A 57,671-nucleotide genomic window follows, 5' to 3' on the forward strand; every position below is an offset into this window, starting at 1 on the left:
CACGACGCGGTCGATGCGGGGTTCGGGCGCTACGACCTGAGCGACGCGGATGATTACCGCGCGTTCCTGATTGCGCATGCCAGGGCTTTGCCGGCGGTCGAGGCATGGCTCGCTGCAATCCCGGGACTGGCGGCGGTGCGGTCGCGAGAAGCGGCGCTGGCCGAGGATCTTGCCGCGCTGGGTGAAGACATGCCCGCGCCGATGACGTTCGACGTGCCGGCGAGTACGGCCGCTGGGTGGGGCGCGATGTATGTCGTCGAGGGGTCGCGGCTTGGCGGTATCATGCTGTCACGCTCGGTGCCCGAAGGGATGCCGTCGGCCTATCTCGGGGCGAAGCATCTGTCCGGCGAATGGCGCTCGTTGCTCGCCGCGATCGACCGTGAGCCCGCCGACGAAGCCTGGATCAAGGAGGCTATCGTCGGCGCAAAGGCGGCGTTCGAGCTGTATCGTCGCGCGCCGGACTGATATTACCGCAGGAGCTTTGGTGCTTCCTTGCGGATCATGTCCTGCACCTTGCTCGCGAACAGCCCGAGGATGCCGGGCAGGTCGACTACCGCGTGGACGTTGGTCTCGAATACGGTGACTGCGCTGGCGATCGTCTGGCCCATCGCCTGGACGGTGAAGTGCAGCGTATCGCCCTCCCAGCGCTGCTCAGTCACCGACCCGCCGGGGATCTTGTCGCTGATCTTGCCGATCCCCCCGTCGAGCCGCGCGCGGACCGCGGTCTTGCCGAGCTGATGGGGGACGTCGACGGTGATGGGAGTGCCCATGTCTGTTCCTTAAGTCGCGAAAATCATGTCGTCGTTGGCGAACGCCTTGAACTCGAGTGCGTTGCCGCTGGGGTCGAGAAAGAACATCGTCGCCTGCTCGCCGGGCTCGCCCTTGAAGCGGATGTACGGCGCGATCCCGAACTGGACGCCGGCGGCGGTGACGCGTTCGGACAGCGCGGTCCAGTCGTCCATCGTCAGTACGACGCCGAAATGCGGGACGGGGACGGCGTGGCCATCAACCGCGTTCTCGACCGCGACGGGCTTTGCGGCGGGGTCGAGGTGCGCGACGATCTGGTGGCCGAACAGGTCGAAGTCGATCCAGTGGTCGCTGGAGCGGCCTTCGCGGCAGCCGAGGGTGGCGCCGTAGAAGGTGCGGGCTGCCGTGAGGTCGTGGACCGGGAAGGCTAAGTGGAAGGGGCGTAAGGTCATTGGGGGAAGATAGGTCGGGCGATCCGGTTCGTCGAGCCGGGGGATTGCGTGGGTGCTTTCACCTACCGGGACGGTGGCCCTCTCTTGTTCTCCCGCGAAGGCGGGAGCCCAGTCTGGGCTCCCGCCTTCGCGGGAGAACAATCTTTGGGCGGGCGCCCTCCCCCTCACACTGCACCACCCCGGCGAAGGCCGGGGCCCAATTGGGGGACGTTGCTAACGGAGGGCAGCGCGTCGTTACTCCCACCTTTCCAATTGGGCCCCGGCCTCCGCCGGGGTGGTGGAGAGCGGGGCGACAGTGCCGTGACCAACAAGGCTAAGACATTGCCCGGCCCCCTCCGCCACGCCATAGCGCGAGCGTGAACCGTTACTCAGCCCTTACCTGCTTCGTCCTCGGAGCGCTCGCCGCGACCGGGTTCGCTCCGCTCGATCTCTGGCCGCTGACGCTCGTTGCGTTCGCGCTGTGGATGAAGATCGTCCACGACGCACCGACCCTGCGCAGCGCACTGTGGCGCGGGTGGGTGTTCGGGGTCGGGCACTTCACTGTGAACAACAACTGGTTCCAGCATGCGTTCGACTTCCAGGATGCGATGCCGCCGGTGCTAGGGTACTTCGCGGCGGTCGGTCTCGCGCTATATCTGGCAGTGTTTCCGATGCTGGCAGGCGGGCTCGCGTGGCGGATCGCCCGACGGCCCGGCGCCCCCGACGCGACGTTCGTGTTCGTCTTCGCCGCCGCCTGGATCGCGACCGAGTGGCTGCGCGCGACGCTGTTCACCGGCTATGCCTGGGATCCGCTGAGCGTCGTCTGGCTCCCCGCGATCGGTGTCGCGCGGCTGTCCGCCTGGATCGGCACCTATGCGCTGTCGGGTGTGACGATCCTTGCCGCGGGCGCATTGCTGATGCTCGCGGTGCGCCGCTGGACGCTGCCAGCCGTCGCCCTTCCAGCGCTCGGTCTCGCAGCACTGTCCGCGCTCTGGACGAATGCGCCGCCGCCCGCTGCCGGCACGCCTCTGGTCCGCGTGGTCCAACCCGACATCGGCCAGGAAGATCGCAGCGAGACCGACGGCGAACGTGTTCTCACAGCGCTCGAAAAGCTTAGCGGCCAAGGCGGCGCCACCCCGCGTCTCGTCGTCTGGCCCGAGGGCGTCGTTCGCGATTACGTCGAGGATGGCTACCCGTTCTACGCCTATGGCTGGTCGAGCCCGCTCTACCTCCGCCGCCGCATGGCGCGGTTGCTGGGCCCCCAAGACATCCTGCTGATCGGCGGCACTGCGCTTGAGTTCAACGCCAGGGATCAGATCTCGGGCGCGGCGAACTCGGTATTCGCGCTCGACGCGCAAGCGCGGTTGCGCGGCCGCTACGACAAGGCGCACCTTGTGCCATACGGCGAATATCTGCCGATGCCGTGGCTGCTCAAGCCGCTCGGCCTAGCGCGGCTCGTGCCCGGCGACATCGACTTCACGTCGGGCAAGGGCCCTGCGAACCTGACGCTGCCGGGCTTCGGTTCGATCGGCATGCAGATCTGCTACGAGATCATCTTTTCGGGTGAGGTCGTGGATCGCGCACACCGCCCCCGCATCCTGTTCAATCCGTCGAACGATGCGTGGTTCGGCAAATGGGGCCCGCCGCAGCATCTCGCTCAGGCCCGGATGCGCGCGATCGAGGAAGGGCTGCCAATCCTCCGCGCGACGCCGACCGGTATTTCCGCGATCATCGCTGCCGATGGTCGCCTCGTCGCGGCCGTCCCGCACGAGACCGCCGGTGCCATTGAACAACCGATGCCGTCCGCGCTGCCCCCAACGCTGTTCTCGCGCGTCGGCAACGCGATGGCGGCGATCGTCGCCGCGCTGATGCTCGCAAGCGCGGTTGCCCTGCGCCGTCGCCAGCGCTAGGGTCATATAAAGCTTTCCTTATATGACGCTCGCTCCAGAGCATGGCAAAGAGGCCCGCATGCGCAAGTCTTTCCTCTTCACTTCCGAATCGGTCTCCGAAGGCCATCCCGACAAGGTCGCCGACCAGATCAGCGACACGATCGTCGACCTGTTCCTCGCCAAGGACCCCGAGGCACGCATCGCCTGCGAGACGCTGACCACCACGCAGCTCGTTGTCCTCGCCGGCGAAATCCGCTGCAAGGGCGTCTACGAATATGGTCGCGCCGAGTGGAAGGACACGGACTTCTGGGCGCCCGGTGCCAAGGCCGAAATCGAGGCGGCTGTCCGCAACACCGTCAAGGAAATCGGCTACGCGCAGTCGGGCTTCCACTGGGAGACGTTCCGCTTCGAGAACAACCTCCACGGCCAGTCCGCGCACATCGCGATGGGCGTCGATGAGAGCGGCAACAAGGACGAGGGCGCCGGCGACCAGGGCATCATGTTCGGTTACGCGACCGACGAGACCCCCGGCCTGATGCCCGCTACGCTGTATTACAGCCACAAGATCCTCGCGAAGATGGCCGAAGATCGCCACTCGGGCGCCGCGCCGTTCCTCGAGCCCGACGCGAAGAGCCAGGTCACGCTGTCGTACGAGAACGAAGTGCCGGTCGGCGCGACCGCGCTGGTGGTCTCGACTCAGCATGCCCCGGGCTATTGCGAGAAGGGCGACAACGCCGATCCCGCCAAGTACGCGGTGCTGCGCGACTATGTCATGGGCGTGTTCAAGGACGTGCTGCCCGACGGCTTCATCACCGACGAGACCGCGATCTACATCAACCCGACCGGCCAGTTCGAGATCGGTGGCCCCGATGGCGACGCTGGTGTGACCGGGCGCAAGATCATCGTCGACACCTACGGTGGCGCGGCACCTCATGGTGGTGGTGCGTTCTCGGGCAAGGATCCGACGAAGGTCGATCGTTCGGCAGCCTATGTCGCGCGGTATCTGGCGAAGAACGTCGTTGCTGCGGGGCTTGCGCGTCGCTGCACGATCCAGCTGAGCTATGCGATCGGGATTGCCGAGCCGCTGTCGGTGTATGTCGACACGCATGGCACGGGCACCGTTGAGGAGGCCAAGCTCGAGGCGGTCCTGCCGAAGCTCGTTCGCCTGACGCCGAAGGGCATTCGCGAGCACCTCAAGCTGAACGCGCCGATCTACAAGAAGACGGCGGCGTACGGGCATTTCGGTCGTGAGCCCGAGGGTGACACGTTTACGTGGGAGAAGACCGATCTGGTCGACGCGCTGAAGGCTGCCGTCGCCTGATAGCGACGCCTCTTGAGGTTGCGAAAAAGCCTCCCGCGGACCAGTCCGCGAGAGGCTTTTTTATTGTGAGCTGAACTCCAGTCCCTCTCCCCGCCGGGGAGAGGGACTGGGAGGAGCCGCTTGGCGACGGAAGGGTGAGGGGCTTTGGAGGAGAGGGTCCGAGCCCCACTCCCCCTCACCTTCCCACCCGGCTTCGCCGTGCGGGCCCCTCCCTCTCCCCGAGGGGAGAGGGTTAAAAAGGACAACGAGCGTTCCGCTTGCCAAGCTGTCCTTCGATACGCCGCTTTGACAGGCTCAGCAGCTACTCAGGACGAGCGGGGGAAATTTGGGCATGCCGCTGCTCGGTCAGGATCTGCCACGCCGTCAGGAACAGCGCCGCAACCAATGGGCCGACGACGATGCCGCTGAGCCCCACGACCTCGATCCCACCCAACGTCGTCACCAGCACGATGTAATCCGGAATCCCCGTGTCACGCCCGACCAGGATAGGCCGGAGGATATTGTCGGCCAAGCCAATCACCACGACGCCCGAGACGATCACGACCACGCCCTGCCAGATCGCACCAGTCGCCAGCAGGTACACCGCGACCGGTACCCACACGATCGCGGGCCCGAGCGCGGGCAGCAGCGACGTCAGCGCCATCAACAAGCCCCAGAGCAGGGCGGCGGGCACGCCGACGATCCAGAAGGTCAGGCCCCCGAGCGCACCCTGGACGAGCCCGACGATCACCGATCCCTTGATCGTCGCACGCACTACCGCGACGAACTTGTCGACCAGTTTCACCGCAACCGAATGCTCGAACGGCAACGCGCGGCGGATCGCAGGTCCGACCTTGTCGCCGTCGCGGAGGAGGAAGAACGTCACGTACAGGCCGACGCCGAACGACAGCAGGAACGCGGCCGCGTTGCGGCCGATCGACAGTGCCTGCCCCGCGATCGAGCGGACGCTGTTGCCGAGGATGTTGGACACCCGCGACTGCGCCTGTTCGAAGCTGTTGAGCCCGGCCTTGTCCAGCGCACCCTGGATCCGGTTCGGCATCGCGTCGTGGATCTGCTGGAAATACGCGCCAAAGTTGATCTGGCCGCTCTGCAGCTTGGCGTAGACCGAGGCGGACTGGTCGATCATCAGGCTGCCGATGAACAAGGCCGGCACGATCACCGCGACGAAGATGATAAGCAGCGTCAGTGCCGCCGCCAAGTTGCGGCGGTCGGGCCAGCGCTTGAGCAGCCACTGGTACAGCGACTGGAACAGGATCGCTGCCAGCGCACTCCACAGCAACGCTGCCGCGAACGACGATACGACCACGCACAACGCGATCGTGATCGCCACCAGGAAGGTGATGAAACCCCCCGTTTCCAGTCGACGCCTGTCGATCATTGCCGTGTCCCCTGTCGTCGTATTGGCCGGTCGAGCCGGTTCGTTTCAGAACGTCAAAACCGCCCCCCGGTGCGTACCGGAAGGCGGTCAGACGCCGGCGCTGGTGTGCGCCTACAAAATCAACGGAGCTTTTCGCTGCCGTTGACCAGTGCATCCTTCTGCGCCTGCGGCATCGCCTGCGCGTTCACGTCTGCGTCGTCGATCGCGTCCGACTGGCGGTCGCCGTCCTTGCGGACTGCCTTGGCCTGCTCTTCAAGATTGTCGGCGGTCGCTTCGAGTGCATCGGCGCGGTTGTCCGCGGCCTTCTCGACCTGGCTGCCGAGCTTGTCATCGCCCTTGCCGCCGCATGCTGCGAGCGAGACGGCCATGGCGGCGAGCGTGACGGCGATGGAAAGCTTCTTCATGGGGATAGTCCGTTCTGGTTACGATGCGGAAGCAACCGTCACGCGGGCGTAACGGTTCCGCTATCCCCTTGCCCGTCCTCACAAATATCGATTTCGCCGCAATCTGTGGTCAACGGGTAACACTCGGGTTGCGTCGAACCGCTCAGGCCTTGGCATGCTCGATCAGCAGGGGCGCCTTGCTGGCCACCGCCGTCTCGACCACGGGCGCGACCCGGTCGAAAACCGCGCTGACGAGCGCTTCGGCGATCCAGCCGACCGCTGCACCGACGACGAGATCGGAGAGGTAATGCTTCCCGTTCACCGGTTGCGCCGCCGCGACGGCGCCAGAGATCAACGCCGCCGGACCACCGGCGCCCGTGATGTCGCGCGAAGCGGCACGTGCGACCGCTACCGCGCCGGCAGTATGGCCCGACGGGAACGAGGTCTGGTCGTGATCGTCGCTCTTGCCCGGTTCGAACCGCGCCTTGCCGCCCTCGATCGCCTTTTCGGGGCGGGTGCGGTCGACCGACGCCTTGATCGCCGACTTGACGAAGGTCGCCGCCGCGTGCGCCGCCAGCATCCGCACGCCGCCACGGATCACGTCCGGCCTGCGCGCGATCAGGCCGATCACGACCGTGCCGATCGAGGTCGCCACCAGCTGCGGCTGGTCGCCGATCTCGGCGAGGAACCCGGTCGCCTTGACCAGCGGCTGGTCGCGGTGCTCGGCGGCCTTGTGCGTCGCCTTGCGGTCCGCCTTCTCGACGGCCTTTGCGGCGTCCTTGGTCTTGCCCATCAGTTTTCGCCCTGTCCGTCCATTTCACCGCGCACCTGTGCATGCGCGAGCAAGGCGAACAACCCCGCACCGCCCAGCAAGTTGCCGAGGATCGCCGGTACCATCAGGCCGCCGAGCGCTTCGACCACGCCGACCTTACCCGAAAACACCAGCAGCCACGCCTCCACCGATCCGACGATCGAATGGCTGAACGCAGCGATCGCGACGACATAGGTGATCGCGACGATTACGAGGAACGACTGTTCGCGCGCATTCGGCAGCGACCAGGCGAGGATCGCGATCATGAACCCGGCCGGGACCGCGTTGACGAACGTCGCACCCGGCGAGAGTTCGGTGATCGCCATCGAAACCTCGATCATCGCCGTACGAAGCTCGCTGCCGCCGAGCAGGCCCGCGGCGATCATCCCGCCGGCCAGCGCCGTCCCGATGAGGTTGGCGCCCAACACGACGCTCCAGAGCCGCAAGGTGCGCCGCAATGCCCAGCCCGACGGCTTAGTCACCAGCGGCAGCATCGCGGTGATCGTGCTCTCGGTGAACAACTGCATCCGCCCGAGGATCACGACCAGGAACCCGATCGGATAGCCGAGCGAGACGATGATCGTCCGCCACGGCGTATCGGGCAGCGCGTGGTGCAGCGCGCCTTCCGCGATCAGCGAACTGGCGATCGCCATGCCCGCGGCGAGCCCGGAGAAGAACAGCGACGACACCGGACGATCGAGTTCTTCCTCGCCCTCCTCGCGAACCGCCTTGTGCAGGTCCTGCGCATCGGCGGCCTTAAGATCCTCGACGTCTTCGCCGGGCGGATTGGAAGCGTTGTCGACCATTACGAGACTGCAACGGTCCGCGTCGCGCTTTGCTCCGGCGCAATCGCCCGCTAGAGCGCGCGGCGATGAACGATCCTTCTGTTATCCGCCGCCTCTATGGCCGTCGCCAGGGCCACAAGCTGCGTCTCGGCCAAGCCGCGCTCGTCGAGGAAACGCTCGCCGACCTGTCGGTGCCCGAGGAAGGCCCGATCGATGCGATGACGTTGTTCGGCGACCACCGCCCCCTCCACGTCGAGATCGGCTTCGGTGCAGGCGAGCATCTGGCGGGACAGGCCGCGATGAACCCTGACGTCGGCTTCATCGGCTGCGAGCCGTTCCTCAACGGCGTGGTCGGTGCGCTTGCGCACATCCGCGACGGCGAGCTGACCAACGTCCGGCTGCACATGGGCGATGCGCTGGAGGTGATCGAACGCCTGCCCGACGCAAGCCTGGACCGGCTATACCTGCTGCATCCCGATCCCTGGCGGAAGGCACGCCACGCCAAGCGCCGCATGGTCAACCACGGCCCGCTCGACACGATCGCCGCCAAGCTCAAGCCCGGCGCGGAATTCCGGCTTGGCACCGACGATCCGACCTATTGTCGCTGGTCGATGATGATCATGAACGCGCGTCGCGATTTCGAATGGCAGGCGAAGACGCCCCACGATTTCCTGACCCGTCCCGACGACTGGCCCGAGACGCGGTACGAACGCAAGGCCCGGCGGCAGGGCCACGAGGTCTGGTACTACCGCTACCTGCGGGTCTGACCCGGCGGCGGCGGTTCGGCAGTCAGGTCGCGATACCGCCGCCGATCGCGCGGACGGTGTCGACCGCGATCTGTAGCCGCGTGCTCTGCACTTCGAGCAACAGGCGTTGCGCGTCGAGCGCCGCGGTCTGCGCCGTCACCACGTCGAGATAATCGGATGCGCCGTCGCGGTAGCGGATGAGCGCAAGATCGCGCGTGCGCTCGGCGGCGCGGGTTGCGGCCAGCTGGTCGCGTTCCTGGGCCACCAGGGCACGCGAGCGGGCGAGGTCGTCCTCGACTTCGCGGAAGGCGGTGAGAACGGTCGAGCGGTAGGATGCGGCCGCCTCGTCATATTGCGCGCGGCTAATGCGCACGCGGGCACGCCGTGCACCGCCGTCGAAGATCGCGAGTGCGGCGGATAGCGGCCCCAATGCCCAGAAGCTGTTCGAGGCGCGGAGGATGTTGCCGTTGCCCGCCTCGAACCCGCCCGACCCGCCGAGCGTGAGCGACGGGTATTGGGCTGCGCGTGCCACGCCGATCTGGGCGTTGGCGGCAGCGATCCGGCGCTCGGCCGCGACGATGTCGGGGCGGCGTTGCAACAGCGTCGACGGCACGCCGACGGGGATCGCCGGCGGACGCTGCAATGTGTCCGCTACGGGAATTGCGAAGGTCGAGGGGGTCTCGCCAACCAGAGCGGCGATCGAATGCTCGAACGCCGCGCGTGCGCCGGCGACCGCCGACAGTTCCGCGCGCGCGCTCGACAGCAACGCGGCCGAGCGGCTGACGTCGATTCCCGAGGCTATGCCGCCGGTATGACGCGTGTCGGTCAGGTCGTAGGCGCGCTGGAACGCCGCGACGGTCTGGCGCAGCAACACCGTACGCGCATCGAGACCGCGCATCTGGAAATAGGAATCCGCGAGCGACGCCTGGAGCCCGAGACGGACCGCGACCACATCCTGCGCGCTGGCCTGCGCCGAGGCGGCATCGGCGCGGACCGAATTGCGGACGCGGCCGAACAGGTCGATCTCGTACGCCAGCGACGCGCCGACCGAGAGATTGTTGTACGTCGCGGCGTTACCCGGCGAGAGCGGTCGGCCGGCGGATACGCGCGAACGGCCGCCGTCGGCCCCTACCGATATCGACGGCAGTAGCGCGGCACGGGACTCGCCGAGCAGACCGCGCGCCTGGTCGTAGCGTGCCACGGCGGCGGCGAGATCGGGATTGCCCGCATCGATCCGCGCTTCGAGTGCGGTCAGCGTCGGATCGTCGAACGCGGTCCACCACGCGGCGGGGAGCGATGTGTCGGTAGCGGCTCGCTGCCAGGGCCCCTGCCCTTGCGGTCTGAGTTCCTTGTACGCCGCCGCGGCGGGGCTCGGCGGGATGCTGTACGGCGGCGCGAGCGAGCACCCGGCCAGGCTTGCCGCCGCCGCCATACCCAGCCTAGCGCTTCGCACGGGCGGGTCCTGTCGAAGGCGCGATACGGACCGGGTCGCCGGTCTGGAGCGAGTCCGGCGGGCTGTCGATCACGCGGTCGCCGGCGGTGAGGCCTGCGCTGATCGCGACGCTGTCGCCATCGTCGCGGCCGATCGTGATCGTCTTGAGATGCGCCTTGCCGTCGCTGCCGACGACCGCGACCTGCGTGCCCTTCGCGCCGATCACCAGCGCGCTCGACGGCAGCCGTACGCCGGTGCCGCCCGCACCGACCGGGAACTTGACCTGCGCATAGGCGCCCGGTTTCAGCGCACGATCAGTGTTCGCCGCCTGCAACTCGACCAGCACGGTGCCCGACTGCGGGTCGACCGCGTCGGCGCTGCGGGTCAGCGTCACGTCGAAGGCGCGTCCCGGATATTCGGGCACGGTCAGCGTCGCGTGCATCCCCTGCCGGGTCTGCCCCGAATAGGCCTGTGGCACGCGGACATAGATGCGCATTCGGTTCACGTCGGCGATCGTGAACAGCGGGGTGGACGCGGCCGTCCCTGCGGTCACCAGTGCGCCGACCTGAGTCGAGCGGCTCGTGACGACGCCCGAGAACGGCGCGGTCAGGCGGGTAAAGCCCTGCAACGCGCCGAGCCGGCGGACGTTGGCCGACGCGGCGCTGGCGATCGCGGACTTGGCGGCGAGGTCGCCGATCTTCTCGTCGGTCTCCTGCTTCGACACCGCATCCTTGGCGAGCAGATCGCGCCAGCGGGTGGCGGTCGATGCAGCGAGCGACTGGTTGGCGCGGGCGGTCTGGAGATCGGCCTGTGCGGCGGCGACCTGCTGGTCGACCTCGGGCGCGTCGAGGATCGCCAGCGTCTGACCGGCGCGGACCGGATCGCCGATGTCGACGAACCATTTGCGGATATAGCCCGTGGTCCGCGCGTAGATCGCCGCGCTGTTATATGCCTGGACGTTGCCCGGCAGCGTCAGCGCGTCGCTCGCGCCCTCGGCGGTCGGGCGGATCACGGTGACGATCGGGGTCGACTGTGCGGTCGTCCAGGTCGCGAGTTGCGAGTCCGAGCGGTGCCGCGTGAAGATGCCGAACGCCACCAGCGCCAGCGCGATCACCGCCGCGACGATGCCGACTTTCTTGAGCGACCCGCGCTGCGGTTCGGTGGCGACGGGATCCGGATGAACGATCTCAGACATGCGCTTCCTCTAAAATCTCGTCACGGCGGGCTTTGGCGGCGGCGCGTTCTGCGTCCTTGCGGTGCACGAGGCTGAAGATGACGGGCACGAACATCAGCGTCGCGAACGTCGCGACGATCAGCCCGCCGATCACCGCACGGCCGAGCGGCGCGTTCTGCTCGCCGCCCTCGCCGAAGCCGAGCGCCATTGGCAACATGCCGATGATCATCGCGAGCGCGGTCATCAGCACCGGGCGGAAGCGGGTCATCCCCGCCTCCATCGCCGCCTTGTGCGAGTCCCCGAGTTCGGCAAGCCGCTCGCGCGCGAAGCTCACGACCAGGATCGCGTTGGCCGTCGCGACGCCCATGCACATGATCGCGCCGGTCAGCGCCGGAACGGACAAGGGCGTGCCGGTCAGGAACAGGATCCAGACGATGCCGGCGATCGCGCCGGGCAGCGCGGTGATGATGACGAACGGATCGAGCCAGCTCTGGAAGTTCACGACGATCAGCAAGTAGATCAGCACGATCGCCCCGATCAGCCCGAAGAATAGCCCTGAGAACGCGCTGTTCATCGTCGCATACTGCCCGCGCAGCGCGACCGTCGTGCCCTTCGGTGCGGACGCCTTGGCATCGGCCAGCACACGCTTGATGTCACCCGCCACCGCGCCGAGATCGCGGCCATTGGGGGTCGCGTAGATGTCGATCGCCTGCGCGATGTTGTAGTGCGAGACGACGGCGGGCGAGGTACCGCGGACGACCGTGGACAGCCCGCCGAGCACCTGCGACGTACCGCCCGCATTGGTGCCGGTGACGGGGATGTTCGACAGGTCGCTCATCGATCCGACACGGTATTCGGGAGTCTGCGCGACGACGCTGTACGACACGCCGTTCTCGGGGTTGAGGTAATAGACCGGCGCGGTCTGGACCGTGCCCGCGAGCGAGGACCCGACGCTGGCGGTGACGTCGCGCTCCGTCAGCCCGAGTTGGCCGATCCGGCTGCGGTCGATGTTGACGCGGAGTTCCGGGTAGCGCGCCGATTGCTGGATGCGCGCATCGGCAACGCCCGGGATCGCCGCGATTTTCCGCAGCAAAGTCCGTGCGTAGGCGTAGTTGCCCGCCGCATCCTTGCCGGTGATCTGCACGTCGATCGGCGCGGGCGCACCGAAGTTCAGGATCTGGCTGGTGATGTCGGCGGGCAGGAACGAGAAGGTCGCGCCGGGGAACGCACCGGGCAACGTCTCGCGCAGCTTGCGCACGTAATCGGCGGTCGGCGCATGCTCGTGCGCGAGCTGGATCAGGATGTCGCCGTCCTGCGGACCGATCGTGCCGGAGTTGTTGTAGGTCGCGTTGATCGAGCTGACCGGCAGGCCGATGTTGTCGACCACCGACACGAGTTCGTTCGCGGGGATGATCTGGCGCACCCTCCGCGCGATCCGGTCGAACTGCGCCGACGTGCTCTCGATCCGGCTGCCGATCGGCGCGCGGACGTGCATCGTGATCTGGCCTGCGTCGACCGCGGGGAAGAAGTTCTGGCCGAGGAACGGGATCAGCAGCATCGACAGCGCAACCACCGCCAGGAAGCCGAGCAGGAACGGCTTGCCGGTCGCCAGCGCGCGCTCCAGCAGGCGACCATAACCGCCTCGAAACCGCTCGAACCGCGCCTCGAAACCGCGCTGGAACCGGACGAGCGGATTGCGCGACGTCGGCGTGCCCGCGGCATGGACGTCGCCCGCATGCGGCTTGAGCAGGTACATCGCCATCGTCGGCACCAGCGTGCGCGAGAGGACGAACGACGCGATCATCGCGAACACCACCGACAGCGCGAGCGGGACGAACAGGAAGCCCGCGACGCCCGGCAGGAAGAACATCGGCACGAACACGATGCAGATGCACAGCAGCGACACGAACGCCGGGGTGACGATCTGCGCGGCGCCGTCGAGGATCGCCTGGCGGACGCTCTTGCCCTGCTCCAGATGCCAGTTGATGTTCTCGATCGTCACCGTGGCATCGTCGACCAGGATGCCGACCGCGAGGCTGAGGCCACCGAGCGTCATCACGTTCAGCGTTTGCCCAGTCGCCGACAGCGCGATGATCGCGGCGAGGATCGCCAGCGGGATCGAGATCGCGATGATGACGGTCGAGCGCCACGACCCGAGGAACAGCAGGATCATCAGGCTGGTCAGCGCGGCGGCGATCGCGCCTTCCTTGACGACGCCCTCGACCGCCGCCTTCACGAACAGCGACTGGTCGCCGATCGGCACGATCTTGAGGCTGTCGGGCAAGGTCGCCTGGATCGCGGGCAGCGCGTCCTTGATCCCCTGGACGATCGCCAGCGTCGAGGTCGAGCCGTTCTTGAGGATCGTCATCACCACCGACCGCGACCCGTCGACATGGACGACGTTGGTCTGTGGCGCGCTGCCGTCGCGGACATGCGCCACATCGCGCATGTAGATCGTCGCGCCGTTGACGACCTTGACCGGCAGGTTGTTCAACTCGTCGATCGAGCCCGGCGCGTTGTTCAGGCGGACATTATACTGGAACCCACCGATCTTCGCGAAGCCGGCCGGGTTGATCTGATTCTGCGCGGCGATCGCGAGGCCGACGTCCTGCGCGGACAAGCCCTTCGACTGCAGCGCCTGCGGGTCGAGATCGATCTGCACCTGACGCTGACGCCCACCCGATGGATACGGGATCGCCGCGCCCGGCACGGTGACGAGGCCGGGGCGAATCTGGTTGACCGCGGTATCGAACAATTTGCCCTCGGACAGCCCGACGCCCGACAGCGCGAGCTGCAGGATCGGCACGGTCGAGGCGCTGTAGTTGAGGATCAGCGGCGGAGTGACGCCCGGCGGCAACTGGCGGAGCACCGTCTGCGACACCGACGTGACCTGCGCAGTGGCCGTGCGGATATCGGCGCCCGGCTGGAAATAGATCTTCACCACGCCGATGCCCGGCATCGACTGGCTCTCGATATGGTCGATGTCGTTGACGGTGGTCGACAGCACGCGCTCGTACGGCGTGATGATCCGCCCCGCCATGTCGTCGGGTGATAGGCCTTGATAGGTCCAGGCGGCGGCGATCACCGGCACCTTGATGTCGGGGAAGATGTCGACCGGAGTCCGTACGGCCGCCAGCACGCCGACGACCGCGACCAGAATGGCCATGACGATGAAGGTGAGCGGGCGCGATAGGGCGACCCTGACGATACCGATCACGGAGAGACTCCAATCCGAACGCGGCACGACTGGTGGCGACTCCCGGAGCCGCCAGACCTGCCCGACAATTCCCCTTTGCGGCAGCGCAGCAGGGAAATGCAAGGGTCAATGTTGCTTACGTTTCTGGCGCGATGGCCGCGAACGCACGCGTACCGGTCGCTATGCGCGCGGTCCGGTGATTTCGACTGAGGGTGGAGCGGGTAACGGGAATCGAACCCGTGTATTCAGCTTGGAAGGCTGCTGTACTACCATTGTACTATACCCGCATCGCCTTGAAATCATTGGATTTCCAAGACTGTGCCGATCTCCGTTCCAATAATCTTTCCGTTGGAATTCCAACGGGCGAACGGGAAGAGCCCTCCGCTCTTATTCAAACGGTCCTGTCGGTGCAAGCCGCTAGCCGTCGCGGCACGTCACATACCGATCGACGTCGGGCGCGCGTCCTGTGCTAGATCGCCGACTCAATCCTGAACCGGAGCGCTGCCATCGTCGGGCCAAGTGTCATCGTCGCGATCCTGACCTATGGCGCGTTGCTGTTCGGGATCGCCTGGATCGTCGACCGGCGCGGGCTGTCGGCGCGGCTCCAGCGGATCGCCTATCCACTGTCGATGGCGGTGTATTGCAGCAGCTGGACGTTCTTCGGCGGGGTCGGCACGGCGGCGACGCGGGGGTGGGATTACCTAGCCATCTATCTCGGGCCGGCTTTGGTGTTCCTGCTCGCACCGAAGTTTCTCGCGCGGCTGGTAAGGTTGGCGCGCGAGGAAGGGTCGAGTTCGATCTCGGACTTCATCTCCGCGCGCTATGGGCGCAGCCGGGGGACGGCAGCGATCGTCGCGGGGACAGCGTTGCTTGCGTCGGTGCCGTATATCGCGCTCCAACTGCGATCGGTGACGCTGAGTTTTGGCGCAATCGCGGGCGTGGGGAGTTCGGCGGAGGTCGGTACGTTCGTCGCGCTGTTGCTGGCGGTGTTCGCGATCGTCTTTGGCGCGCGGCGGTATGAAGTGGCGGGGCGCAACCCCGGCGTGGTCGCGGCGATCGCGGCGGAGTCACTGATCAAGCTGGTGTGTTTCGTGGTGCTCGGGGTGGTGACGGTCGCGTTGCTCGCTGACGTGCCGGCCGAGACGCTGGCACCGCCGGTGGCGCGGCTTCGGTCCGGCTTCACCTGGGGTACGCTGACGTCCGATTTCTGGGTGCGGACCTTGTTGTCGGCGCTCGCGATCCTGTGCCTGCCGCGGCAATTCTATGTTGGCGTGATTGAGGCGCAGGGTCCGGAGTCGGTCGCCCGAGCGCGGGCGCCGTTCATCGCGTACATGGTAGTGATCTCGCTGCTCGTGCTGCCGCTGGCGCTCGCCGGGATGACGCTGTTGCCGGATGGTGCAGAGCCCGATCTGTATGTGCTGGCGGTGCCGTTGCAGCAGGGACATCACCTCGTCGCGTTGCTCGCGTTTTTGGGTGGCTTCTCGGCGGCGACGGCGATGGTGGTGGTCGAGACGATCGCGTTGTCGACGATGGCGACCAACGACCTGCTCGCGCCGCTGTTGCTGCGGCGGCACGGCGAGGCGGGCGAGGGCGAACTCGGCCGGCGGATGCTGCGCGTGCGGCGGGTCATCATCGCCGCGATCGTCGCGGTTGCGCTGGTGTATGGCCGGAGTCTTGGTGCGGACCTGCCGCTGGCGTCGATCGGGCTGATCGCGTTTGCGGGCGTCGCGCAGTTCGCGCCTGCATTGATCGCAAGCGTGGGGTGGAACTTCGCCAACCATACGGCGGCACGCGCCGGGCTGGTCGGCGGCGTGATCGTCTGGATTTACTGCCTGTTGCTGCCGTCGATCGGCGAGGGTGTCGGGCCGGCGCTTGCGCAGTTCACGCGCGGGTGGCTCGATCCGGATGCGCTGCTTGGGTGGCGTATCGGCTCGCCGTTGGTCAATGGCACGGTGTGGAGCCTCGGCGTCAACGTCGCGCTGATGGCCGGGCTGCATTTGCGCGAGCGGCATCGGGGGAACGCTGCGCTCGATCACGTCACGACTTTGGGCGAATTGCGGATGCTGGTCGCGCGGTTCGTCGGCGATGGCGAGGCGGAGGCGATCGGGGTGGCGTCGCCGGACTTGCGCGCGCCGATCGACGGGCCTGCCGCGCGCACTGCCGAGCGGTTGATCGCGGGCGTGATCGGCGCGCCGTCGGCGCGCAAGATCGTCGCGTCGAGCATTGCCGGGTCGGCGATCGACGTCAGCGACGTGGTGCGGCTGCTCGACCAGCGCGGGCGATCGCTGCGGTTCTCGCGCACGCTGTTGTCCGCGACGCTGGAGACGATCGATCCGGGTGTCAGCGTGATCGATGCGGACCTGCGGCTGGTCGCGTGGAATCCGCGCTATGTCGAGATGTTCGACTATCCCGAGGGCTATGTCGTCGTCGGGCGCTCGATCGCCGACCTGATCCGCTACAATGCCGAGCGCGAGGGCATCGCGGGCGATATCGCGGCGCATGTCGGTCGGCGGGTGGCGCATCTCGCGCGCGGGACGCCGCATAGTTTCGAACGGCAACGGCCATCGGGGCGGTGGATCAAGATGGTCGGGCGGCCGATGCCGGGCGGCGGGTACGTCCAGAGCTTCACCGACATCACCGCGGAGAAGGAGGCGCAGGCCGATCTCGAGGCGCGGGTCGCAGCACGGACGCAGGACCTCGCGCGGTCGAACCACATGCTGGGCGAGGCGCGCGCGATCGCCGAGACCGCGACGCGCGACAAGACGCGGTTCCTGGCGGCGGCGAGCCATGACCTGTTGCAGCCATTGCATGCGGCGCGGCTGTTTTGCGCGGCGCTTGCGGAGGACAGGGCGCCGCATCAGGCGGAACTGGTGCGCGCGATCGATGGCGCGATCGGGTCGGCGGACACGTTGCTGCGCGCGCTGCTCGACGTGTCGCGGCTCGATGCGGGGGGCGTGGTGCCGAAGGTCGAGCGGTTTGCGTTGGGGCCGTTGATCGACGAGCTGGCGGTGCAGTTCCGGCCGTTGGCGGGTGAGCGTGGGCTCGTGCTGGCGGCGCATCCCGGTGTGTTCAGCGTGGCGACGGATCGGTCGTTGCTGCGGTCGATCCTGCAGAATTTCCTGTCGAATGCGGTACGCTATTCGGCGGACGGGCGGATCTGGATCGGCGCACGACGGCGGGGCGACGATGTGCTGATCGAGGTGCGCGACAACGGGCCGGGGATCGCTGCTGGGGACCGCGAGCGGATCTTCGAGGAGTTCGAGCGGCTGGAGAGCAAGGGCAGCGCGGGCGGTGGTGTCGGGCTGGGGCTGGCGATCGTTCGGCGGATCGCGCGATTGCTTGGGGTTGCGGTCGAGTTGCGGTCGGAATTGGGGCGGGGGACGACGTTTGCGGTAAGGGTGCCGCTTGCGCCGGCCGGGCTGGACGTTTTGTTGCCAACGCCTCTGGCCAGCCGTGCGCTGGTGCCGGGGTTGCGGGTGCTGTGTCTCGACAATGATGCGACGATCCTCGCGGCGCTCGATGCGGCGTTGCGGGCGCGGCGGTGCGTGCCGTTGCTGGCGGCGACGATCGCGGAGGCGATGGAACTGGCGGCGGACGAGGAACCGGATGTGGCGCTGGTCGACTTTCATCTGGACGAGGTCGAGGACGGGCTGGATGTTGTTGCGCGGTTGCGGGCGATGACGCCGGCGCCGGCGATTGCGCTGGTGACGGCGGATCGCGCGGTGGCGGAGGATGTGCGGTGTGCTGGGCTGGTGGTGTTGACGAAGCCGGTGGTGCCGGCGGATTTGTGGCGGTTTATCGAGGATGCGTCTGCGGCGGCGGCGCTGGGGAGTTGAGGCTTCTCGATCCTCCCCCGCCAGGGGGAGGTGGCAGGCGTTTGCCTGACGGAGGGGAGGAAAGGGAGAACTGCTGTTGCGTGTTCCTCCCCCTCCGTCGCCTTCGGCGCCACCTCCCCCTTGCGGGGGAGGATTGAGGCACGAAGCCACGCCTTCATCCTGACGAAAGTCAGGATCCAGAGCCATGATCGGGGTGGGTGGTATCCTGGGTCCTGACTTTCGTCAGGATGACGTTGAGGCAGTACGTGGCGCGCGATTAGTCGGCGAAGTGGATGTCCATTGCCCGGGCCGCGAGGACGGCTTGCGTGCGGTTCTGGACGCCGAGTTTGCGGAGGATCGCCGTCATATGACCCTTCACCGTGCCTTCCGAAATGCCGAGGTCGAAGGCGACTTGCTTGTTCAGGCGGCCGGCTAGGACGCCAAGGAGGACTTTGAGTTCGGTGGGGGTGAGGCTCGCAACGCGCGTCGCCATGTCATCGACGGGGGCGCCATCGACTGGCGCGTCGCGTTCGCCGGAGAGGGCTCGGGCTACGGCATTTTCCAACGTGGCGAGATCAGCAGTTTTCGAGACGAAGCCTATTGCGCCGTATGCCCTCGCACGCGGTGCAGCCTCGGCTTGGTCGGCCGAGGAGATCACCATGATCGGCGTGTCGGGGCGTTCGGCGTGCAGCAGCGCGACGCCCGCGAAACCTTCCGAGCCCGGCATCCGCAGATCGAGCAGGATCAGGTCGAGACGCTCCGCCCCCCGCGCCGCATCGACCGCCTCGCAGAGTTGCCCGGCCTCGATCACCACCGCATCGGGCGCGGCACGGCTGACCGCCAGTTTGAGCGCCTGGCGGAACAGCGGGTGATCGTCGGCGATTAGGATCGTGCGCGTCATGCCGGTACGGGGATAGCCTCCTCGCGGCCGGCGATCAGCGCGTCGACCACCGCGGGATCGGCGAGCGTCGAGGTGTCGCCGAGCTGGTCGAGCTGGTTCTCCGCGATTTTCCGCAGGATGCGGCGCATGATTTTCCCCGAGCGGGTCTTGGGCAGCGCGGGGGCGAACTGGAGGATGTCGGGGGTCGCGATCGGGCCGATCTCGCGGCGGACCCACTGGACGAGCTCTTTGCGCAATTCCTCGCTCGGCTCGGCGTTCGCGTTGAGCGTGACGTAGGCGTAGATGCCCTGGCCCTTCACGTCGTGCGGCATGCCGACGACCGCGGCTTCGGCGACCTTCGAATGCGCGACGAGTGCGCTCTCGACCTCGGCCGTGCCCATGCGGTGGCCGCTGACGTTGATGACGTCGTCGACGCGGCCGGTGATCCAGTAATAGCCATCCTCGTCGCGGCGGCAGCCGTCGCCGGTGAAATACTTGCCGGGGTAGGTCGAGAAGTATGTCTGGAAGAAGCGCTCGTGATCGTTCCACACGGTCCGCATCTGGCCGGGCCAGCTGTCGGCGATGACGAGGTTGCCCTCGACCGCGCCCTCCAGCACCTTGCCGTCCGCATCGACCAGTTCGGGCAGCACGCCGAACAGGGGTTTCGTTGCGCTACCGGGCTTGAGTGCGGTTGCGCCGGGCAAAGGCGAGATCATGTGGCCCCCCGTTTCGGTTTGCCACCAAGTGTCGACGATCGGGCAACGGCCGTCGCCGACGACGCTGTGATACCAGTTCCACGCCTCGGGATTGATCGGTTCGCCGACCGAGCCGAGCAGGCGCAGCGACTTGCGGCTGGTGCGCGTCACCCAGTCGTCGCCCTCGCGCATCAGCGACCGGAGTGCGGTCGGTGCGGTATAGAGGATGTTCACCTGATACTTATCGACGATCTGCCAGAAGCGGCTGTGATCGGGATAGTTCGGCACGCCCTCGAACATCACGGTGGTCGCGCCGTTGGCGAGCGCGCCGTACAGCGAATAGGTGTGGCCGGTGACCCAGCCGACGTCCGCCGCGCACCAGAAGATCTCGCCGGGCCGGTAGTTGAAGACGTATTCGTGCGTCATCGACGCCCACACCAGATAGCCGCCGGTCGAGTGGAGAACGCCCTTGGGCTGGCCGGTCGAGCCGCTGGTGTAGAGGATGAACAGCGGGTCCTCTGCGTTCATCGGCTCGGGCGCGCAGTCGGTCGACTGGCCCTCGACGCAGTCCGCATACCAGCAGTCGCGGCCTTCGGTCATCGTGACCTTGCCGCCGGTGCGGCGGACGACGATGACGGTCTCGACCGCGAGATCGCCGTGGTCGAGCGCGGCGTCGACATTGGCCTTCAGGGGCACGGTCTTGCCGCCGCGGAGCCCTTCGTCGGCGGTGATGACGATGCGGCTGTCGCAATCGTGGATGCGGTTGCACAGGCTCTCGGGCGAGAAGCCGCCGAAGACGACTGAGTGGATCGCGCCGATCCGTGCGCAGGCGAGCATCGCGAACGCCGCCTCGGGGATCATCGGCAGATAGATCGTGACGCGGTCGCCCTTCCTGACGCCATTCGCCTTCAGCGCATTGCCGAGCTTCGAGACCTCATCGCGGAGTTCGGCATAGCTGATCTTGCGGTCGTCGGCGGGGTCGTCGCCTTCCCACAGGATCGCGGTCGCGTCGGGGCGCGTCTCGGCGTGGCGATCGACGCAGTTCGCGGCGACGTTGAGCTGGCCGTCCTCGAACCAGCGGATGTGGAAGTCGCTCTCGTCGAACGAGGTATCCTTGATCTTGGTCGGCGGCACGATCCAGTCGAGCCGCTTGGCCTCCTTCGCCCAGAACGCGTCGGGATCGGTCGCGGCCTCGGCATACATCCGGTCATAGGCGGCGGCATCGATCAGGGCGTCCTTCGCCCATTCCGCGGGGACGGGATAGCTTGCCTCGGTCATCTGGCTCTCCTTTTGCCGCGCTGTACGCGGTCGCGTTCGGGCGATCATCCCTAACCAAAGTAAGGGATGGACGCAGGTTCGCAATGCGCCATGATGACGGCGCTGCTATCCACGCGTCAGATCAGTGGAAGAGAGCAGAGACGGGGATGACACGTATGGCGTTTACGAAACGGCTGGCCTTGACGGCCTTGTTGGCTGGTACCGCGCTGGTGCCGGGCATGGCGCAGGCGCAGACCGCGCGTGAGGTCGAACTCGAGACGCGGTTGAAGGCGCTGGAGGCGGCGGTGCAGGATCTGCGCGGCGAGCTGAACGCGGCGCGGGCAACGGCGGCGACCGCGCCCCAGCCTGCTACTCCGGCGACATCGACCTCCGCACCGACGGCGGTTGCGTCCGCGCCGAACGATCTGCATCCGACCGCGCCGATGGGCCCGACCGCGCCGACCGCGCTCGCCGAAGCGAAGGCACCGGGCGCGGCGCCGTCCACCGACGGGTTCAAGGTCGCGGGGACGACGGTCAAGCTCAACGGCTTCATTAAGACCTGGGCATCGGTCAGTCGCTACAGCGGGGGCAACATCGCGCCGGAATCGGTCGGTCGCGACTTCTATTTTCCGAGCATGACCCCGGTCGGTGGCCGCAACGAAGGCAACAGCGTCGAGGCACACGCCAAGCAGACGCGGATCGTGCTGGGCACCGAAACGCCGATCGCCGGTCATACGCTGAAGGGCCTGCTCGAAGTCGATTTCCAGGTCGTGCCGGGGACTCAAGGCAACCAGCGCGTCGTCAACGGCTACAACCCCGGCCTGCGCCGCGCGTTCTTCACGTTCGACGATTGGCTGTTCGGGCAGGAGTGGACCAACTTCCAGTATATCGGTGCGCTGCCCGAGACGACCGACTTCATCGGTCCGTCGGAAGGCACCGTGTTCGTCCGCCAGGCGCAGATCCGCTACACGCGTAAGCTCAACGACACGCTGTCGCTGTCAGTCGCGGCCGAAAACCCGGAGACGGCATCGACCAGCCTTGTGTCCGCAACGATCGTCGAGAATGCCGACGATCGCCTGCCCGACGTCACCGCGCGGCTCAACTACAAGACCGCGTTCGGCGAGTTCTCGCTGGCCGGCCTCGCGCGCCAGCTGACGATCGATACGGGTGCGCTCAAGGACAGCGCGACCGGCTGGGGCGTGTCGTTCGCGGGCAAGGTACCGCTCGATGCCAAGGGCCGCTCGGATATCCGCTTCATGGTCACGCACGGCGACGGGATCGGCCGCTATGTCGGTCTCGATCTCGCCCCCGACGCGGTGTTCGTGCCGGTGGTCGGCGCGCGGCTGTATACGCCAAGCCTCACCGCAGGGTTCGCGGCATTGAAGCTCGGCTGGACCGACAAGCTGCGCTCGACCTTCATCGGCAGCGTCCAGTCGATCGATTACCCGACCGGCGGTGAGCCCGTCGGCGCGAGCGACTCGGCGTGGAGCGCGTCCGCCAACCTGTTCTACTCGCCGATCAAGAACATCGACCTCGGCGTCGAATTCCGTCACGCCGAGCGCGAACTGGTCGACGGGCAGGTCGGCAAGATGGACCGTGGCGAGCTCGCGGCGCGGTACTCGTTCTAGCGCATGATTTCACGATCCTCCCCCGCAAGGGGGAGGTGTCGCCGAGGGTGACGGAGGGAGAGGATGCGGAACAATGGTCATCGCGTTCCTCCCCCTCCGTCAGGCAAGTGCCTGCCACCTCCCCCTGGCGGGGGAGGATCGGCAAGCCGCTTGGCCGGCATTTCTAGTTTTTCATAAGTCGGCAGAGATCGGCTGTTCCACCCAATTTTCCTTCTGAGAGGACACTGCCATGGCGACTACAACAGGGGATGCTTCGCCCCTCGGGCACGTGAAGCAGAGCCAGCCGCTCATCATCATCGCGTCGTCGCTCGGCGCGGTGTTCGAATGGTATGATTTCTATCTCTACGGCCTGCTGGCGACGATCATCACCGCGCAGTTCTTCTCGGGCGTCAACGAGACCACCGGGTTCATCTTCGCGCTCGCAGCGTTCGCGGCGGGGTTCGCGGTGCGGCCGTTCGGTGCGCTGGTGTTCGGACGGATCGGCGATGTCGTTGGGCGCAAGAACACCTTCCTCGTGACGATGGCGATCATGGGCCTGTCGACCTTCCTGGTCGGCCTGCTCCCCAGCTACGCCTCGGTCGGCGTTGCCGCGCCGATCGCGCTCGTCGTGCTGCGCCTGTTGCAGGGCCTCGCGCTCGGCGGCGAATACGGTGGTGCCGCGACCTATGTCGCGGAGCACGCACCCGACAAGAAGCGTGGGCTGTTCACCAGCTTCATCCAGACCACCGCCTCGCTCGGGCTGTTCGCGGCGCTGCTGATCGTCATCGGCGTACGTACGCTGGTGGGCGAAGAGGCATTCGCGGCATGGGGCTGGCGTATCCCGTTCATCGTCTCGATCGCGCTGCTGGCAGTGTCGCTCTGGATCCGCATGCAGCTCGAAGAGAGCCCGGTGTTCCAGAAGATGAAGGACGAGGGCAAGACCTCGAAGGCGCCGCTGACCGAAGCGTTCGGGCAGTGGAGCAACCTCAAGGTCGTGCTGATCGCGCTGTTCGGTGCGGTCGTCGGCCAGGGCGTCATCTTCTATACCAGCCAGTTCTACGCTTTGTTCTTTCTCGAGAAGAACCTGCGCGTTGACGGACCGACTACCAATATCCTGATCGCGATCGCGCTCTTGATCGCCACGCCGGCGTTCATCTTCTTCGGCTGGCTGTCGGACAAGATCGGGCGGAAATACATCATCCTGACGGGCTGCGCACTCGCGGCACTGACGTACATGCCGCTGTTCCATGCGCTGTCGAAGGCCGCCAACCCGGCGCTCTATGCGGCACAGGCCAATTCGCCGGTGAGCGTCGTCGCCAATCCCGACGAATGCTCTGTGCAGTTCGATCCGGTCGGCAAGAACAAGTTCGACAGCAGCTCGTGCGACATCGCCAAGGCGTATCTGGCGAAGGCCGGCATCTCCTATGCCAACGTGATCGCACCCGCGGGCACCGTCGCGCAGATCCACATCGGTGGCACGACCATCCCGGTCGTCAACCCCGCGGTCGTCTCGGGTCCTGAGAAGGCAGCGGCGATCAAGGCGTTCGGTGCGGAAGTGAAGACCGCCCTGACATCGGTCGGTTACCCTGAAAAGGCGGACCCGGCACAGATCAACAAGCCGATGGTGATCGCGATCCTCGTCCTGCTCGTGCTGTACGTGACGATGGTCTACGGCCCGATCGCCGCGCTGCTGGTCGAGTTGTTCCCGACGCGGATCCGCTACACTTCCATGTCGTTGCCTTATCATATCGGCAATGGCTGGTTCGGCGGGTTCCTGCCGACCGCGGCGTTCGCGATGGTCGCGGCGACGGGGGATATTTACTACGGCCTTTGGTATCCGATCGTCGCCTGCGCGGTGACGGTGCTGGTCGGGCTGGTGTTCCTGCCCGAGACGTTCCGTCGGTCACTGCACGGCTAAGGTCTTCGGCCTGTAGTTGAACGACGAAGGGGTCGGTTTGGGTGAACCCAAATCGACCCCTTCGCTATTCCGACGCTGTCACACCCGCCGCCCGATACGCTGGCGGCAAGGATCGTGACGACTTCGTTCAGTAGGTCGACGCGTTCGTCGACGATACCGAACCATAGCGGCCACGCTCGGCAACGACTTCGTCGCGCGTGTATGCAGGCGCTGCCTCGTCGAACCGCGTCCAGCCGTCCTGGCGATACGCTGCACCACGAGTGGTCGCATCGACCGAACGATGACGATCGAGAACCGCTTCGGCCTCGGTCGCGAGACTGTCGTCGACGCGTGCGCTGAGCAACGTGCCGCCGCGACGGACGCCTTCCGAATAGACATGTGCTTCGTCATCGGTGTGACCCGCGTCTTTCAGTGCGCCGACGATCGTGCCGGTGGCGGCACCGCCCGCTGCACCGATACCGGCACCGACGACCGTCGACGCGAGCCAGCCGGCTGCAACGATCGGCCCCAGGCCCGGGATGGCGAGCAGGCCGAGACCAGCGAGCAGGCCGCCGACGCCGCCGACGGCCGCACCGGTCGAGACACCACGGCTGACATCGCCACGATCGTTGACGTCGTCCAGCGACGTGTCGTGATCGCCATGCCCGCCATCGGCGTTGTTCGCGACGATGCTGATCGAGTCATGTGGCACGCCGAGACGCTCGAGATCGTTCAGTGCCGACTTCGCATCCGAATAGTCGTCGAACAGGCGGGTAAGGGTCTTGGTCATCGTTTCTCTCCTGGAAAAATGGATCAGCGTGCGGTCAAATTGCCCTTGTAGTCGAGCCCGACATTGACCTTCTTGCCGGCCTTGGTCGCGCTGCCGCGCCAGACGCCGTCCCTGTCCTTCGCCAAGCGCGAGACCGACTGGTAGCCGGCCTTGGTCAGTCGACCGCGAGCCTGGTCTTCGGAGAAGGAATTGGCGCCTTTGGCCGGTGCCGCGACATGGGCGGCATCGTTGTTCTTGACGGCCGGGTTGTGCGCGCCGGCATGCGTTGCGGTCTGCGCGACGGCGCTGGAGGCCAGCAGCATTGCGCCGCATGCCATGAATGCTCGAACGGTCATGATACTCTCCTGGGTTTCTGGTTTTGAAAACGGGGATGGTCGCCGAGTGGGAGGCGGCATGTCGACCACGCCGCCCCCCGGTCCGATCAGCGAACCGTACCGCGACGAAACATGTTGACGATCGCGAGCAGGATCACCGCGCCGACCAGCGAGATCAGGATCGACTGGATGTTGAGCGCGCCGTCCATGATCGATGCACCACCGATCAGCGGCGTGATCAGGAAGCCGGCCAGCAACGCGCCGACGATGCCGACGACGATGTTGAGGAAGATGCCCTGCTGCGCATCGGTGCGCATGATCATGCTGGCGACCCAACCAATGAGCCCGCCGACGACGAGAAGAATGATGAGGTTCATGATGAGGCTCCTGGACGATAATGATACTGGGTGATGGTACAGGAGGCTCAACAGTCGGGGTCGACGATCCGTTCAGTTTCGGCGCCGCGCCAGGATTTTGCGATTGGTGCTCACGTACCGGTCGCATTAGTATAAATATAGCGCCAGGCACGGAACCGCAGCCCCCTTTTGGTCGCTGGACAGGCATGACCAAGACCAACGGAAAGCCGCTCCACGCCCCGACGCTGCATCACCTGGAACAGCTCATGACCGGGTTGCTCGAAGGCGTGATCCTGATGGACCCGACCGGCATGATCCTCAGCGCGAACCCGGCTGCGTTGAAGATGCACGGCGTCAAGGCGTTGGCCGACCTGGGCGAGACCGCGGACGATTACGCGGCGCGCTTTCGGCTGCGGTACCGTGACGGTCGCAAGCTGCCGCGCCGCGAATATCCGTTGATGCGCCTTCTTGCCGGCGAAAGCTTCCCCGACCTGATCGTCGAGGTCTCGTCACCGGATGCGGACGAGCCGCGCTGGGTGCATCAGGTCCGCGACATCGTCATGGATGAGGATGGCGGCGATCCCGATTGCCTGGGGATGGTCATCAACGACGTCTCCGAACGGTTCGACGCGGAGGACCGGTTCCAGGCGATGTTCCATGCGAACCCCGCCCCTGCCCTCATCATGCGGGTCGCCGACCAGCGCTATGTCCTCGTCAACCAGGGGTTCCTCGATCTCTCCGGCTACGACCGCGACCAGATCGTCGGCAAGACGCTGTTCGATCTCGACTTCCTAGCCGAGGTCGAGCGCAAGCCGTTCGTCAAGGAACGCGTCGCAGCCGGCAAGACCGTTCCGCAACTGGAGGCGGAGCTGCCGCTCGCGGGGGGCGACAAGACGCTGGTCATCCTCGCGGGCCAGCCGATCGAACTCGCCAACGAAGACTGCCTGCTGTTCACCTTCGCCGACCTCGAACCCCGGCGTCGCGCGCAACTGGCGCTGCAGGCGAGCGAGCGGCACTTCGCGTCGGTGTTCGAGATGGCTCCCGTCGCGATGGTCATCACCAAGGGCGACGAGAACCGCATCGTGCAGGTCAACGCCGCGTTCAAGAGCCTCACCGGCTACACCGATCACGCGGTCGTCGACCGGATCGCCGATGATCTCCAGCTATGGAACGACGCCGCGCAGCGGGTGGAACTGGAAACCGAGATCCGCGAGCGGAACGGCATCCGCGGCCACGATGTCCGCCTGTTGCACAAGAACGGCGAAACTTTGGACTGCCTCGTCTCTGCCGAACGGATCAGCGTCGATGGTACGCCCTGCGTCCTGTGGCTGTACCAGGACATCACGGCGCGCCGCCGTGGGGAACTCGAACTCGTCGAAGCGATCGACGCGGTGATGAAGGACGCCAACTGGCTCAGCCGGTCGATCATGGACAAGCTGGCGACGCTACGAAATCCACGCGCCGGCTCGGGCACCACGCCCCCGACCACCGAACTCAGCAAGCGCGAGCGCGAGGTGCTCGAACTGATCTGCCAAGATCTCGACGACGCGGCGATCGCCACCCGGCTCGACCTGTCGCGCAACACGGTGCGCAACCATGTCGCGCGGCTTTACGCGAAGATCGGCGTCAACCGGCGCAGCGCCGCGATCGTGTGGGCGCACGAACGCGGCGTGGGGGCGTAACGTGTATCAGGCCTTGTGGTGCGCGTGGAACAGCTTGCCGCCCTCGACCACGTACACGACCGCCAGTACGCCAAGCCCGATCGCGAGATAGCCGATCGCCAGCGGATAGGTCGTGCCGTTGTACGACTGGCCGATCAGCGAGCCGACGATCACCGCGCCGACGCTGGTGATGAACCCCTGGATCGACGACGCAGTGCCGGCGATGTGCCCGACCGGCTCCATCGCCATCGCGCCGAAATTGGAGCCGCACAGGCCGATGCACGTCATGCTGAGCGCCTGGAACAGCATGTAGGTCCACAGCGATTCCGACCCTGCGGCGATCACGCCGATGTGGACCACCGACAGCGCGATCAGCCCTAGCACCGCCGCCTGCGATATCAGCCGCGTGCCGAGACGCTCGACCAGCCGGCTGTTGGCGAACGACGCGCACCCCATCGAAAACGCGCAGACCGCGAACAGGATCGTGAACCGCTCGCCCGCATGGAACTCGTCGACGAAGATTTGCTGCGCCGACGACACGAAGGCGATGATCCCGCCGAACGTCATCGACGCGGCGACCGCATAGCCGGCCGAATAGCGGTTGGTCAGCGTCAGCGTGTACGCCTGGCGGAGCGACGCGAACGACAGTGGCGACCGTCGCTCGACCGGCAGCGATTCCCGCAACCGCATTACCGACCAGGCGAGGACGAACGCCGCGAAGCCGGCCAGCGCGTAGAAGATGAATCGCCATGGACCGAACTGGAGCAGCACCTGCCCCAGGCTCGGCGCCATGATCGGCACCAAGAAGAAGATCATCTGCGCCACGGACAACGTGCGCGCCATCTGGCGACCCGAATACCGATCCCGCACGATCGCGACCGCGAGTACGCGCGTCGATGCGGACATCAGCCCCTGCAGAACGCGTGCACCGAGCAATGCTGCGAACGTCTGCGATCCAGCGGCGAAGATACTCGCTGCGACGAAGCCCGTGAGCGTGACGAGCAGGATGATCCGGCGGCCATAGCGATCGGCGAGTGGCCCGTAGACGAGCTGCCCGGCGCCGAAGCCGAGCATGTACGCGGTGATGATCCACTGGCGGTGATTCGCGGTAGCGATGCCGAGCTGGTGGCCGATATCGGCGAGCGCGGGCAGCATCAGGTCGACGCCGAGCGCGTTGACCGCCATCAACGCGGCGATGAAGGCGACGAACTCGCCTGGACGCATCGATGGGGCAGCAATTTTGTCGTTCATGAAAGCCGCTTAGGACTGTCGCCGCTCGAACGCCATGCCCGAGCGCTGGACTCGGACGCCGTAACGCAAAGGCGATGGCGACTGATCGACGAACGCTAGTGCCGCCGATCAGTCGCCGATGCGCTTACGGCTTCTTGAACTTGTAGACGAACTGGTCAGTCGTGCCGCGGATCGCGGGGTCGAATACCGGCTTGGCGTGGTCGTCGGCCGGGTTGCGCAATGCAGTGGACTCGCCGACGAACTTGAACCCTGCCGCCTGGACCTGTGCCTTTACTACCGCCGGGTCGATCCGGTGCCGCGTCTCGGTCCCGCCCAGGCCGCTGCCGGGGGCATCCGCATGATCGATCACGACGTAGATGCCGCCGCGCTTGAGCATGTTGAACACCGCCTTGTCGAACGCCTTCAACGCGCCCTCGCCGCCGCCGTTATTGGCGATGTCGTGATAGTTCTGCACGGTCCAGAACAGGTCGACCGGCTTGGGCGAGGTCGGCAGGTTGGTAGTCTGGACGACGGCGGTGACGTTGGCGAGATTGCGCGCCTGAAGTGCGGGCAGCGTCTTCTCGGCGTATTTCGCGCCGGCTGCCGGCCAGACCGCGTAGACATGGCCCTTGGGTCCGACGACGCCGGTGAAGATCCGGGTCCAATAGCCGGCACCCGGCAGGTAATCGACGACCACGTTGCCCGGCCGCACGCCGGAGAAGGCGAGGACGTCGGCGGCCTTGCGGCGGGCATCACCGCCTTGCTGGTCGGCGCGCGCCGGATCGGCGAGCGCGCTGGTGATCGCGGGGCTGACCTTCTGCGCATACGCTGTCGTTGTGCCCGCCGCGATGGTCATCGCCACTGCAACGCTCGTCCAGATCGTTTTCATCATCCGTCTCCCACCGTCCGGACGACAATGCCGGCTCGGTGGGGAGGATCGGCCGGAAGCCAGCGCTAGTCCAGATCGTTTTCGCTGATGACGACAATCTCCTGATCGGGATCGCGCGCCAGTGCGACGACGCCGAGTTCGGCGATCTCTTCGGCATGCTGTTTGAAGATCGCCACGGCGTCGCCTTCGGGCGATACCGTGCTGAGCGCTTCGAGCACATCGTACTGGACCGCGAACTGATAGCGTTCTTCGCTCACTTCGGCCTCGAACTCGACCTGGCGCAGGTCGCTATTGTCCTCGAGGGTCTTGGTATCGATGTTCAAACGGTCTTCGGCCATATCTTCGCTCCTGCTATGCGCCGACAACAGTCCGGGGGCGGAATCGAGCCATTCCGCCCCCGAAAAGTGCGGTTGCCTAAAGCCCGATCTGGAGGTTGGCGCGTAGCGACAGCGCGACGCGGCCCTGTTGCTGCTCGGCGTTGAACTCACCGCCCATCCGGAAGATGCCGTTGCCGCCGACGCCCCGCAGTTTCCCGACCCAGCCGCTGGTACGCTTGTCGGGGGTCAGCGTGAACGACTGGCCGCCTTCGAACGACGCGGTGGTCGCGCCCAGGCCGCCGCCGACGAGCTGGCGACGGCCGCCTTCGGCTTCGACGCGGAACCAGCCATTCTCGAACTTGGGTCCGCCGAAGTTCAGCCCGAGTGCGCCGCTGCCGGTGACCGCCAGCTCGTCGCTGGTCCGCGACCGCACGACCAGGTCGATGGCCTTGCCGCCGCCGGTCTCGCTATAGCCGTCCTCCTTGAGCTTGTAGTAATCGATCGCAAGGACCGGGCGGAAGGTAAGCATGCCGGTGCCGGCCTCGTACGACAGGCCACCGGACGCCGCGTACAGCGTGCCGTCCCAGTTGCCTTTGGCGGTCCGGGCAACGGCCTCGGCGCCGATCGCGCCGGCGAACTGACGGACACCGTCGAACTTCACCTTCGCCCCCGAAGCGCGGGCATTGGCCTGCAGACCGCCCCAATGCCCGCGCCAGTATCCGGCCAGCTCATACTGGTCCGAATTCACCTCGTTGTCCGTGCCGTCGTCGGCATCCTGGCCGTGGAGATAGGCGAGCGAGGTCCCGAAGTTGCCGACGCCTGTCTTGTATTCCGCGCCCGCCGAGACGCCCCAGCCGCTGATGTCGTAGCCCGCGGTATCGGCAATGCTTTTCGACGTGCCCCACGCGACCTGCGTCACCCAATAGCCCCATTTGCCTTCGTCCTTGAACGGGCCGTGCGGGTCGGCGAGCAGGCGGGCGGTGGCGCGCGAGCCCATCGTCACGGTCTCGAACGTGCCGCCGGCATGGTCGGGCAGCATCTGGCGGACCGAGCCGCGGAACGCGTCGGCCTCGGTGATGTTGAGGAACGCGCCGCCGACCTTCGCGTCGTTGCCGAGCGCCTTGTAGATCGCGTCATACGCCGACGCCTGCGAGCGGTTGAGCCCGAGTTCGGTCGACGATTTGCGCGCGATGTCGACGGCCAGGTCGTTGCCCGTGCCGGTCGCGATGCTGCCCTTGTAGAGGAACGGGAGCGTCGTCGTGGTCGCTGTCAGGTTTGCGGCACCGGTCAACGTGCCCGCGCGCAGGACCGTGTAGCGGCCCTCCGCATCAACGACGCTGGTGAGCTTCAGGGCAAGCTTCGAGTCCTTGTCGAACGATGCCGTGCCTGCGACCTGGATCATCGTGCTGGTGCCGCCCGCCTTGTCGAGCGTCACGGCGAGGATACCTCCGCCGCCGACCGACAGCGACGCGATCGATACGGCCTTGGTAATGTCGAGCGTGCCGCCGTTGACCGCGACCGCAAGGCCGCCCGAATTGGCGAGCGTGCCGGAGAAGCGCGACGTGCCGCCAAGCGTCAGCGTGTCGGTGCCGCCGCCGAAGTCCGCCGCGCCGCTGAACACCGAGGTCCCTGCGAGCGTGAGCGCGTCGTTACCAGCGCCGAACACTGCGCCGCCTGAGAAATTGGCATCGCCCGACAGCGCGAGGCGGTTGTTGCCGCTGCCGAAGCGCGCAGTGCCGGTGACGGTACCGTCCGCGACGTCGAATACGTCGTTGCCGCTGCCGAAGCGGACGTCGCCGACGATCGCGGGCGCCGCGATGCCGGTCGCGACTGCGGTCTGGCGAACGATCGTGCCGGTGGTGTTCGCCGAGAGGTCGATTGCGACGTTGCGCTCGGACGTTGCCAGTGCACCCGATGCACCGATCCCGCCGCTGTTCTCGACCAGCGTGACGGTGCCAGACCGATCGAGGATAGCGATCGCGGTGCCGTCGGCGGCCTGCGCGGTCGCCTTGATCGTGCCGCTGTTGCGGATCGTGCCGACGGATGCGCCGGTATCGACCAGGACTGCCGTCGAACGCGATGCGGCTGTGCCGCCGCCTGCCGCGGAGATCGTGCCGGCATTACGGATCTGAGGCGTGGACGCACCCGTGCCAAGCTTCAACGCGGTCGCACTTGCGCCGTTCGCTACGGCAGCGACCGTGCCGTTGATGCCGATCCCGCCTGCGATCGTTACTGCGCCGCCAAGGCCGCCGATCGCCAGGCCATTGCCCTCGACGCCGCCATAGACGCCACTGCCCGCGATGCCGCCATCTACGATCAGGCCGAAGCCGGTCCCAGTGCCGGCGACCGCACCGATCGCGACGGCGCGCGTGGCCGATCCGATCTGCACCGCCGGGGCCGCGCCGAAGGAGGTGATTGCAGCCGAGCCTTCGGTGGCGTCGGGAAGACCGTCCTTGTCCTCGTCGGTATCGGTCGTGCTCGCGTCCTTTGGCGGGATCGCGAAGATGATCCCGCCCGACACGTTGCCCGCGACGACCAGCGCGGATCCGCCCTGCAACAGATCGTCCGCGTCGAGCTTGGTCGTATCGGCCGGTGCCGTCGCATAGCGATAGCCGGTCGAGCCGAGTGCGCCCTGCACCACCAGCGCACCCGCGATGTCGCCATCGACGCGCGCGGCGACCGCGCCCTGCCCGATCGCCGCGATCGTACCGGCGAGCCGGACGTTGCCGGTGACGTCGGCGATCCGCACGCCGGTCGATCCGTTGCCGGTGACCGATGTCTGGCCGTCATGCGTGAAGGCGCCGGTCAGTGGCCCGCCGAGCCAGATGCCAGCGGAGTTGTTGCCCTTCACCGTGATCGCGCCGCTGTTGACGATCGCGCCGGTATACGCGCCCGCGGTGCGGATGCCGGTGCGTCCGGTGCCGGCCGCGAACGGGCCGTCGAGGTCGCCGTCCTTGTCCGTGTCGGTCGCGACATAGCTTTCGTCGATGATGATCTTGCCGGTCGCCGCGTTGGTGATCCCGCCGCCGGTGCCGGCGTTGGCGAGGATGCCGGTCGATCCGTCGGCGTTGGTCACCTGGATCGTGCCTTCGTTCGTGACCGAGTTGACGCTGTCGACGGTTACCGCGGTGCCGGTCGTGGGGGTCACCGAACCCGCGGCAGCGATGCGGATATTGTCGGGGGCGCCGGCCTTGATCGTCGAGGTCCGCACCGTGTCGGTCCGCTTGGTGTCGATCACGGTCTGCGCCTGGGCGCCCGTCGTTACCGCGAACAGGCAGGTGGTGGTCAGCAGGAGACGACGCATACGGAACCCTTTTCGATGTGTTTTCGAGAAGAGGACGGAGACGCGGCTCGCGAACCTTGAAGAGCGCTTCATTATCGTGCGGCACAATGGCCGAAGCGGCGCGTTGTGCGGCGGATATCTTCAGGGAAATGCCAGCATGATCACCACTATCGCCGAACTCGACCGCATCCGCGACGACAGCAAGCGCCTCGTCACGACGCGCTCGATGATGTCGGCGGGCGCGGCGGTCGTGCCGATCCCCGGCGCGGATATCGTCGCGGATATCGGCCTGCTCACCAAGCTGCTGCCCGAGATCAGCAAGCGCTTCGGGCTCGATCACGAACAGGTGCAGAAGCTCGAGCCACAGCTTGCGCAACAGGCGCTCGTGATGGCGTCGAGTCTCGGCAACACGATGATCGGCCGGATGGTGACGAAGCGTATCGTCGTTGCCCTGCTCCGCCGCGTCGGCGCCCGCATCGCGGTGGGATCGATGGCGAAGTTCGTGCCGTTCGCGGGCTCGGCGGTGGCGGCGACGATCAGCTTTGGCGCGATGAAGCTGGTCGGTAATTCGCACGTGGAGGATTGCTACAAGACTGCGCTGTCACTTCTCCCGGCGGACCAGCGCGCACTGGCGAAGGGCTGAACTCCGATCCTCCCCCGCCAGGGGGAGGTGGATCGCGTAGCGAGACGGAGGGGGAGGACACGCAACGGATGTTGTCATTACCTCCCCCTCCGTCTGGCAAGAGCCAGCCACCTCCCCCTGGCGGGGGAGGATCGAAAGGTTCGCTAAAACGCAGCGTCCAGTCCGATGCGGAACGTCCTCGGACGTTGCGGCGTGATCTGCCCGCTGCCGACCTGAAACGGCGTCCCCAGCGCGAACCGGTTGCCGACGCTATCCGTCAGGTTCGTTACCCCGAGCGTCACGCCCAACGACGGCCGCCCGACCCGTGCGGTGAGCGCCGTGTCGAGATAGTCACCTTGCTCCTCGCCCAACACTGGCCCCACACCCAACCGGGACCGCCCGACATAGCGCGCCCAGCCATACACCCGCAGTTCCAGATCCCGCCCGATATCACGCCGGTAGTCCGCCCCCAGCCGCCCGGCATAGCGTGCGATGTTCGGCACCTGGCTCATCCGCGCAAGCGCCACGAACAGCGCCGCGCTCGGTTCGGTCACGCGGCTGTCGTTGTAGGTGAAGCCCGCGTCGACCGTCAGCCCGGCGACCGGCTTCCACCCGCCCGCCGCGCTGAACGTCCAGATCCGCCCGTCGCCGATGTTGGCGGTGCTCGGCAAGCCGGTGGCGTCGATGAAGTCGGCCTGGATATCTTGCCAGATCGTGTGCGACACGCTCGCCGTCAGGTACGCGCGATCGACACCGGCGAGCCCGAAGCGCATGCCGGTCTCCAGCGTCCGCACGCGATCATTCTCGAACCGTCGGACGAAATCACTCTCGATCGCCAGCCCGCCGGGTCGAAACCCCTGCTGGTAGCGCCCGTACAGCGATACCTTCGGCAACACTACGGCAATCAGCGAGGCGGACGGCAGCACGCTCGTCTCGATCCGGTCCGCCGTCACGCGCGCACGGGCGAGCGCGACCGCCTCCAGCCGCGCCGGTGCGATATCCTCGCCGGTCCCCGCGAGCGACGCCCGGGTCACGCGCGCGCCGGCGGTGGCGGTCAACCCGCGCACCAGCTGCAAGCTCCCCTCGCCGTACAGGGTCGCTTCCTCGATGCTGTTGGTCACGCCCGTCACCGGCGCGGGCGCATCGACCGGGCCGAGCGAGCGCGACAACCGCGTGCGATTATGCGTGTAACTGGCGCCGACCACCCAGCCGAACCCGTTGCGCATCGGGCGCCATACCCGCGTCTCGTTCGCCATCATGTCGGTCGCGTTGCGTTGCGCGAATACGCGCGGGCTGCCCGCGGCTGTCGTCAGAGGGCTGCCGAATGCAGGCCAGTTGGTGATCGGTAGCGTCGGATCGACTGCTGGCAGGGTCGCGTCGTACCGTTCGGTCAGCGTCTGGCTAACGATCCCGGTCGAGGATTTGACCTTCAGCCCGCCGATAGTGCCCGACACGACGACCTGCCCCATCGTGTAGTCCGCCGAGAAGCCCTGCACGATCGCGCTCGACCGCGTCAGCGGCGGCGCGTCGCGGTCCGCGTACTGGCTGTCGTCGCCCTTGGTCCATTGCCCGATCCCGCCGAGATCGACCGTCCAGCCATTCCCCGCATCGAGCCGCAGCGCCGCCCGACCGCCACCGATCCGCGTCCGGTTGACGTCGCGGCGGTCGAGCACCGGATTGTCGATATACCCGCCCTCGCTCACGCCGTAGCCGACAACGCGCAGCGCGACCCGCTCGCCGAGCGGCACGTTCAGCGTCGCGCCCAGATCCGCGCCCGGATCGCCGTGCCACGTCGCGGAGAGGCCGCCTGCGATCGACGCCGACACCGCGCCCAGTTCCGGTGCGTTCGGTACGGTGCGGATGATCCCGCCGAGCGAGCCTGCGCCGTACAACGTCCCCTGTGGTCCTTCGAGCACCTCGACCGAGGCGATATCGTAGAGCCGCAGGTCGGGATCGGGCGCGTTGTAGCTCAGCCGCAGGTCGCCGAAATACTGGCCGACGGTAGTCTGGGTCGGCCCGGTAAAGCTGGAATCGGCGATGCCGCGGATGAACAGCTTGTTGCGGCCTGCGCCGAGATGCGTCGACGATACGCTCGCCAGCCGCGCGAGGATCGCCTCGGTCCCGCCCGCGCCGCCGAGCGCGAGATCGACCCCATCGAGCAACGCGACCTGGCCTGCGAAATCGCGCAGCCGGACGTCGCGCTTGCTGCCGGTGACGACGATGTCCGCGCCCTGGACCGCCGGCGGTGCGGCGACCGGAACGACCTTCGGACGCTTCACTGGAATGACGCGCGGTGCGCGAGCGGTCAGCCGCCACCCGACCGCACCCGCTGCGACGACGTCCGCATTCGCCGCAGTCGCCAGCCGGTCGAGCGCCTCGCGCGCGCTCATCCGCCCGCGGACCGCCGGCACGCGCCGCGCCCACAAAGCCGGATCGCCGACGACGATGCTCGTTCCCGATTGCCGCCCGAGCGCCAGCACCGCGTCCCCAAGACGCCCCGCCGGCAAGTCGACCGCCCCCTGCCCCGCCTGCGCGGGAGCGGCGACGGCGAGCGCCGCGACGACCAGACATCCGCGCATTCTCACGAGCGCGAGGACATCACCCAGTGACCGCCACGCTTGCGGATCGCGACACCCAGCAACGGCGCGGCGAGCCGTGGATCGCCCGACAGCTTGGCCGTCGCGATGCTGCCGCTGAACGCGCGCTTGGCGACGCCCGGATCGGCGCGCAGGTCGACGCCGAGCGCACGCGACAGGTCGTCCGCGACTTCCGCGAGCGTCGCGCCTTCATACGCCAGCACGCTGTCGCGCCACGATCCGACGCTGGCGACATCGACCGCGGTCACGGTCGCCTTGCCGTCGCGCACGACCAGCCCCTGCCCCTTCACGAGCCTGATGCCGCCCTGTCCAGGGTTATAGTCGACCGCGCCTTCCGACACCGCGACACGCGTTTCGCCGCGCGCGTGCTTCACGTCGAACGCGGTGCCGACATCGACCAGCCGCGCGCCGCCGACGCTGACCTCGAACGGATCGCTGTCGTCGTGTCGGACCACGAACATCGCCTCGCCGCGCTCCAGCGTCGCGACACGCGGGTCGTTGTGGTCGAGCATCAGGCGCGTTGCACCGCCCATCGCAATCGTGCTGCCATCGGCAAGCCGAACCGTCCGCATCGTTCCCGCCGCGGTTTCGACCGCATAAGGATGCGCGCGCGTCTCGATCGATTCATACCCGACGAACAGCGCGAGCAAAGCGGCGATCGCTCCACCAGCCCATACCGGCCAGCGCCGCCGCGGACCCTGCATCGCGATTGGAGCGATCGGCACAGGCGGCACCGTCGCCGCCATTTCCTCGATATCCATCGACATGGCATGATACGCCGCCGCATGGCGCGGGTCCGCCTCCAGCCAGGCGTGGAACGCCGGCCAGTCGTCGAACGCATCGCCGCCGGTCCGGACGACCCAGTCCAGCGCGGCCTCGTTCAGCGTGCGTGCTTCGATGTCGTCATGCTCCGCCATCATGGCCTCCTATAGCCGAAGACGGAGACGTTGTGATCAAGCCTCATCGTAACGTCGCTTTGCATCGATCATCGCGCGATAGGCTTTGCGCAGGTCGCCCTCGACGGTACTGAGGCTCACCCCGAACTCGGCCGCCACGGCGCGCTGCTCGACGCCATCGATCCGGTGGCGACGGAATATCGCGGCGGCGCGCGTCCCGACCGACTGCAACGCCGACTCCGCCAGCGCCGCCTGCTCGCGCGCGATCACGACGCGTTCGGCGGAGGGCTCCTCGGAGCGGTCGAGTGATGGTCCCCCCGTTGCCTCGGTCCATTCGCGATCGCGCTTCTCCGCCTGCCGCACTGCGCGGTGGCGATCGAGCATCAGGTTGTTCGCCATCCGGTAGAGGTACGACAGCGGCGACGCGATCGGCCCGGTCGGGGCGGTCTGGATCCGCACCCACAGTTCTTGCAGCAGATCCTCCGCATCGCCCGCGCCGAGCGAACGGATGAACCGCAGCAGCGTATTGCGATTTGCTAGGAAAACGGCCTCAAGGCCCGAGGAGTCCATGTCATGCCCGTGTCGATAGGCCGCCGATCGGCGCTCGGCGGCGCCGTGTTCCCGGCGGGACGTACAGCGCTTGGCGGGGAGACACAATCAGCGCGCCCGGCACCGGGTTACTGGTGCAGCAGCGTCCAGCCCTGCGGCAGATAGTCGGTCGACATGTAATAATAGAACAGGCACGTCCCGTCGCGGCGATAGGTGCCACCCTTGACGAGACCCAGCGCAGTGCTGCCCTCGAACACCGGCGCGCCGCTGTCGCCGGCCTTGCACGTCGGTCCCTCGACCGCGACCCAGGTCGGCAGGCACGCGCCGCCGCACAGATCGCCCGCCGGCGCGAAGTCGACCATCGCGATCACTGCGCAACTATACCCGGTACGCTCGCCGCGATGGCACACGAAGTCCCCGGCGCGCGTGCTCGTGCGGTAGCGCCACGTCGCGACGGGCCGCGCGACCGTCTTGGCGGTATCCGCGTAGAACAAAGGTGCGTAGCCGACGTCAGGCGCGGTCGCGACGTTGACCTGTACGTCCTGATATCCCCAGCCCCATTGCCCGACGAACGCCAGCGGCCATTCCTCGCGGCCGCCGTCCGACGGGCGCTTGCCGACATAGGAGAGCGCGTCCGGGCAATGCGCCGCGGTGACCACGCCGTTGCGCACGCCGTCGGATACGACGAAGCCGGTCGTGCAGGCATAGCGCTTGCCGTCGACCGTCCCGACGACGCGCCCCCCGCCCTCGATCGCGCCGCCGTCGACCGGGGCGGGTATGAGCGTGGGGGCTGGAGCGACCTGGTCCTGCGCCATATTCGCAGACGGCTTATCAACGGCTTCGATCCGCACCGGAACGCCGGTCATCGTCGCGATCCGGGTACGCAGCGCGCCGTCGCGGTCGAGATCGGCATCACCCGATGCGATCATCACGACGAGTTCGCCGGTTCGCTGATCCACACCGAGCCCGGGCGGGTGCGGGAGGGACTCGCGTATCTTCGCCTGATACGCCGTGATCGCGGCGAGCACCGCCTCGCGCGTCGCAGGTGCGCCGGTGCGGAAGACGATCGGCACGACCATCCCGCCCGCCATCACGGATTGATCCGCGACCGGATCGGTGCCGGTCAGCAGCACGACGATGCGGTAATTCGGCTGATGCTCGATCGCGACCCCGGCCCAGCGATCCTTGTAGGTCTCGCGGAGCGCGTCGGTCGTCGGCACGGTGGCGCCCTGCGCGCGCATCCGCCGCAGCGCCTCGTCGAACGGCACGCCGAACCGAGTCGCATACTCTCCCGCATCCTGCATCAGCGCGTCGACCGGCAGTTGCACCTGCGCCGCCGATGCCGGCCCCGCCCAGAGTGCGAGCAACACCGCCGCCAGAAACCACCGAACCGACATAGTGAACATGAACGACAAAATCCTGGGCGCGCGGGTCTTCTGAGGCGTCATACCGCCATGATCTGAACCGGTGCTTTCACGCAAGCGATCGAGGTGATTGCGCGCGATCTCGCAAGCGTCCTATCAAGCACGCCATGAAGATCATGCTCTCCGCCAGCCTCGCCGTGCTCGCCTTTGCGAGTGCCCCTGCCGCCGCCCGGCAACTCACCATCGACGACGTGACGATGCTCAGCCGCGTCGGTGCGCCGACCGCGTCGCAGGACGGGCATTGGCTCGTCTGGGCGCAGCGCGAGACCGATCTCGCGGCGGACAAGGGGCGCTACGATCTCTGGCGGCTCGACTTGAGCAAGCCGGGCGCGACGCCGGTGAAGCTGCTCGCCGATCCGCAGGTCAACGAGAACGACCCGCAGATCGTCGGTTCGACCGTGTATTTTACATCGGACAAGGGCGGCGAAGATGCGGTCTGGTCGGTGCCCGTCACTGGCGGCACGTCGCGGCGCGTCACCAGCTTCAAGGGCGGGTTCAGCGGCTTCAAGGTCGCGCCGACCGGCGACAAGCTGCTCGTCTGGGCGGATCGCAAGCCGGGCGCGCCGAGCCTCGAGCCGGCGATGGTGAAGAAGGATCCCAACGCGGGCGCCGGGCGGACGTACGACCAGCTGTTCGTGCGGCATTGGGATACGTGGGCGGACGGCACGCGCTCGCAACTGTTCGTGTTGCCGCTGACCGCCGCGGGTGCGACCGGCAACGGCGTTCCGCTGGTTGGCGCGCTGGTCGGCGATACGCCGTCCAAGCCTTATGGCGGCGGTGAGGAAATCTCGTGGAGCCCGGACGGCCGCACTGTCTATTTCGCGCTGCGCGAAGCCGGCCGGATCGAGGCGCTGTCGACCAATCTCGACATCTTCTCGGTGCCCGCGGACGGCTCGGCGGCACCGGTCAACCTGACCGCGGGGAACAAGGCGACCGACAACCTTCCGACGGTATCGCCCGACGGTCGCACCCTCGCCTATTTCGCGATGCGCCGGCCGGGGTTCGAGGCGGATCGCCAGGTGCTGACGCTGCGCGATATCGCCAGCGGCAAGACGGTGTCGCTGACCGAGCGCTGGGACCGGTCGGTTGGCTCGATCACATGGGCGCCGGACTCGAAGTCGCTCTACGTGACGGCGGACGACACGCAGGAGACGCCGCTGTTCCGTGTCGATGCGACGAGCGGCGCGGTGACGCGGCTGACGCAGGAGGGGCATGTCAGCGCGGTCGCGATCACGCCGCGGGGGCCTGTGGTGGCGATCGACAGCCTCACCGCACCCGCCGATTTCTACCGTGTCGCGGGCACCGGCACACCGCAGCGGCTGACGCAGGTCAACGCCGCCAAGCTCGCCGGGATCGACATGCCGACGGTCACGCGGTTCAACTTCAAGGGCGCTAACGCGGACACCGTCTGGGGCTATGCCGTCAAACCGTACGGCTCCACGGGGAAGGTCCCGGTTGCCTACATGGTCCACGGGGGCCCGCAGGGATCGAGCAACAACAGCTGGTCGTATCGCTGGAACCCCGCGGTGTTCGCCGGCGCGGGCTACGGCTTGGTCGCGGTCGATTTTCATGGGTCGACCGGCTACGGGCAGGGCTTCACCGACGCGATCAGCAACAACTGGGGCGGCTGGCCGCTCGAGGATCTGAAGAAGGGGCTGGCTGCCGCGACCGACAAGTTCGCGTGGCTCGATGCCGACAATGCGTGTGCGCTCGGTGCGTCGTACGGCGGCTATATGATGAACTGGATCGAGGGGCAGTGGCCCGATCGCTTCAAGTGCATTGTCCAGCATGACGGCGTGTTCGACGCGCGTGCGATGGCGTACGAGACCGAGGAGCTCTGGTTCGACGAATGGGAGCATGGCGGGAAAGCCTATTACGAGGACCCGCAGGCGTTCGAGAAATGGAACCCGGTCAATTACGTGGCGAAGTGGAAGACGCCGATGCTGGTGATCACCGGCGAAAAGGACTTCCGCATTCCGTACACGCAGGGGCTGGCGACGTTCACCGCGTTGCAGCGACGCGGGATCCCGTCGCGGTTGCTGGTGAACCCGGGGGAGAACCACTGGGTGCTGAAGCCGAAGAACTCGCGGCAATGGTATGGAGAAGTGCTGGGCTGGATGGGGAAGTGGACGGCTAAGTAGGGGCTGCCTCTTTCCCTCCCGATACCGCCACCCCGACTAAATGAGCACCACCCCGGCGAAGGCCGGGGCCCAATTGGAGAGGTCGCAGTAACGAGGGGCTATCCGCCGTTACCTCTGTTCCCCAATTGGGCTCCGGCCTTCGCCGGGGTGGTGTTTTATGGTAGTAGCGTCTTGTAACCAGGCGCGACTTGTTTCCCCGCGAAGGCGGGGACCCAGACTGGGCTCCCGCCTTCGCGGGAGAACAAGGTTAGAGCGGACAACGCTCTCCCAGTCAGTGCGCCTTCGGCTTCTTCACCGCATGCAAGCCCAGCGCGATCGCGCCGCCCAGGATCAGCCCGACGATCCCCGAGAAGAACGCGTTCATCACCCAGTTCACCGCGCCCTTGGCGAACGGCACCGCATGCGAAGCCGCCTCCGCCGTATCGTGGATCCAGTGCGGCAAAGTCGTGAACCCGAACTCCTCGATCCCGTGGACGATGATCTGGCCGCCGACCCACACCATCGCCGCCGTGCCGATCACCGACAGCGCCGACATGACGATCGGCATGCCTTTGACCAGCCCACACCCGATCGCCTGCACGACCGCGCTGCTGCGCTGCGCCAGATGCAGTCCGATATCGTCCATCTTCACGATCAGCGCGACCACGCCGTAGACGCCGATCGTGATGACGATCCCGACCAGTGCCAGCACGATCGCCTGCTCCCAGATCGGCTTGGTCGCGACGTCCGACAGCGCGATCACCATGATCTCGGCGGACAGGATGAAATCGGTGCGGATCGCGCCCGAGACCTTCTGTGCTTCGAGCGTCGCGGCATCGACCGGCTCGGCGACGACCTCCTCGGCATGACCGCCGCCAAACGCCTCGAGGATCTTCTCCGCGCCCTCGAAGCACAGATACGTACCGCCGATCATCAGCAACGGCGTCAGCAGCCACGGTGCGAACGCGCTCAACGCCAGCGCGGCGGGCAGGATGAAGACCAGCTTGTTGCGGAACGAGCCGAGCGCAATCTTGCCGATCATCGGCAGTTCGCGCTTGGGTTCGAACCCGACCATGTAGCGCGGCGTCACTGCGGCATCGTCGACCACCACGCCGATCGCCTTGCTGCCCGCCTTCCCGGTGGTCGCGGCGATATCGTCGAGGCTGGCGGCGGCGAGCTTGGTGATCCCGGCAATGTCGTCGAGCAGTGCGACCAATCCTGTCGGCATCGATGGTGTCCTTCGCGTAAGTATCGGCGCTGGGTAACGTGACAGGATTGTCATGCAACGGCTTTCGCACTTGCGGTAGTGCGTGGCGGGCGGAATGGTTGCAGCCGACGCGACCCAAGCGACAGGACGGATCATGACCCCCTTCCCGAACGACGACTTCATCACGAACCTGCCAAAGGCCGAACTCCACCTCCATATCGAGGGCAGCCTAGAACCCGAGCTCATGTTCGCGCTGGCCGAACGCAACAAGGTCGCGATCCCGTTCAAGAGCGTCGAGGACGTCCGCGCGGCCTACAGCTTCACCAATCTCCAGACCTTCCTCGACATCTACTACGCTGGCGCCGCGGTGCTCCAGACCGAGGAGGACTTCCGCGATCTGGCGGTCGCCTATTTCGACCGCGTCGCGCAGGACGGCGTAGTCCATGCCGAAATCTTCTTTGATCCGCAGACTCACACGCACCGCGGCATTCCGTTCGACGTCGTCGCGCGCGGTCTGTTCGCGGGGATCGACGAGGCGCAGGAGAAGCACGGCATGTCGGTCGGCCTCATCATGAGTTTCCTGCGCCATCTCGATGAGGAGGACGCGTTCAAGACGTTCGCGCAGGCCGAGCCGTGGCTCGACCAGTTCATCGGCGTCGGGCTCGATTCGTCCGAGGTCGGCCATCCGCCCTCGAAGTTCGCGCGCGTGTTCGCGGCGTCGGCGGATGCCGGGCTAATGCTATGCGCGCATGCCGGCGAGGAGGGGCCGCCCGCCTATATCCACGAGGCGCTCGATATCCTCCAAGTCGACCGCATCGACCACGGCAACCGCGCGCTCGAGGATCCGGCGCTGGTCGCGCGACTGGCACGCGATGCGATGACGCTGACCGTGTGCCCGTTGTCCAACGTCGCGCTGCGCAACGTCGACAAACTGGAGAATCATCCGATCGACCGGATGCTCGATCTCGGCCTGCGCGCGACGATCCATTCGGACGATCCGGCGTATTTCGGTGGCTATATCGGCGAGAATTTTCGCCAGACCGTCCGTGCGAAGAATTTGTCGCGCGAGCAGGTCGTGACGCTCGCCCGCAACAGCTTCCTCGGCAGTTTCCTCGACGACGACGCGCTCAGCGGACACCTCGCGACGCTCGACGCCTATGTGAAGGCGCATCCGTGATCGGACGTTTCCTCGCGGTCTTCGAGCCGTTCATCCTGATGCTGCTCGGCACCGTCGTGCTGGCGAGCCTGCTGCCCGCGCGCGGCGAGATTGCGACGATCGTCGGTTACGCCGCCGATATCGGCATCGTCCTGCTGTTCTTCCTGCACGGCGCGAAACTGTCGCGCGAGGCGATCTGGGCGGGCCTGCGCAACTGGAAGCTGCATCTGGCGGTGCTGGCCGTCACGTTTATCGCCTTCCCGCTGTTCGGGCTCGGGCTGACCGCGCTGCCGTTCGTCACCGGGCCGCTCGCCGCCGGGTTGTTGTTCCTGACGCTGCTCCCCTCGACCGTGCAGTCGTCGATCGCCTTCACCGCGATCGCGCGCGGCAATGTCGCCGCGGCGGTGTGCAGCGCGTCGTTCTCGAACCTGCTCGGCATTCTCGTGACGCCGGCGCTGGTCGCGCTGCTGATGAACACTTCGGGCAGCGGCGGGATCTCGATCGAGAGTATCGAGGCGATCGTGCTACAACTGCTGGTGCCGTTCGTCGCCGGGCATCTGTTGCGGCCTTGGATCGGTGCGTGGGTGACGCGCAACAAGAGCCTGCTGACGGTGGTCGATCGCGGTTCGATCCTGCTGGTCGTCTACAGCGCGTTCGGTGCCGCGGTGGTCGAGGGGCTTTGGACCAAATTGTCGATCGGCGACCTGATCCTGATCGGGCTGTTGTGCGCCGCGCTGCTCGCCTTCGTGCTCGGGCTGACGTTTGCCGTTGCGCGGCTGATGAAGCTGCCCCGCGAGGATGCGATCGTGCTGCAATTCTGTGGTTCGAAGAAGAGCCTCGCGTCGGGCGTGCCGATGGCAGGCGTGCTGTTCCCGCCCGCGCAAGTCGGCGTGATCCTGCTGCCGCTGATGCTGTTCCACCAGTTGCAGCTGATCGCCTGCGCGGTGATCGCGCGCCGCTATGCCGAGTCCGCACCACGCGATATTGCTTCAGATTAATATGGTAACCCGCTGCGGGTATTTGCTTTGTTCCGCCGGGGGTTGCATGATCGAGGCTCGATAGGAGAGTTTCGGGTAGATGAGCGCGTCGAGCGATATTGCCGGTTCCACCGATGGCGTGGGGCTGGACCTCAATGCGTGCGACCGCGAGCCGATCCACATTCCCGGTGCGATCCAGCCGCATGGCCTGCTGCTCGTCGCCGATGCAGCCAGTCTGACCGTCGTCGCGGGCGCGGGCGACCTCGAGACTCGCCTGACTCCCGACTGGCTCGGCAGCGACCTGTCGGCGCTGTTGGCGCAGGACATCGATGCGACACTCACGGCCAATGACACGGTCGCCGGCGTGGCGCTTGCCGGACTGCCGGTAGCGGGCCTGACCGAACGGTTCGACGTCACCCTTCACCGCACCGCCGATCACGTCCTCGTCGAACTCGAACCCGTCGAAGCGGAGCCGGTCACTGCGGCCGGCATGCTCGGCCGGCTCAACGCGATGGCGATGACGTTCGAGCGCGCGAGCAACCTCCAGGCGTTGTGCGAGCGCGCCGCGACCGCGTTCCGCCAGTTGACGGGTTTCGACCGCGTCATGGTCTATCGCTTCCTCGACGACGAGGCGGGCCGCGTGATGGCCGAGGACAAGGCGACGGGGCTCGGCACCTTCCTCAATCACCATTTCCCCGCGTCGGACATCCCGAAACAGGCGCGTGCGCTGTACGTGCGCAACCGGACGCGAACGATCCCGATGATCGATTACGCGCCCGCGGTGCTGCGCCCGACCGGGTTCGAGACGCTCGACCTGAGCGACGTGGCGCTGCGCAGCGTGTCGCCGATCCATCTGCGCTATCTCGCCAACATGGGCGTGGCGGCGTCGGCGTCGATCTCGATCGTCAAGGACGGGCTGCTCTGGGGCCTGATCGCCTGCCATCACGGTACGCCGAAGGGCCTCACCCCCGACATCCGCGCGGCGTCGGCGACGCTGGCCAGTGGGCTCGCGCGCCAGATTCGCGCGAAGGAAGAGGCGGAGACGTACCGCGAACGGCTGCGGCTGCGCGCGGCGGAGGATGCGGTCATCCCCAAGCTCGCGACCGAACCGGCGCCGCGCAGCATCGTCGCCGCGCTGCGCGACGATCTCCGGCGGATGCTCGACGGCGACGGCTTCGCCTATGTCGAGGGCACGATCGTCGACACCGACGGGCCGTGTCCCGGCAAGGACGACATTCTCGATCTCGCCGCATGGGCCCGCACGAGGGGCGTGATCGAGCCGTTCACGACGCATGAACTGTCGGCACTGTTGCCCCGCGCCGAGGCTTACCGTGCGCAGGCGAGCGGCTTGCTCGCGCTGCCGCTGGTCGACGAGGGAGCGGTGCTGTTGTGGTTTCGTGCCGAGCAGATCGAAGAGGTCGAATGGGCCGGCAATCCGCACAAGGCGGTGTCGGTCGATCCCAATGCGGTGCTGACCCCGCGCGCGTCGTTCGAGTCGTGGACGCAGGCAGTCAGTGGTCGATCGCGGCGCTGGACGCGGGAAGAGATCGAAGCGGCGCACCGCCTGCGCCGTGCGTTCCACGACGCGCATATCAACCAGCGCCTGCGACTGCTCAACGCCGACCTGCAGCGGACGCTAGCTGACAAGGATGCGTTGATTGCGCAGAAGGACGTCCTGATGAAGGAGGTCAATCACCGCGTGCAGAACAGCTTGCAACTGGTCGCGGCGTTCCTGTCCCTTCAGGCAAAATCATCCGACGACGCGAAGGTGAAGGAGCATCTCGCCGAGGCACAGGCCAGGCTCGCCGCGGTCGCCCTGGTGCATCGTCGGCTGTACCGCGACGACCAGGTCGAGTCGGTCGACCTGTCGCGCTATATCGAGGAACTCACGGGCGACATGCAGACGTCGCTCGGAGAGGACTGGGCGGCGCAGATGACGCTCGATCTCGCCCCCGTGCTCGTCGCCACCGATCGCGCGGTGAACATCGGGCTGGTGCTGACCGAACTCGTCATCAACGCGAGCAAATACGCCTATCGCGGCGATGCCGGCCCGATCCACATCATCCTCGAACAGCATCGCAACCGGCTGCGCCTGATCGTCGCGGACCAGGGCGTTGGCAAGTCGGGGACGCGGATCGGCTTCGGCAGCCGGATGATGAACGCCATCGTCGCCGGGCTGTCGGGCACGATCGAGCAGGACGACAACATGCCCGGCTTGCGCGTGATCCTGACAGCGCCCGTCGACGACGCCCGCTGACATCCAGGGGACACAGTCCCGGCTCGCGCGGCAGCGACTAGAGCAACCGCAATGACCGGGCGGCGACCAACAAACCGAGAGAACTGCTATTAACAAAAAACGGCCCAAGATGTGCCACTTGTCGATCAAATTCGCTGATGCAGCCGGTCCGGATCGCGCTGAGGGTCGCGCGCGCTCGGCGTTGACGGACACGGATCGGAACGGGCGTCATCCGCCCACGTTTCAGGGCGATAGCGTCCCGTCGGCGCATCCTCCCGAGAAGGACATCATCGTGCGCCGAACCAAAATCTCCGCTCGCCTCTACACGATCGCCCTTGCGGCATCGGCCCTCACCGCCGGATCCGCTACCGCGCAGACGATCGCGCTGACCGGTGTCCGGTTGATCGACGGGCGCGGCGGCGTACCGGTGGACGACGCGACCATCGTAATCGCAAACGGACGGATCGTCGCGGCGGGCAAGGTCGCGGTGCCGGCGGGCGCGGAACGACGCGACTATCGAGGGCGCACCGTGATGCCCGGCCTCGTCTCGGACCACAGTCACGTCGGACAGGTGAGCGGCACCGAGACGGGCGCGAAGAACTACACGCGCGCCAACATCGTCGCGCAGCTTGCCCAGTATCGCCGCTACGGCGTGACGACGGTGACGGCGCTCGGCAATAACGGCCCGGCGTTCGTCGGGATACGCGCCGACGCACATGCCGGACGGATCGACGGCGCGGACCTGTTCGGCGTGATGCAGGGGATCGGCGTCCCCAATGGCGCGCCACCGCAGGCGATGCTCAAGGTCGGGCCGGCCCAGTTGTTCCGCCCCTCGACGCCCGAGGAAGCCCGCAAGGCGGTCGCGATGATGGCCGCCGAAAAGACCGATCTCGTGAAACTGTGGCTCGACGATTTCGGCGGCAGCGTACCGGTCAAGATGAGCCCGGCCATCTACCGCGCAGTGATCGCCGAGGCGCACGCGCGCGGGCTGCGCGTGGCGGCGCATATCCACGATCTCGCCGATGCGGAGGCGATCGTCGCGGCGGGTGCGGACATCATCGCGCACGGTATCCGTGATACGCCGGTGCCCCCTGCGTTCGTCGCGACGCTGAAGGCGAAGGGCATCTGGTACATCCCGACGCTGCAACTCGACGAAGCGACGTTCGCCTGGGCCGATCGCGCACCGTGGACGCAGACGCCGTTCGCCCGCGCCGCGCTGTCGCCTGCCCTCGCACAACAGGTCGACGATCCGGCGTGGCGTGCCAAGATACTGGCCGATCCGAAGACGGCCGATGCGCGGAAATCGCTGGCGATGAACCTGCGTAACCTGAAGACGCTGTACGACGCCGGCGTGAAGATCGGGTTCGGCACGGACAGTGGAGCAAGTGCAGTGCGCGTGCCCGGCATCGCCGAACATCGTGAGCTGGCACTGATGGTCGAGGCGGGGCTGACGCCCGAGCAAGCCTTGCGGGTTGCGACGGCTGCGGGTGCGGACCTGCTCGGATTGCGCGATCGCGGCGTGATCGTGGCCGGAACGCGCGCCGATTTGCTGGTCGTCGATGGCGATCCCTCCCGCTCGATCGCCGACGTCGACAAGGTCGTGGAAACCTGGGTCGCAGGACGCGCTGCGCCATTCTGATACGACGGAGAGCGACTTCGGCGGCAGAAAACACGTGTGAAAAGCGCTGGTTACACGGGCTTGCGGGAACGGAAAGCCGATCACGCGGTTCTATGCGGCGAGTGGGGGCACTCGAAACAGGATACCATACCGCATGACCAACCGTTCATCGCGCACACTGATGGCGCTCGCCACCGCGACCTTGATCACGACATCGGGTATCGCCCTGACGAGCGGCGCGATTGCGCAGTCCGCACGGTCGGTCGATGCGCCGCCACCGCCGCCGCCCGCACCGACTGCGACCCAGCCGGCAAAGGCAGCACCAGACATGCAGGCCGTACTCGACCAGCTCGCCGCCCTCGGTGGCAAGCCGATCGAGACGCTCACGCCTGCGGTCGCGCGGATGCAGCCGTCGGCAGCCGATGGCGCCAAGCAGGTCATGATTAAGCACGGCCTGTCGGCAACGCCTGACGCGACCGTGACGACGCACGACGTGCCCTATGGCAGCGACGCGAACCAGTTCGCCCGGATCTACAAGCCGGCATCGCTCGCCAACGCCAAGAACCTGCCGGTGGTCGTGTATTATCACGGCGGTGGCTGGGTGATCGCGACGGTCGACACTTATGACGCGGCACCACGTTTGCTCGCCAAACAGCTTGGTGCGATCGTCGTCTCCGTCGAGTATCGCCATGCACCGGAGTTCAAGTTCCCGGCACAGCATGACGACGCAGCCGCCGCATATCGCTGGACGCTGCAGAATGCGGCAAGCTGGGGTGGCGATCCGCGCAAGATCGCGGTCGCAGGCGAGAGCGCCGGCGGCAACCTGGCGGTCGCGACGGCAATCTACGCGCGCGACAATCGCCTGACCACGCCGCTGCACATCGTATCGGTCTATCCGATCGCGAACAGCAGCATGACGCTGCCGTCGCGGATGGATTCGGCGAATGCGAAGCCGCTGAACGGCGCCATGCTCAAGTGGTTCGGCTATTATTACCAGACCAGCCCTGCCGATGCGCAGGACCCGCGGTTGAACCTGGTAAAGGCAAACCTGCGCGGCCTGCCGCCGACGACGATCATCAACGCGCAGATCGATCCGCTGCGCTCTGATGGCGAGACGCTGGCAGCGGCTATGCGCGCGGCTGGCGACAAGGTCGAGCAGCGCACCTTTCCGGGCGTGACGCACGAATTCTTCGGAATGGGCATGGTCGTGCGCGGTGCGCAGGATGCGAACACGCTGGCAATCGCGCGGCTCAAGGCAGCATTCGCTGCGAAGCCTAAGCGTTGATCAGGATGGGCTGGGGTGAAGCGGATCACCTCGGCCCTTTTGTTGCTGCTCCGATCAAGCCGGTTGGCCAGTTGCGAACTTCCGCAAGTTACCCCCACGACTATTGATAAGTACCCGTTATCAACGCCTTTCGGCTCAACAAGCCCGTTGATGTAGGATAGTTTTATCTACATAACACGGTCAGTTGATATTTCTCAGCTATCGCTATTCCGCTAATATTAGGACAGCTTACTCAGAGAGTTACGTCTTAACTTGAGCATGAAGCACAATTTAATTACAAATCAGCCTGATATTTGATACTCAGTCTATTGGAAGCGGGGCCGATGGATGAACGTTCAAGTCATGGTTGCGGGCGTTATACTCGTTGCCGCCATTGCAGGCGTGGTGCGGTGGCAACAAAAGCTTGCGCGTACCAGACGTTACGGCGCGCGGCGCCATCGGCATCGCAAGCCGATCAAACGCGACAATTGGGCAACGAAGTTGCTGCGGGAAAATCCGGCGAGGCGCCTGATGGAGCGGCGCCATTATCGGTCGCCGGGCAAGACGGACCAGACATTGTAATATTGCAACCGCGGCCGGCAAGAATCGAAGACTTCTAGCAGTCTCTGAAGACTTGCCGGCCGATCCGGTATCCTACCGCTCGCGTGTCGCGGCGAAGCGGATCTTCGCATAGCGCTCGGCGATGTAGTTCACTTCCCAGGCGCTCTTGGCGAGGAAGACGGGGTTGCCGTCGCGGTCCTTGGCCATTGCGCCGCGGTTGATCTCGGCGAAGGTTTTCAGCTCAAGCGGGTCTTCTGCCGAGATCCAGCGCGCGGTCTCGTAGGGGGCGGGTTCGAGCCCGGCTGCGACCTTGTACTCCGCATCGAGGCGCGACAGCAGCACTTCGAGCTGGAGCTGCCCGACCACGCCGATGATCCAGTTCGAGCCGATGTCGGGATAGAACACCTGCGTGACGCCCTCCTCCGCCATGTCGTCCAAGGCTTTGCGCAACTGTTTGGTCTTGGTGAAGTCCTTCAGCACGACGCGGCGCAGGATCTCGGGCGCGAAGTTCGGCAGGCCGGTGAAGCGGATCGCGGCCTTTTCGCTAAGCGTGTCGCCGACTCGGAGCGTGCCGTGGTTGGGGATGCCGATGATGTCGCCCGGGAACGCCTCGTCCGCCAGCTCGCGGTTCTGCGCGAAGAACAGGATCGGTGAGTGGACCGCGATCGGCTTGCCGTGGCCGGTCGGGGTGAGCTTCATGCCGCGTTTGAACACGCCCGAGCAGAGCCGCATGAACGCGATCCGGTCGCGGTGGTTGGGGTCCATGTTCGCCTGCACCTTGAACACGAAGCCGGTGACTTCGGGCTCGTCGGGCGAGATCGGGGCGGGCTCGGCCGGCTGCGCGCGCGGTGGCGGGGCGTAGTCGGCGAGCGCGGCGATCAGTTCGGCGACACCGAAGTCCTTCAGCGCCGAGCCGAAATAGACCGGCGTCAAATTGCCCGCGCGATAGGCCTCGGGGTCGAAGCTCGAATAGCCGCCCTGCGCGAGTTCGGCTTCGTCGTTCAGGCGGATCATCGCTTCGGGGCTGAGGATCTTGGCGAGTTCGGGATCGTCGATGCCGGTAAAAGGAATCGCCTTGCCCATGAATTCGCGGCTGTCGCCTTCGGGACGGCTGAGCGTGTTGGCGTAGAGATCGTAGACGCCCTCGAACTCGCCGCCCATGCCGACCGGCCAGCTCATCGGGCAGACGTCGAGCTGGAGCATCTCCGCCACCTCGTCGAGCAGCGAGAACGGATCGCGGCCCTCGCGGTCGACCTTGTTGACGAAGGTGATGATCGGCACGTTGCGCAGGCGGCAGACCTCGAACAGTTTCCGCGTCTGCGGCTCGATGCCCTTGGCGGCGTCGATCACCATGACCGCCGAGTCGACCGCGGTCAGCGTGCGATAGGTGTCCTCGGAGAAATCCTCGTGGCCCGGCGTGTCGAGCAGGTTGAAGGTGATCCCCTGCCGCTCGAACGTCATCACCGACGAGGTGACCGAAATCCCGCGCTGCTGCTCGATCTTCATCCAGTCGGAACGCGCGCGCCGGGTCTGGCCGCGCGCCTTCACTTCGCCGGCGAGATGGATCGCGCCGCCGAAATAGAGGAGCTTCTCGGTCAGCGTGGTCTTGCCGGCATCGGGATGCGAGATGATCGCGAAGGTGCGGCGGGGAAATTGGGTCATGGCGTGGGTCCGGTGAGCCGAGTCGTCGGACTTGGCTGGGAAAAGAAGGTTAGGCCGGGTTAGGCCAAGCTGCAGTCCGCGCGCGGTGCGGCGGGATGCAGTGGGAAAACGCGGCGGGCTTGATGCCGCTCTTGGCAGATGTGGGGCGTGGAGGACAGAGGGGCATGCGCGCGAGGCGCTGTTGCTGTATAGTGGGAGTGCCTCTAGGCCTTGGAGATGAACGCTCTCCCCTCCCTGGAAGGGCGGGGTTGGGGGTGGGTCGGTCAGCTTTGGCCGCAACCGTGCCGTGATACGGAAACCGACCCACCCCCTGCCCCTCCCTTTCAGGGAGGGGGGTCGTCAGTGCTCCTGGACCAGCGTCACGCTCATTTCGATCCGCTTCGTACCGCCGGCGGGGATCTCGAACACACCGGGTTTGTCACGATAATCGCCGGTATAGCCTTCGGGGTCGGCGATCCCGTGCCAGGGTTCGACGCAGACATAGGCCGCGCCGGGCTTCGTCCAGATGCCGAGCTTGGGCGTATCCGGGAAAGCGACCCGCAACTGCGGCCCGGTCTCGCCGCCATAGGTCACCGAATCCGAATGGATCGGGTCCCAGACGAGCGCATCCTTGGCGAACAGCTCGTCGCGCAGGGCGATGACGCAGTCCTCGATCGGCGAGGGGCGCTCGTCGACAGCGATCTGGCCGTCGGGGCTGATCGCCTTCAGCTTGCCGGGTTCGTCGGCGTCGAACGTGATGCGGTGGTCTGCGCGGGGCTCGCCGTACGGCAGCGGCCAGGCGAAGGCGGGGTGGAAGCCGAAGCTTGCCGGCATTGCGGCGTCGGTGGGGTTGTGGATGTGCGCCTCGAGCGTCAGCATCGCGCCGTCCAACGTGAAGACGAGGTCCAGGGCGAACGCGAAGGGGTAGGCCTTCCGGGTTTCGTCGCTGTCGGTAAGGCGGAAGGTGGCGGAGGTTTCCGACTGCGCGACGACGTCGAACGTCGAATGGCGGGCGAAACCGTGCTTCTGCATCGGGTAGGCCTGGCCGTCGAGGCGGATGACGCCTTCGTTGACGACGCCGACGACGGGGAAGAGGATTGGCGCGTGCCCGGTCCAGAAGGCCGGGTCGGCGTTGGTCATCAGCTCGCGGCCATCGGCGTCGTGGAGATGGGTGAGCTCGGCACCGTGCGGGTTAATCTGCGCGGTGAGCTGGTCGTTGGCGATCGTGATCAGGTCGGTCATGGGATTCCTTCCGTCATTCTTAACGCGCGAGGCCGCGTAACGCTCACAAAACAACCCGCGACATCAGCACCACCCCGGCGGAGGCCGGGGCCCAATTGGGGGACGTTGTTAACGAAGGCATCGCGTCATTACGATGGCCTTCCCAATTGGGCCCCGGCCTCCGCCGGGGTGGTATTAGGACGCCAGCGCGTGCCCTCACCCTCGCCGCCTTCGGCGTCTCTCCCTCTCCCCTGCGGGGAGAGGGAAGGGGCCCGCGGCCGCTTGGTCGTGGGAAGGGTGAGGGCACGCTTATGCGCGCAGGCTCGCGCCTTGTTTTGCCGCCGCGGCGACGACCTTGTCGGCGATCGCCTTGATTTCTTCGTCGGTGAAGCTCTTGGCGGTCGGTTGCAGGACGATCTCGACCGCGACCGACTTATGGCCCTCTTCGACGCCCTGCCCGGTGAACACGTCGAACACGCGCGCCGAGACGATCGCGACCTTGTCGGCGCCCTTGACCGCGCGGACCAGCGTGTCGGTGGCGAGCGCCGCCGGCACGAGGAAGGCGAAGTCGCGGCGGACTGCTTGGAGTGCTGGCGGGGTATAGGCCGGACGCGCGAAGCCAGTGGCGCGCTTTGGCGGGATCGCGTCGAGGTAAACTTCTACCGCGGCGACCGCGCCGTCGAGGTCAAATGCCTTCAGCACCGACGGGTGGAGCATGCCGAAGCTGGCCAGCACCGTCTTCGGCCCGAGGCGGAGCGTGCCGGACTGGCCGGGGTGCCATGCGTCGCCGGCCTCCCCCATCACTTGCAGGTTATCGACCGGCGTGCCTGAGGCGGCGAGAAGCGCCAGCGCTTCGGCCTTCGCGTCATACGCGTCGAAGGTCGCCGCTTTCCCATCGCGCCAGCCGCGGGGGCGGCGGTCGCCTGCTAGGACTACGCCCAAGGTCGCGCGTTCGGCATCCGCGAGGTAGCGGCGGCCGATCTCGAACAGGCGGACGCTCTGCTGACCACGCTTGAGGTTGCGCCCCGTCGCTGCGAGCAGACCGGGGAGCAGCGAGGGGCGCATGACCTTCAGGTCTTCGCTGATCGGGTTGGCGAGCGTCCAGGCACCGCCGCCGAAAGGCGCGGCTTCGGCATCGGAGAGGAAGCTCCAGGTTATCGCTTCGTCGAGCCCCCGGGCGGCGGCAGCCCTGCGCGCGCGGCGTTCTAGCTTCTGCTCAGGCGTGGCGGTCGGCTTGGCGACACCGGGCATGCGGGGGAGCGGCGTCGAGGGGATGTTGTCGATGCCCTCAATCCGGACGACTTCCTCGACGAGATCGGCGGGGCCGTCGACATCGCGGCGCCAGGTCGGGATCGTGACCGGCCATTTGCCCTCAATCGTCGAGAACAGCGCATCGCTGAACGCGTCGGCGGACGTGATCGCGCCGATCGTGAAGCCGAGCGACAACAGCGTCCGCGCCTGGCGTTCGGGGGCCACATGCAGCCCACCAAGGTCTGCACTCAAGCGCGGATCATAGTGGATTACGCGCGGTTCGAGTGGGGGTTCGCCCGAGCGGGTGACGTCGCTGGCGGTACCGCCGCAGATGTGGAGGACCAGCGCTGTGGCGATCGCGAGGCCGTCTTCGAGGAAAGCCGGATCGACGCCGCGTTCGAAGCGGCTGCGCGCGTCGGAGGTGAGCGTCAGCTTCTGGCCGGTGCGGGCGATGTGGTCGGGATCGAAATACGCGCATTCGATCAGGACGTCGGTGGTGTCCGCCGAGACGCCAGAATGCTCGCCGCCCATGATGCCGCCGATGTCATGCACGGCCGCGGCGTCGGCGATGACGGTCATGGTCGCGTCGAGCGTGTAGGTCTTGCCGTTGAGCGCGACGACCTGCTCGCCGTCCTTTGCCTTGCGCGCGACAAGGCCGCCGGAGAGCTTTGCGCGGTCGTAGACGTGCAGCGGGCGGCCGAGGTCGATCATCAGATAGTTGGTGATGTCGACGAGCGCGGAGATCGGCTTCTGGCCGATCGCGAGCAGGCTGCGGCGCATCCACTCGGGGGACTCGCCGTTAGTCACGCCGGTGACGGTCTGGGCGAAGAAGGCGGGGCAGCCGGCGGTGTCGTCGGTGCGGACGTCGGGACCTGCGCCCTCGCTCGCGAATGTGTCGAACGTCAGTGGCGTGAGCGTGCCGAGGCCGGCGGCGGCGAGGTCTCGGGCGATGCCGCGGACGCCCATGCAGTCCTGGCGGTTGGGGGTGATTGCGACGTCGATGACCGGGTCGGTGAGGCCCGCATAGTCCGGGTACGGCGTGCCGATCGGGGCGTCGGCGGGCAGTTCGATGATGCCGTCGTGGTCCTCGCCGAGTTCGAGCTCGCGCGTCGAGCACATCATGCCGTTGGACTCGACGCCGCGGATGCTGGCGAGCTTGAGCGTAACGTCGAGACCGGGGACGTACGCGCCGGGTGCGCCGAACACGCCGACCAGGCCGGCGCGGGCGTTGGGCGCGCCGCAGACGACTTGCAGCGGGCCGTTACCGGCGTCGACCGACAGGATCTGGAGCTTGTCGGCTTGCGGGTGGCGTTCGGCGCTGAGAATCTTGGCGATCTTGAACGCGGCGAGCTTCTCGCCGGGGTTCTCGACGCCTTCGACCTCAAGACCGATGCGGGTCAGCGCTTCGACGATCTGGTCGAGCGTGGCGGTGGTTTCGAGGTGCTGCTTGAGCCAGCTGAGGGTGAACTTCATGCGCCGACTCCGCCGGACAAGGTGGGGACGTCGAGGCTCGAAAAGCCGTAATGCTTGAGCCAGCGGATATCGCCGTCGAAGAACGGGCGGAGGTCGTCCATGCCGTATTTGAGCATCGCGAGGCGGTCGATGCCGCAGCCGAACGCGAACCCCTGCCATTCGTCGGGGTAGAGCCCGCACGCTTCGATGACTTTGCGGTGGACCATGCCCGAGCCGAGGATCTCGAGCCAGCCATCGGGCTCGGCGCCGCCGACGACGCGCTTGCCCTTGACCAGCGTGTAGCCGACGTCGATCTCGACCGAGGGTTCGGTGAACGGGAAGTAGCTGGGGCGCAGGCGGAGCACGATGTCGTCGCGCTCGAAGAACGCCTTCACGAACGTCTCCAGCGTCCACTTCAGGTGGCCGAGCGTGATGCCCTTGTCGATCACGAGGCCCTCGACCTGGTGGAACATCGGCGTGTGCGTCGCGTCGGAATCCGAGCGATAGGTGCGGCCGGGGGCAATGATGCGGATCGGGGGCTTCTGGTTCAGCATCGTGCGGATCTGGACCGGCGAGGTGTGCGTGCGGAGCAGCGAGAAGGTCGTCTTCTCGTCGGCGGCGCCGGCGGCCTTCGCGTCGATCCCCTGCTGGAGATAAAAGGTGTCGTGCATCGCGCGCGCGGGGTGCGTTTCGGGGATGTTGAGCGCGGTGAAATTGTGCCAGTCGGTCTCGATCTCGGGACCGGTCGCCACCGCGAAGCCGAGGTCGGCGAAGATCTCGGCGAGTTCGTCCATGACCTGCGACACGGGGTGGATCGTGCCGGCGGGCGTGGCGTCCGCGGGGAGCGTCATGTCGAGCGTTTCGCTGGCGAGACGCGCGTCGAGCGCGGCGCGTTCGAGCGTGGCCTTGCGCTCGGCGATGCCGTTGGCGACGGCTTCGCGGAGGCCTTGGATGATCGGACCTTGGACGAGGCGCTCGTCGGGCGTCATCTTGCCGAGCGTCTTCAGCAGCGCGGTGATCGTGCCTTGCTTGCCGAGCGCCTCGACCCGGCACGCGTCGAGCGCGTCGAGGCCGGATGCGGCGGCGATCGCCGTCAGCATATGGTCGCGCATCTGGTTCAGGTCTTGCGTCACGTCATACTCCCAGGGCGGGTTCGGTTAGGCGGGGCAGCCCGAGGCCGATACCCAGATCGTCCCAATTTTCGTTGCGCGCTTCGATCAGTTCGATCTTCCACGCTCTTCGCCATTCCTTCAGCCGCTTCTCGCGAACGATCGCGGCCTCCATCGTGTCGAACATCTCGTAATAGGCGAGACGCTTGATGCCGTACCGGCGAGTGAAGCCGGGGATCAACCCCTCTCGGTGCTGAACCAGCCTTGCGAGCAAGTTTGAGGTGACGCCGATGTAGAGCGTGCCGTGGCGGCGGGAGTGGAGGATGTAGACACACGGCTGAAAGGTTTCGCGCATTTCGTGCTCCCCTTGATCGCCCTAACCCCGGATCTTGAACATCCGTCATCCCGGCGGAAGCCGGGACCCACGGTAGCGGGCCGGGTGGTGGTAGCACGTTATCGCCGGGTCCACCGTAACCATGGGTCCCG

The 57,671-nt window shown here is 66.6% G+C and carries 44 protein-coding genes and 1 tRNA gene (1 of these 45 only partly in view); 16 read left to right on the plus strand and 29 right to left on the minus strand.

Going from position 1 to position 57,671, the window contains the following annotated elements:
* Positions 1–465, plus strand: partial view of a biliverdin-producing heme oxygenase gene (locus ASE82_RS08225; protein ID WP_056061836.1) — the 3' portion only. Its footprint begins 45 nt before the window's first position; only the last 465 of its 510 coding nucleotides appear in the window; its start codon lies beyond the left edge, outside the window; the stop codon is at positions 463–465.
* Between the two features lie 2 nt (positions 466–467).
* Here the strand turns inward: ASE82_RS08225 and ASE82_RS08230 are convergent, their stop codons facing one another.
* A complete protein-coding gene (locus ASE82_RS08230) occupies positions 468–770 on the minus strand; it encodes a polyhydroxyalkanoic acid system family protein (protein WP_056061302.1) in 303 nt (100 codons plus the stop codon).
* A gap of 9 nt (positions 771–779) precedes the next feature.
* A complete protein-coding gene (locus ASE82_RS08235) occupies positions 780–1,199 on the minus strand; it encodes a VOC family protein (RefSeq protein WP_056061305.1) in 420 nt (139 codons plus the stop codon).
* A 356-nt stretch (positions 1,200–1,555) separates the two neighbouring features.
* Between ASE82_RS08235 and lnt the strand changes: the two genes are divergently transcribed.
* Positions 1,556–3,088 carry an apolipoprotein N-acyltransferase gene (lnt, locus tag ASE82_RS08240; RefSeq protein ID WP_056061308.1) on the plus strand — a complete coding sequence of 511 codons (1,533 nt, stop codon included), beginning with the start codon at positions 1,556–1,558 and terminating at the stop codon, positions 3,086–3,088.
* Positions 3,089–3,146: 58 nt separating this feature from the next.
* Positions 3,147–4,388, plus strand: coding sequence for a methionine adenosyltransferase (gene metK / locus ASE82_RS08245; RefSeq protein ID WP_056061311.1), 1,242 nt, complete (start codon positions 3,147–3,149; stop codon positions 4,386–4,388).
* A gap of 301 nt (positions 4,389–4,689) precedes the next feature.
* Here the strand turns inward: metK and ASE82_RS08250 are convergent, their stop codons facing one another.
* The 4 genes from ASE82_RS08250 to ASE82_RS08265 form a co-directional block, all read right to left on the minus strand.
* On the minus strand, positions 4,690–5,766 hold the full coding sequence (locus ASE82_RS08250; protein WP_056061314.1) for an AI-2E family transporter: 1,077 nt from the start codon (positions 5,764–5,766) through the stop codon (positions 4,690–4,692).
* Positions 5,767–5,885: 119 nt separating this feature from the next.
* The gene (locus ASE82_RS08255; RefSeq protein WP_056061318.1) at positions 5,886–6,170 is read right to left on the minus strand and encodes a hypothetical protein; all 285 of its coding nucleotides are present in this window, start codon (positions 6,168–6,170) and stop codon (positions 5,886–5,888) included.
* A 142-nt stretch (positions 6,171–6,312) separates the two neighbouring features.
* On the minus strand, positions 6,313–6,942 hold the full coding sequence (locus tag ASE82_RS08260) for a phosphatase PAP2 family protein (protein ID WP_056061321.1): 630 nt from the start codon (positions 6,940–6,942) through the stop codon (positions 6,313–6,315).
* The gene (locus ASE82_RS08265; protein WP_056061324.1) at positions 6,942–7,766 is read right to left on the minus strand and encodes a formate/nitrite transporter family protein; all 825 of its coding nucleotides are present in this window, start codon (positions 7,764–7,766) and stop codon (positions 6,942–6,944) included. The genes ASE82_RS08260 and ASE82_RS08265 overlap by 1 nt, the downstream gene beginning before the upstream one ends.
* Positions 7,767–7,831: 65 nt before the next feature.
* On the opposite strand from ASE82_RS08265, the gene trmB reads away from it, so the two are divergent.
* Positions 7,832–8,512, plus strand: a complete 681-nt coding sequence (trmB, locus tag ASE82_RS08270) for a tRNA (guanosine(46)-N7)-methyltransferase TrmB (protein ID WP_056061327.1) — start codon at positions 7,832–7,834, stop codon at positions 8,510–8,512.
* Positions 8,513–8,534: 22 nt separating this feature from the next.
* Here the strand turns inward: trmB and ASE82_RS08275 are convergent, their stop codons facing one another.
* The 4 genes from ASE82_RS08275 to ASE82_RS08290 form a co-directional block, all read right to left on the minus strand.
* Positions 8,535–9,944, minus strand: a complete 1,410-nt coding sequence (locus ASE82_RS08275) for an efflux transporter outer membrane subunit (RefSeq protein ID WP_235524619.1) — start codon at positions 9,942–9,944, stop codon at positions 8,535–8,537.
* On the minus strand, positions 9,931–11,118 hold the full coding sequence (locus ASE82_RS08280; protein WP_056061332.1) for an efflux RND transporter periplasmic adaptor subunit: 1,188 nt from the start codon (positions 11,116–11,118) through the stop codon (positions 9,931–9,933). The genes ASE82_RS08275 and ASE82_RS08280 overlap by 14 nt, the downstream gene beginning before the upstream one ends.
* A complete protein-coding gene (locus tag ASE82_RS08285) occupies positions 11,111–14,314 on the minus strand; it encodes an efflux RND transporter permease subunit (protein WP_056061335.1) in 3,204 nt (1,067 codons plus the stop codon). The genes ASE82_RS08280 and ASE82_RS08285 overlap by 8 nt, the downstream gene beginning before the upstream one ends.
* Positions 14,315–14,506: 192 nt before the next feature.
* Positions 14,507–14,580, minus strand: a tRNA-Gly gene (locus ASE82_RS08290).
* A 264-nt stretch (positions 14,581–14,844) separates the two neighbouring features.
* Here ASE82_RS08290 and ASE82_RS08295 point away from each other — a divergent pair.
* On the plus strand, positions 14,845–18,129 hold the full coding sequence (locus ASE82_RS08295) for a hybrid sensor histidine kinase/response regulator (RefSeq protein ID WP_056061338.1): 3,285 nt from the start codon (positions 14,845–14,847) through the stop codon (positions 18,127–18,129).
* 256 nt (positions 18,130–18,385) lie between these two features.
* Here ASE82_RS08295 and ASE82_RS08300 read toward each other — a convergent pair whose 3' ends face one another.
* Positions 18,386–19,009: a response regulator transcription factor gene (locus ASE82_RS08300; protein ID WP_056061342.1), complete on the minus strand. Its 624-nt coding sequence runs from the start codon at positions 19,007–19,009 to the stop codon at positions 18,386–18,388.
* Positions 19,006–20,961 (minus strand): acetate--CoA ligase, encoded by a 1,956-nt coding sequence (gene acs / locus ASE82_RS08305; RefSeq protein WP_056061345.1) that lies wholly within the window; start codon positions 20,959–20,961, stop codon positions 19,006–19,008. The genes ASE82_RS08300 and acs overlap by 4 nt, the downstream gene beginning before the upstream one ends.
* A gap of 155 nt (positions 20,962–21,116) precedes the next feature.
* Between acs and ASE82_RS08310 the strand changes: the two genes are divergently transcribed.
* Entirely contained in the window at positions 21,117–22,568 is a 1,452-nt protein-coding gene (locus ASE82_RS08310) for a DcaP family trimeric outer membrane transporter (protein WP_235524620.1), read from the plus strand.
* A 229-nt stretch (positions 22,569–22,797) separates the two neighbouring features.
* Positions 22,798–24,465 (plus strand): MFS transporter, encoded by a 1,668-nt coding sequence (locus tag ASE82_RS08315; protein WP_056061348.1) that lies wholly within the window; start codon positions 22,798–22,800, stop codon positions 24,463–24,465.
* 127 nt (positions 24,466–24,592) lie between these two features.
* Here ASE82_RS08315 and ASE82_RS08320 read toward each other — a convergent pair whose 3' ends face one another.
* From ASE82_RS08320 to ASE82_RS08330, 3 genes are all read right to left on the minus strand, one after another.
* A complete protein-coding gene (locus ASE82_RS08320; protein WP_056061351.1) occupies positions 24,593–25,234 on the minus strand; it encodes a general stress protein in 642 nt (213 codons plus the stop codon).
* A gap of 23 nt (positions 25,235–25,257) precedes the next feature.
* A complete protein-coding gene (locus ASE82_RS08325; protein ID WP_056061354.1) occupies positions 25,258–25,569 on the minus strand; it encodes a hypothetical protein in 312 nt (103 codons plus the stop codon).
* Positions 25,570–25,655: 86 nt separating this feature from the next.
* On the minus strand, positions 25,656–25,925 hold the full coding sequence (locus tag ASE82_RS08330; RefSeq protein WP_056061356.1) for a GlsB/YeaQ/YmgE family stress response membrane protein: 270 nt from the start codon (positions 25,923–25,925) through the stop codon (positions 25,656–25,658).
* Positions 25,926–26,110: 185 nt separating this feature from the next.
* Between ASE82_RS08330 and ASE82_RS08335 the strand changes: the two genes are divergently transcribed.
* The gene (locus tag ASE82_RS08335; protein ID WP_056061359.1) at positions 26,111–27,586 is read left to right on the plus strand and encodes a helix-turn-helix transcriptional regulator; all 1,476 of its coding nucleotides are present in this window, start codon (positions 26,111–26,113) and stop codon (positions 27,584–27,586) included.
* Positions 27,587–27,592: 6 nt separating this feature from the next.
* Here the strand turns inward: ASE82_RS08335 and ASE82_RS08340 are convergent, their stop codons facing one another.
* The 4 genes from ASE82_RS08340 to ASE82_RS08355 form a co-directional block, all read right to left on the minus strand.
* Positions 27,593–28,789: a multidrug effflux MFS transporter gene (locus ASE82_RS08340; RefSeq protein ID WP_056061842.1), complete on the minus strand. Its 1,197-nt coding sequence runs from the start codon at positions 28,787–28,789 to the stop codon at positions 27,593–27,595.
* A 151-nt stretch (positions 28,790–28,940) separates the two neighbouring features.
* Positions 28,941–29,684: a class I SAM-dependent methyltransferase gene (locus ASE82_RS08345; RefSeq protein WP_056061845.1), complete on the minus strand. Its 744-nt coding sequence runs from the start codon at positions 29,682–29,684 to the stop codon at positions 28,941–28,943.
* A gap of 65 nt (positions 29,685–29,749) precedes the next feature.
* Positions 29,750–30,022: a DUF1488 family protein gene (locus tag ASE82_RS08350; protein WP_056061362.1), complete on the minus strand. Its 273-nt coding sequence runs from the start codon at positions 30,020–30,022 to the stop codon at positions 29,750–29,752.
* A gap of 76 nt (positions 30,023–30,098) precedes the next feature.
* Positions 30,099–33,305 carry an autotransporter outer membrane beta-barrel domain-containing protein gene (locus ASE82_RS08355; RefSeq protein ID WP_056061366.1) on the minus strand — a complete coding sequence of 1,069 codons (3,207 nt, stop codon included), beginning with the start codon at positions 33,303–33,305 and terminating at the stop codon, positions 30,099–30,101.
* A 136-nt stretch (positions 33,306–33,441) separates the two neighbouring features.
* Between ASE82_RS08355 and ASE82_RS08360 the strand changes: the two genes are divergently transcribed.
* On the plus strand, positions 33,442–33,927 hold the full coding sequence (locus ASE82_RS08360) for a hypothetical protein (RefSeq protein WP_056061367.1): 486 nt from the start codon (positions 33,442–33,444) through the stop codon (positions 33,925–33,927).
* Positions 33,928–34,070: 143 nt separating this feature from the next.
* On the opposite strand, the gene ASE82_RS08365 is transcribed toward ASE82_RS08360, so the two are convergent.
* The 4 genes from ASE82_RS08365 to ASE82_RS08380 all read right to left on the minus strand — a co-directional run bounded on the left by ASE82_RS08365 (position 34,071) and on the right by ASE82_RS08380 (position 39,354).
* Positions 34,071–36,485, minus strand: coding sequence for a TonB-dependent receptor (locus ASE82_RS08365; protein ID WP_056061369.1), 2,415 nt, complete (start codon positions 36,483–36,485; stop codon positions 34,071–34,073).
* A 2-nt stretch (positions 36,486–36,487) separates the two neighbouring features.
* Positions 36,488–37,420, minus strand: coding sequence for a FecR family protein (locus ASE82_RS08370; protein WP_162236716.1), 933 nt, complete (start codon positions 37,418–37,420; stop codon positions 36,488–36,490).
* A gap of 36 nt (positions 37,421–37,456) precedes the next feature.
* Complete coding sequence (locus ASE82_RS08375; protein WP_056061373.1) at positions 37,457–37,969, minus strand: RNA polymerase sigma factor; 513 nt, start codon at positions 37,967–37,969, stop codon at positions 37,457–37,459.
* A gap of 107 nt (positions 37,970–38,076) precedes the next feature.
* Positions 38,077–39,354 (minus strand): S1 family peptidase, encoded by a 1,278-nt coding sequence (locus tag ASE82_RS08380; RefSeq protein ID WP_235524621.1) that lies wholly within the window; start codon positions 39,352–39,354, stop codon positions 38,077–38,079.
* A gap of 125 nt (positions 39,355–39,479) precedes the next feature.
* Between ASE82_RS08380 and ASE82_RS08385 the strand changes: the two genes are divergently transcribed.
* Positions 39,480–41,513 (plus strand): S9 family peptidase, encoded by a 2,034-nt coding sequence (locus tag ASE82_RS08385; RefSeq protein WP_056061379.1) that lies wholly within the window; start codon positions 39,480–39,482, stop codon positions 41,511–41,513.
* Positions 41,514–41,784: 271 nt separating this feature from the next.
* On the opposite strand, the gene ASE82_RS08390 is transcribed toward ASE82_RS08385, so the two are convergent.
* Complete coding sequence (locus ASE82_RS08390) at positions 41,785–42,720, minus strand: DUF808 domain-containing protein (protein ID WP_056061382.1); 936 nt, start codon at positions 42,718–42,720, stop codon at positions 41,785–41,787.
* A gap of 133 nt (positions 42,721–42,853) precedes the next feature.
* Here ASE82_RS08390 and ASE82_RS08395 point away from each other — a divergent pair, with 133 nt between their 5' ends.
* The 6 genes from ASE82_RS08395 to ASE82_RS08420 all read left to right on the plus strand — a co-directional run bounded on the left by ASE82_RS08395 (position 42,854) and on the right by ASE82_RS08420 (position 50,532).
* Positions 42,854–43,876, plus strand: a complete 1,023-nt coding sequence (locus tag ASE82_RS08395) for an adenosine deaminase (protein ID WP_056061848.1) — start codon at positions 42,854–42,856, stop codon at positions 43,874–43,876.
* The gene (locus tag ASE82_RS08400) at positions 43,876–44,853 is read left to right on the plus strand and encodes a bile acid:sodium symporter family protein (protein ID WP_435368563.1); all 978 of its coding nucleotides are present in this window, start codon (positions 43,876–43,878) and stop codon (positions 44,851–44,853) included. Before ASE82_RS08395 ends, ASE82_RS08400 begins: the two co-directional genes overlap by 1 nt.
* A 79-nt stretch (positions 44,854–44,932) precedes the next feature.
* Positions 44,933–47,089: a histidine kinase dimerization/phosphoacceptor domain -containing protein gene (locus tag ASE82_RS08405; RefSeq protein WP_056061387.1), complete on the plus strand. Its 2,157-nt coding sequence runs from the start codon at positions 44,933–44,935 to the stop codon at positions 47,087–47,089.
* Between the two features lie 271 nt (positions 47,090–47,360).
* Positions 47,361–48,707 (plus strand): amidohydrolase family protein, encoded by a 1,347-nt coding sequence (locus ASE82_RS08410; RefSeq protein WP_056061851.1) that lies wholly within the window; start codon positions 47,361–47,363, stop codon positions 48,705–48,707.
* A 133-nt stretch (positions 48,708–48,840) separates the two neighbouring features.
* Positions 48,841–49,971 carry an alpha/beta hydrolase gene (locus ASE82_RS08415; RefSeq protein ID WP_082441376.1) on the plus strand — a complete coding sequence of 377 codons (1,131 nt, stop codon included), beginning with the start codon at positions 48,841–48,843 and terminating at the stop codon, positions 49,969–49,971.
* A 327-nt stretch (positions 49,972–50,298) separates the two neighbouring features.
* Positions 50,299–50,532, plus strand: coding sequence for a hypothetical protein (locus ASE82_RS08420; RefSeq protein WP_136189153.1), 234 nt, complete (start codon positions 50,299–50,301; stop codon positions 50,530–50,532).
* Between the two features lie 72 nt (positions 50,533–50,604).
* Here ASE82_RS08420 and ASE82_RS08425 read toward each other — a convergent pair whose 3' ends face one another.
* From ASE82_RS08425 to ASE82_RS08445, 5 genes are all read right to left on the minus strand, one after another.
* Entirely contained in the window at positions 50,605–52,173 is a 1,569-nt protein-coding gene (locus tag ASE82_RS08425; protein WP_056061393.1) for a peptide chain release factor 3, read from the minus strand.
* A gap of 339 nt (positions 52,174–52,512) precedes the next feature.
* The gene (locus ASE82_RS08430) at positions 52,513–53,394 is read right to left on the minus strand and encodes an aldose 1-epimerase family protein (protein WP_056061395.1); all 882 of its coding nucleotides are present in this window, start codon (positions 53,392–53,394) and stop codon (positions 52,513–52,515) included.
* Between the two features lie 288 nt (positions 53,395–53,682).
* Positions 53,683–56,097: a phenylalanine--tRNA ligase subunit beta gene (pheT, locus tag ASE82_RS08435; protein ID WP_056061396.1), complete on the minus strand. Its 2,415-nt coding sequence runs from the start codon at positions 56,095–56,097 to the stop codon at positions 53,683–53,685.
* Positions 56,094–57,188 carry a phenylalanine--tRNA ligase subunit alpha gene (pheS, locus tag ASE82_RS08440; RefSeq protein WP_200910702.1) on the minus strand — a complete coding sequence of 365 codons (1,095 nt, stop codon included), beginning with the start codon at positions 57,186–57,188 and terminating at the stop codon, positions 56,094–56,096. Before pheS ends, pheT begins: the two co-directional genes overlap by 4 nt.
* Positions 57,189–57,210: 22 nt before the next feature.
* Entirely contained in the window at positions 57,211–57,540 is a 330-nt protein-coding gene (locus ASE82_RS08445) for a GIY-YIG nuclease family protein (protein WP_056061401.1), read from the minus strand.
* Positions 57,541–57,671 lie beyond the last annotated feature (131 nt).

Source organism: Sphingomonas sp. Leaf230 (genome assembly GCF_001421745.1).
Taxonomy (GTDB): Bacteria; Pseudomonadota; Alphaproteobacteria; order Sphingomonadales; family Sphingomonadaceae; genus Sphingomonas.

Excerpts from the sequence above, each read along its gene's own strand:
- ASE82_RS08230 (WP_056061302.1), bottom strand. The coding sequence starts at position 770 with ATGGGCACTCCCATCACCGTCGACGTCCCCCATCAGCTCGGCAAGACC.
- ASE82_RS08235 (WP_056061305.1), bottom strand. The coding sequence starts at position 1,199 with ATGACCTTACGCCCCTTCCACTTAGCCTTCCCGGTCCACGACCTCACG.
- metK (WP_056061311.1), top strand. The coding sequence starts at position 3,147 with ATGCGCAAGTCTTTCCTCTTCACTTCCGAATCGGTCTCCGAAGGCCAT.
- ASE82_RS08250 (WP_056061314.1), bottom strand. The coding sequence starts at position 5,766 with ATGATCGACAGGCGTCGACTGGAAACGGGGGGTTTCATCACCTTCCTG.
- ASE82_RS08255 (WP_056061318.1), bottom strand. The coding sequence starts at position 6,170 with ATGAAGAAGCTTTCCATCGCCGTCACGCTCGCCGCCATGGCCGTCTCG.
- ASE82_RS08260 (WP_056061321.1), bottom strand. The coding sequence starts at position 6,942 with ATGGGCAAGACCAAGGACGCCGCAAAGGCCGTCGAGAAGGCGGACCGC.
- ASE82_RS08265 (WP_056061324.1), bottom strand. The coding sequence starts at position 7,766 with ATGGTCGACAACGCTTCCAATCCGCCCGGCGAAGACGTCGAGGATCTT.
- trmB (WP_056061327.1), top strand. The coding sequence starts at position 7,832 with ATGAACGATCCTTCTGTTATCCGCCGCCTCTATGGCCGTCGCCAGGGC.
- ASE82_RS08280 (WP_056061332.1), bottom strand. The coding sequence starts at position 11,118 with ATGTCTGAGATCGTTCATCCGGATCCCGTCGCCACCGAACCGCAGCGC.
- ASE82_RS08300 (WP_056061342.1), bottom strand. The coding sequence starts at position 19,009 with ATGACGCGCACGATCCTAATCGCCGACGATCACCCGCTGTTCCGCCAG.
- acs (WP_056061345.1), bottom strand. The coding sequence starts at position 20,961 with ATGACCGAGGCAAGCTATCCCGTCCCCGCGGAATGGGCGAAGGACGCC.
- ASE82_RS08310 (WP_235524620.1), top strand. The coding sequence starts at position 21,117 with ATGGCGTTTACGAAACGGCTGGCCTTGACGGCCTTGTTGGCTGGTACC.
- ASE82_RS08315 (WP_056061348.1), top strand. The coding sequence starts at position 22,798 with ATGGCGACTACAACAGGGGATGCTTCGCCCCTCGGGCACGTGAAGCAG.
- ASE82_RS08320 (WP_056061351.1), bottom strand. The coding sequence starts at position 25,234 with ATGACCAAGACCCTTACCCGCCTGTTCGACGACTATTCGGATGCGAAG.
- ASE82_RS08325 (WP_056061354.1), bottom strand. The coding sequence starts at position 25,569 with ATGACCGTTCGAGCATTCATGGCATGCGGCGCAATGCTGCTGGCCTCC.
- ASE82_RS08330 (WP_056061356.1), bottom strand. The coding sequence starts at position 25,925 with ATGAACCTCATCATTCTTCTCGTCGTCGGCGGGCTCATTGGTTGGGTC.
- ASE82_RS08335 (WP_056061359.1), top strand. The coding sequence starts at position 26,111 with ATGACCAAGACCAACGGAAAGCCGCTCCACGCCCCGACGCTGCATCAC.
- ASE82_RS08340 (WP_056061842.1), bottom strand. The coding sequence starts at position 28,789 with ATGCGTCCAGGCGAGTTCGTCGCCTTCATCGCCGCGTTGATGGCGGTC.
- ASE82_RS08345 (WP_056061845.1), bottom strand. The coding sequence starts at position 29,684 with ATGAAAACGATCTGGACGAGCGTTGCAGTGGCGATGACCATCGCGGCG.
- ASE82_RS08350 (WP_056061362.1), bottom strand. The coding sequence starts at position 30,022 with ATGGCCGAAGACCGTTTGAACATCGATACCAAGACCCTCGAGGACAAT.
- ASE82_RS08355 (WP_056061366.1), bottom strand. The coding sequence starts at position 33,305 with ATGCGTCGTCTCCTGCTGACCACCACCTGCCTGTTCGCGGTAACGACG.
- ASE82_RS08360 (WP_056061367.1), top strand. The coding sequence starts at position 33,442 with ATGATCACCACTATCGCCGAACTCGACCGCATCCGCGACGACAGCAAG.
- ASE82_RS08365 (WP_056061369.1), bottom strand. The coding sequence starts at position 36,485 with ATGCGCGGATGTCTGGTCGTCGCGGCGCTCGCCGTCGCCGCTCCCGCG.
- ASE82_RS08370 (WP_162236716.1), bottom strand. The coding sequence starts at position 37,420 with ATGGCGGAGCATGACGACATCGAAGCACGCACGCTGAACGAGGCCGCG.
- ASE82_RS08375 (WP_056061373.1), bottom strand. The coding sequence starts at position 37,969 with ATGGACTCCTCGGGCCTTGAGGCCGTTTTCCTAGCAAATCGCAATACG.
- ASE82_RS08380 (WP_235524621.1), bottom strand. The coding sequence starts at position 39,354 with ATGTTCACTATGTCGGTTCGGTGGTTTCTGGCGGCGGTGTTGCTCGCA.
- ASE82_RS08385 (WP_056061379.1), top strand. The coding sequence starts at position 39,480 with ATGAAGATCATGCTCTCCGCCAGCCTCGCCGTGCTCGCCTTTGCGAGT.
- ASE82_RS08390 (WP_056061382.1), bottom strand. The coding sequence starts at position 42,720 with ATGCCGACAGGATTGGTCGCACTGCTCGACGACATTGCCGGGATCACC.
- ASE82_RS08395 (WP_056061848.1), top strand. The coding sequence starts at position 42,854 with ATGACCCCCTTCCCGAACGACGACTTCATCACGAACCTGCCAAAGGCC.
- ASE82_RS08405 (WP_056061387.1), top strand. The coding sequence starts at position 44,933 with ATGAGCGCGTCGAGCGATATTGCCGGTTCCACCGATGGCGTGGGGCTG.
- ASE82_RS08415 (WP_082441376.1), top strand. The coding sequence starts at position 48,841 with ATGACCAACCGTTCATCGCGCACACTGATGGCGCTCGCCACCGCGACC.
- ASE82_RS08420 (WP_136189153.1), top strand. The coding sequence starts at position 50,299 with ATGAACGTTCAAGTCATGGTTGCGGGCGTTATACTCGTTGCCGCCATT.
- ASE82_RS08425 (WP_056061393.1), bottom strand. The coding sequence starts at position 52,173 with ATGACCCAATTTCCCCGCCGCACCTTCGCGATCATCTCGCATCCCGAT.
- ASE82_RS08430 (WP_056061395.1), bottom strand. The coding sequence starts at position 53,394 with ATGACCGACCTGATCACGATCGCCAACGACCAGCTCACCGCGCAGATT.
- pheT (WP_056061396.1), bottom strand. The coding sequence starts at position 56,097 with ATGAAGTTCACCCTCAGCTGGCTCAAGCAGCACCTCGAAACCACCGCC.
- pheS (WP_200910702.1), bottom strand. The coding sequence starts at position 57,188 with ATGCGCGACCATATGCTGACGGCGATCGCCGCCGCATCCGGCCTCGAC.
- ASE82_RS08445 (WP_056061401.1), bottom strand. The coding sequence starts at position 57,540 with ATGCGCGAAACCTTTCAGCCGTGTGTCTACATCCTCCACTCCCGCCGC.